Source organism: Chitinophaga sp. CB10, assembly GCA_001870995.2.
In the GTDB taxonomy this organism is placed as follows: domain Bacteria; phylum Bacteroidota; class Bacteroidia; order Chitinophagales; family Chitinophagaceae; genus Chitinophaga.
Genome location: MLAV02000002.1, coordinates 287,839 through 345,509, shown reverse-complemented (window position 1 = coordinate 345,509; position 57,671 = coordinate 287,839). Strand labels below are relative to the sequence as shown.

The following is a 57,671-nucleotide window of genomic DNA, read 5'->3' as shown; positions in this document are numbered from 1 at the left end:
AGCACCCTTGTAAACACTGTAGCAATCAATGATTTATTGCAAGGCCGGCCCCGTAATGAGGTAATATTCTATACTGAATTGGTAAATAACAATAATGTTCTGAATCCTAATCTCTATTATTTTGCAGCAGCGAAAGAGATCGCGTTACAGGAACCCGGCATATCCTTTACCTGCAAGGCCGCAGGCGATGGAGTGGATGTAACCGTTACAACAAAACAGCTTGCGAGAAATATTTACCTGGGACTTTCAACAGCAATTGAAGGAGAACATTTTGAAGATAATTTCTTCGACCTGCTGCCCGGCATGCAAAGGACCGTGCATCTGCGTACCGGCCGCACCGCGGCAGCCATACAACAACAGCTGAAAATAACTTCGTTGGTTGACACTTATAAAAAATAACTATGCGTAAACTTTTAATGGCAGCAGGGCTGGCATTGGCGGGGATGAGCGCTGCAGCGCAGCACGAAGAGCATCCTTACATTCCGGAGCCTGACAAAGCTGTACAACAGAAACTCGAGGAGTGGCAGGACTGGAAATTTGGTATGATCATCCACTGGGGGCCTTACTCCCAATGGGGTGTAGTGGAATCCTGGAGCCTTTGCCCGGAAGATGAAGGCTTCACCCAGCGTAAACCTTACGGGATCCCTTATTATGAATACCTGAAAAAATACGAGGCGCTGGGCAAATCCTTCAACCCGGTTAAGTTCAACCCTGAGCATTGGGCCAAAGCCGCTGCGGACGCGGGTATGAAGTACATGGTGTTTACCACCAAACACCACGATGGCTACTGTATGTTTGACACCAAACAGACGGATTACCGCATCACCGCGCCGGACGTAGCTTTCAGCAAAAATCCCCGCGCAAACGTAGCAAAGGAAATTTTTGAAGCGTTCCGCAAGGAAGGCGTGCATACGGGCGCGTATTTCTCCAAACCGGACTGGAATACCGAATACTACTGGTGGAGCTACTTCCCGCCGAAGGACAGGAATGTGAATTACGACATTACCAAATACCCTGAGCGTTGGAATAAGTTCAAACAGTTCACCTACAACCAGATCGAAGAGCTGATGACAGGCTACGGCAAGCTGGAAATCCTCTGGCTGGACGGTGGTTGGGTGCGCCCGGAAAAATACCAGACGGAAGAATCCCGCAGCTGGGGCACTACCAAAGTACAGGACCAGGACATCGATATGCCTAAGATCGCGGCAATGGCGCGCAGCCACCAGCCGGGCCTGATCGTGGTAGACCGCAGCGTCCACAGTCAATACGAAAACTACCGCACCCCTGAGCAGCAGATCCCTGACAAGCCGCTGAGCTACCCCTGGGAAACCTGTATGACCATGGGCGGCTCCTGGTCCTATGTGCCAAACGACCAGTACAAATCCGTCAACACCCTTATCCACAACCTCGTGGATATCGTGGCCAAAGGCGGTAACTACCTGCTGAACGTAGGCCCAGGCCCTGATGGCGAGCTGCATGATGCCGCTTACACGACCATGAAAGGCATTGGCGAATGGATGCACATCAATGGCGACGCGATTTACAGCACCCGCGCAATCGCGCCTTATAAAGACGGTAAGGTTTGCTTTACTGCCAAAAAAGACGGCAGCAGCGTGTATGCCATATACTTATTGGATGAACAGGAAAAGTTGCCGGCAACCATCACTTTCAAAGGCATTACCCCTGCCGGGAAAGCCCGTGTGGAAATCCTCGGCGGAGCGAAAAACCTGGTGTGGAAAAGTGTGAACGGCAATACCGTTATCCACATCCCCGCAGCTATGCAGGGTAAGGGTTTCAAGCATGCGGTGGCGATTAAAATCACCGGTGTGGAAAAAGTGTGATTATAATGTGAATTAGTGTTGATAAATATAAAAAGGACTGGCGGGTTTCTGTCAGTCCTTTTTTAGTTTTTATACGTAGGTATAGTCAAAGGAGCCCCGTAGCCCTTCGTGAAGACGCTGTTGCTAACCGAAGCGCCCTATTTAGTTTTTCGGATTAACGATTGATTAACCGCAAATGACTGGAATTTTATAAAAATTGCATTGGCAGAGAGTTTTAGTAGAAAATAACCATATCTGGACTCAATACAGAACTCGGTATTTACAGGGATAGTAATGTGAATAAGACCCCCACATTTAATCATGAACAAGAACCCTCGTATTCTGTTGGTAGAAGACGATAAAGTCTTCGGTGGTATTGTAAAACGCAGGCTGGAAGAAGCCGGATTCCGGGTGGAGCATTGCCTCGACGGGGCAAAGGCCTGGCAGGTGTACCAGCGCTCCAAATTCGACGTGTGCCTGCTCGATATCGTGCTGCCTGGTATGAATGGTTTTGAACTGGCCCGGAACATCCGGGAAAAAAGCACCCTGGTGTGCATTATATTCTTTTCCGCAGAAAGAACGGAGGACAATGACCGTATCGAGTCGTTTGAGATCGGCGGCGATACGTATCTCACCAAACCATTCAATATCATGGAGTTAATGCGGAAAATCCTGGTATTCCTGAAGTATTCCAGGCCTATCCGGTCGGACCTCCTGCTGGCCCACTCCGTGGATAACTACACCTTCCATTACCGCAAGCTGAAAATACTGGACAATACCACCAAAGATGCCGTCGGCAAGCTGTCGCCCCTGGAATCCAAGGTCTTACGGTATTTTTTCAGTCGGCCTAACGTCATCATCCGCCGGGATGAACTGCTGATCAAGGTTTGGGGGAAGGACGATTTGCAGAACAGTCGCAGCATGGATGTGTATGTTACCAAAGTAAGGCGGCTGATCCGGGAATACCTCAAGGACGTGGAGCTGGAAACCTACCACAACGCCGGCCTGCGGCTGAAAGTGCCGGAAGGGAAACGGATAGAACGCATTTCCGTGCCGCTGGACAACCCCATCAGGCTCTGAACCGTTCAGGATTGCCCGATTCCATAGCCGGGTTTCTTTCAGATTAGATTTAATCGTAACTTTAAGGCAATGGAAACAGTGGTAGTTCAAAAATATAATTTAGACGAAGAGCAGGAAAAGAAAGAGATAGTACGACATTACCGGGCCTTGCTCAGGGCGCTGAAACCGCGACTGAAAAAGGGCGACAGGGAGCTGGTACGAACTGCTTTTGAAATGGCGGCAGATGCCCATAAGGAAATGCGGCGCAAATCAGGCGAACCGTATATCCTGCACCCGCTTGCCGTAGCGCAGATTTGCGTGGAAGAGATCGGACTCGGCGTCCGCTCTGCCATTTGCGCACTTTTACATGATACCGTAGAGGATACCGAAGTGACGCTGGAAGATATCACCAGGGAATTCGGTACCGAAATTTCACATATCGTTGACGGGCTGACCAAAATCAGCACCGTGATTGATTCCAGCACCAGCACGGCGCAGGCGGAGAACTTCAAGAAAATCCTCCTCACCCTGGCGGACGATCCCCGGGTGATCCTGATCAAACTGGCGGACAGGCTGCATAACATGCGTACGCTCGATAGTATGAGCCGCGAAAAGCAGCTGAAAATCGCTTCCGAAACGGTGTTCATCTATTCTCCGCTGGCCCACCGCCTCGGCTTGTACAATATCAAGTCCGAAATGGAGGACCTGGCCATGAAGTACACCGAGCAGCAAACCTATAAGGATATTGCCCGCAAACTCAAGGAAACCAAGCGCGAACGCACCCGGTATATCAACGAGTTTATCAAGCCTATCAAGGAAGTATTGCAGGAAGAAGGCTTCCAGTTCGAAATCTACGGCCGTCCGAAGTCGATTCACTCCATCCACAATAAAATCAAAACCAAAGGGGTGTCCTTCGAGGAAGTGTACGACCTCTTCGCCATCCGTATTATCCTGGACTCCGCGCCGGATAAGGAAAAGGCGGATTGCTGGAAGGTCTACTCCATCATCACGGATTTTTACCATCCCAGCCCGGAACGTACGCGCGACTGGCTCAGTAACCCTAAATCCAATGGGTACGAAGCCCTGCACGTAACGGTGATGGGCCCGCAGGGTAAATGGGTGGAAGTACAGATCCGCTCCAAACGTATGAACGACTACGCCGAAAAAGGGGTAGCCGCTCACTGGCGTTATAAGGAAGGCAGCACCTCGCCCCAGCAGGAGTCCAAGTTTGACCAGTGGTTCATGCAGATCCGGGAAATTTTGAGTAACCCGGATTCCAATACGCTGGACTTCCTGGCCGATTTCAAGAGCAATCTCTTCACAGAGGAAATCTACGTATATACGCCGAAGGGAGACCTCAAAATCCTGCCGGTAGGCTCTACAGCGCTGGATTTTGCCTACTCCATCCACAGTGCGGTGGGTAACAAATGTATAGGCGCCAAAGTAAATTACAAGCTGGTGCCGCTCAGCCACAAACTGCGCAGCGGGGACCAGGTGGAGATCATCACCTCCAATAAACAAAAGCCTTCCGAGGACTGGCTCAACTTTGTGCTGACCGCCAAAGCGAAATCCAAGATCAAGGATGCGCTGAAAGAGGAGAAAAGAAAGATTGCCATGGATGGGAAAGCCGCGCTGGAACGCAAGCTGGACCACATGAAGATCAACCCCAGCCAGCACAATATCAATGAGCTGGTGCAATATTATAAACAGTCCAGCCCGCTCGACCTGTATTACCAGATCGCGGTAAAAAATATAGACCTCAGGGAACTGAAGGAATTCACCCTATTGGGTGATAAGCTGGAGCCGCCTAAGCCGGCGCCGGTAAAACAGCCGGAACACGTGTCCGAAGAGGCGGTGAAGCACCAGATCCCGAGCAAGAAGGACGCGGAACTGATCATTTTCGGGGAAAGCTCCGACAGGATTGCCTACAAGCTGGCCAATTGCTGCCGCCCGATCCCGGGGGACGACGTGTTTGGCTTCATCACCGCCAGCGAAGGGCTGAAAATCCACCGTACCAACTGCCCCAATGCCGCGCAGCTGCTGGCCAATTACGGGCACCGGGTGGTGAAAACCAAGTGGGTGAAGAATCGCGAAATCTCCTTCCTGACCGGTTTGCGTATCATCGGTATGGACGATGTGGGCGTGATCCACAAAATCACCAATATTATTTCAGGAGAGCTGAAAGTGAATATCTCCGCGCTCAGTATTGAGTCTAAAGAGGGCCTTTTCGAAGGTTTGATCAAAGTGTACGTCCACGATAAGGACGAGCTGGACGAGCTGGTGGAAAAGCTTAAAAGCCTTGATGGTATTCAATCCGTACAACGCCTGGAGGAATCCTGATCCGTATTTTCTTTTATTTTTAGGGGGAAGATTTAGCGCCGCGGCGCCAAATCTTCCCGTACCGGGCCATCGTGGCCAGGGTAGGTCGATTCGTGACCAGCCTTCCGGAAATGCACCCCCGTTACCGGCCCCGATTGGAGAAATCAATTTACAGAGTTTGTAATTGTTATAAATCGCTTTAATTTTGCGTCTTCTTTTAAAGCAACAACCTCCGATAAATAATTAAATCATTATGGTAGACGTTTTGTTAGGCCTGCAATGGGGCGACGAAGGTAAAGGTAAAATTGTGGACTATTTTGCCGGTAAATACGACGTGATTGCCCGCTTCCAGGGCGGTCCGAACGCAGGACACACATTGTATGTGAATGGACAGAAAGTAGTTTTACGCACCATTCCATCCGGTGTATTCCACGATAGCACAATTAACCTTATCGGTAACGGTGTGGTGCTGGACCCCGTAGCGTTCCAGAAGGAAAGCCAGGATATTTCCGCATTGGGCATTGACCTGACAAAAAATCTTTTCATTGCAGAAAAGACCCATATCATCGTTCCTACGCACAGAGCGCTGGATAAGGCTTCTGAAATCGCGAAGGGCAACGACAAAATCGGTTCTACCTTAAAAGGTATCGGCCCGGCCTATATGGATAAAACCGGCCGTAACGGGCTGCGCGTAGGTGATGTGATGTCGCCTGACTTCGAAAACCTCTACGCCAAACTGAAACAAAAACACCTGGAGCTGCTGTCGCACTTCGACATCAGCGAATTCAGTGCTGATATTGCTGCATGGGAAGCCGAATTCTTCGAAGCAGTGAAATTCCTGCGTACCATGAACGTGGTGGCAGGCGAATACTTTATCAATGAGAAGCTGAAAGCCGGTAAAAAAGTGCTGGCAGAAGGCGCTCAGGGTAGCATGCTGGATGTGGACTTCGGTACTTATCCGTTCGTAACCTCCTCCAATACCATCTCCGCCGGCGTTTGCAACGGCCTGGGTATCGCGCCGCAGTGGATTAAGGAAGTGATTGGCGTAACCAAAGCTTATTGCACCCGCGTTGGTAGCGGTCCTTTCCCTACTGAACTGCACGACGCTACCGGCGAAAAGCTGCGCGCTGCCGGCCACGAATTTGGCGCCGTTACCGGTCGCCCCCGCCGTTGCGGCTGGATCGACCTCGTGGCACTGAACTATACCTGCATGCTGAGCGGCGTTACCCAACTGGTAATGACCAAATCCGATGTACTTGATGAGTTTGATGAAGTACTGGCATGTACCGCTTACGAAATCAACGGAAAACAAACCAAACAACTGCCGTTCCAGCTCAATGGACTGGCCGTTACGCCGGTGTATGAAAAGTTCCCGGGATGGACAGAAAAGACAGCTACCTGTAAGCAATTCAATGAGTTACCAAACGAAATGAAAAGCTTCGTATCTTCAGTGGAGAAATATCTTGGCGTTCCCGTGAAATACGTTTCCAACGGCCCGGGACGCGATCAGATACTCGAAAAGTAGGTCCAAAAAATTACGGAAAAAAAACGGCAAAAAAAATTTGGCGAATAAAAAAAACTATTAAAACTTTACGGCAAAGAAATAAGTGAACCTATTATGAAATCAAAATCTGATAAAGAGAAAGAGACTAAAAAAACTACTTCTCCTAAGACTGCAAAAGACGCTCCTAAAGCTGCGGCCAAGCCTAAGAAAGAGGTGGATGAAGATGATGAGGATGAAGATGATGAAGAGGAAATAACTTCTAAATCTTCTTCAAGAAAATCAGATAAATCTTCCTCTAAATCCAAACGTAAGTCTGATGACGACGAGGATGATGAAGATGATGATGATATGGACGATGTAGACGACGCATGGGAGAAGGGCGAGGATGAGGACTATGATCCTGATTTCGAGGAATTCGACATGCCTAAGTCTAAAGGTAAACGCGGCCGTCCGAGCTCTAAAAAAGGCGACGATGACGATGATCTGGGCTTTGATGATGAATTCAAAGATATGGATCTGTTCAACGATCGCTTTGACGATGATGACGACGATTTCTAAGCACTAAATTGATTATTATCAGGAATTTCCATTTTTTCCCGGTTGATGATCACCAAATATTTAAGCAACAAATGTTGAATTGGGCTGCCCGGTTCAACATTTGTTGTTTATTAGATAACAATTACTATCCGTCGTCTTATCATCAATACGAAGCCATACTTGGAGCAGACGCAGTGGACACGCTGCAAATGCCCGCAGGCCAGGCCTTTGACGCACTACTGCAATTTCACCACAGCCGTAAGGACTGGTTATTCGGCCACCTCGCCTACGACCTCAAAAATGAAGTAGTACCTTCCCTGCACTCACAAAACCATGATGGAACCGGCTTTCCGGACTTATTCTTCTTCCGCCCGCGCATCGTAATGCTGCTCGAAAAAGAAGCGGTAGGCATCGGTATGCTCAATGCCTCCGAAGAAGAGGCGCATGCCGTACTGCAGGAATGCCTCAGCATGCCGGCCACCATCGCAGATCCTGCGCCTCCCGTAGCGCAGCCGCTGCAGGCGCGCCTGGATCACGACGCCTACATCGCCGCCGTAAAATCCCTGCAACAGCACATCCTGCGCGGTGATTGCTACGAGGTGAACTTCTGCCGGGAAAACTTCATCACCGGCGCCAACGTATATCCGCCGGCGTTATATACCCGGCTCAGCGCCTTATCCCCCGCGCCTTTTGCGGCCTTCTACCGGCTGGACGACAAATACATGGTCTGTTCCAGCCCGGAACGCTTCCTGCAGAAAAAAGGCAGCCACGTCATCTCCCAGCCTATCAAAGGAACGAGCAGGAAAGATGCTGACCCCGCCGTCAACGAAGCGCTGAAACAGGCGCTGCTCCACAATGCCAAGGAACGGGCGGAAAATGTAATGGTGGTAGACCTCGTGCGCAATGACCTCAGTCACGCCGCCGTGAGAGGCTCCGTGCGGGTGAGCGAACTGTTTGGCATCTATTCCTTTGCCCAGGTGCATCACATGATTTCTACCGTGGAGGCCACCCTCCCCGCAGGGCAGCCCTTTACCGAAGTGATCAGGCACGCCTTCCCCATGGGCTCCATGACGGGCGCCCCCAAAAAAAGGGTGATGGAATTGATTGAATCGCACGAAAAGAGCCGCAGGGGCCTGTATTCCGGCGCCGTGGGCTATATTACGCCGGAAGGGGACTTCGATTTCAACGTAGTGATCCGCAGCATCCTGTACAATGCTACCCGCCAATACCTCTCCTTCCAGACAGGATCGGCCATCACCTTTTACAGCGATCCGGAAAAAGAATGGGAAGAATGCCTGCTGAAAGCGGCCGCGCTGCGCAAAGTACTCAGCGCTTCGGAAACAACTGCTCCATCGCCCGGTCGATAGTAGGGTAGGAGAACTGGAAGCCTGTTTGCTGAATTTTCGCGGAAGATGCCCGCACGCTCTTCAACACCTCCACGCTCATTTCGCCCAAAGCCAGCTTCAGTGCCGCTGCCGGCACGTAAGCCATCATATAGCTTTTGCCTTTCGCCGCCCGGGCCATCGCCTGGATCAATTCCTTGTTGGTAACGGGATTGGGCGCCACGGCGTTATAAATGCCTTCCAGCTTGTCGTTCACAATGGCGTTGAAGAACAGGCGCACCAGGTCGTGGATATGTATCCAGCTGATGTATTGCTCGCCGCTGCCCATGATGGTGGCAAAGCCAAAGCGCAGCGGTTTGTAGAATTCCTTCAGGGCGCCGCCTTCCCTGCTCAACACCATGCCTATACGAAATACCACGAGCTTTTTACCCAGGGAGCGTACATCGCCGATGCTCTGCTCCCAGAGCTGCGTGGTAACGCCCAGGTAATCCGCCGCGGCGGGGTCCGACTCGGTGAAGACATGGTCCCTATACTGGCCGTAGTAGCCGGTAGCGGAGGCGCTGATTACTTTTTTTACTTTATTGGGAGTGGATAACAAGGCTTTTACGATCAGTTCACTGCTTTGGGTGCGGCTGGTGACAATCTCCTGCTTGCGGGCCTCCGTCCAGCGTTTGTCGGCCACATTGGCGCCGCTGAGGTGTACGATGTAGTCCGCCTGCTGCAGGGCGGCAGTATCTATCGTCTGGGTGTTAACATCCCATCGGGCATAGGTGATCTGCTTATTGCGACCGCGCTCTGGTGTACGTGTGAGTACAATTACCCTGTACCCTCTCTCCAGTAAAAGGTCCGTTAATGCGGTGCCTACCAGTCCGGTGCCACCGGTGATTAAAACGGTTTCCATTGAGAATATGCTGTTTTAAAAAAATTAATTAAATGTACACAATAAATCCAGCCTTTTGGTATTTATGTAACGGGAAAAGGTCTACGGAATTGTGCATGGAAATTGCTTACCAATATTCTAAATTTTAATGTAAGTTTGAAAATCAGGTAAGCAGCAATCCGTCTGCCACTCCTTACCAACAACTTTTTGAAATACAACTGAAGCATGCATATACTATACCGCATCCAATTGTTGCTTTTGATGCTGCTGGCCGGCGCCTCGGCGACGGCTCAGAAAATATCCTATTCCCAGCCCGAAAAGGATGATTACAAAAATACTGAGTTTGAGATCATTGGCCGGGTAGCCGGAAATATACTGGTGTATAAATCCGACCGCGGAAACTACGCAGTTTCAGTGTATGACAACGCCATGGAGCTGAAGGAGCGGGTAGCGCTCGACTTCCTGCCCAAAAAGGTGATTAGTATGGACTTTGTGGCCTATCCCAACAAAGTACTCATGATCTACCAGTTCCAGCATAAGGACGCCGTGTATAGCTACTGCGCTACCATGAGCCCTGATGCGAAATTTGCCACAGAGCCCCTCCTGATCGATTCTACCCGTATCGGGTATTATTCCAGGGAAAATAAGGTGTACTCCCTGGAAGTATCCGAGGATAAGAACCGCATCATGATCTACAAGATCAACCAGGACAATGAGAACAACAACCTCTTCTATACTTTCCTGTACGACAGCGCCATGCAGCTGGTGAACAACAGCAAGGTAAGTTTGCCCATGCAGTCCAAAAAGTACTTCCTCAGCAACTTTAACCTCACCAATGATGGCGATTTCATCTTCAATAAACTGGAAAGGACCAGCAGCAAGGATTACGTCATCAGCGGCAACATGATCGTGAAGCACCCGCTGACAGACAGCTTTGAGGTTACGCCGCTGCAGTTTAAGTCCCAGATGCTGGACGAGGTAAAAATGAAACTGGACAACCAGAAAGGTACGGCCCTGATCACCGCGTTCTACTACAAGCAGAAACGCGGGAATGTGGAAGGCCTATATCTCTACAAATATGATTTCAAAAATCAGAAAACGATTTATGAGAAATCAGTGGTGTTCACCCCGGAGCTGAAGGCTGCGGCCCGTACGGAGTCCAGCACCAACGCTGCGTTTAACGACTACTTCATCCGCCGGGTGATCAATACGGCCAACGGCGGCTTCCTGATCACGGCCGAGGCATTTTCCACCTCCAGCCGTTACCAGCCGTGGAACCGCTGGAATTATATGTACGGTAACCCGTACAGCGGTTTTTATTCTCCCTACTATTATTCCCCTTACTCTCCGTGGTACTATAACCCGGGCTACTGGAACAACTCCCAGGGCCTGCGCTACCATTACGATAAAGTGATTGTCCTCTCCTTCGACGATGAAGGAAACATGCAATGGAATAACTTCATTAACAAAAGCCAGTTTGATGATAATGCCGACCTGTATCTGTCGTACATGATGGTAAACATCGGCAGCGAGCTGCGCTTCCTGTACAATGACCTTGACCGCAGAAGCTACATCCTGACAGACAACAGCCTGGAGCCGAGCGGAAAGGTTAACCGCATGCCTACCCTGCGCAACCTGGATAAAGGCTACACCTGGATGCCCCGCTATGGTAAACAGATCAGCGCCAGGTCAGTACTGATACCATGCATCTACAGGAATTATATTTGCTTTGCTAAAATTGACTTTTAATCACACCTTTGCACTGTGATAAAATTTTTCCGTTCCGGCAATCCCCTTACGGTATTGCTGTTGTTGATATACACGCTGGTTGTAAAGTTTTTCTATCTGCTGCATCCGTCCACCTACCTGGCAGACGGTTCAGAGGGATTGCTGTATAAGCTGATCGTAAAATGGCTGCATAGCTTTGCAGGGGAGAGCCCCTTGTTCTTCACGTCGCTGGCCATTTTGCTGATATTGGTGCAATCGCTGCTGTTTACAAAGATTGTAAACCATCACCGTTTGTTTGCCAAACCCACCTACCTGCCGGCAATGGCTTACCTGTTGTTTACCTCCATGCTGCAAAGCTGGAATGTATTCTCCCCGGGGCTGCTGGTTAATTTGATCATGCTGTGGGTGGTATCCAGCATAACGTCGCTCTATACACGTACTTCCGCCAGGGATGTGGTATTCAATATCGGTTTTGCCATCGGCATTTGCGGGTTGCTGTATTTCCCTGCGGTGATCTTTTGCCTGTTGCTGCTGGTGAGCATGCTGATCATGCGGGCCTTCCGCCTGGCGGAATGGATCATTGCCCTGTTGGGATTGATTTGCCCGCTATACCTCATGGGCACCTATTTGTTTCTCACCAACCAGATTACCTTACTGAAGATGATACCCAACATCGGGTTATCGCTGCCGGTTATCACGGATTACAAGGTTTGGGGCGCCATGGTAGCCTGCCTGCTTTTCTTTTTCCTCGGCTGGCTGTTGCTGCAGCGGCCGCTGAAGAAAATGCTGATACAGGGGCGTAAGATATGGGCTGCTTTGATCGTGTATGTGGCGGTGGCGGTGCTGATCCCTTTCTTCGGTATTCATTTTTCACCCGCCTACTGGGTGCTGGCGGTACTCCCGGTTTCCCTCTTTGCCGGCAACGTATTCTGGTGCATCCCCAGCGATGCATTTGCTAACATCGTGCATCTCATAGCATTCGCATATGTGATAGTTATGCAATATTTCAGCTGATGGCCCATTTTTAAGCTTCTGATACTCAATATTTTGTTATTTCCGGATGAACGGCAATGGAAAATTGCGAGCGGCGAAGTAATTTTGTGCTTTCCCAGTAGATTTGTTGGGAGATCGAAATGCCGGTTAACAACGGAAAACCAGTGATTTAGGTAATAAAAGTTTGGCAGTATTCTTGGATATCCAAACCTAAACGGGGCCATCCATAATTACCAGATCCCGAATAAATGCTTGAAAACAACAATTAATAAATCGAACCACCAACCAATTAAAAAGCTAAGTATGAAGAAGTTATTAACAGCTATGGTTTTATTTGCCTTGCCTTTCCTGGCAAGCGCCCAGATAGAGAATCCGGTAAAATGGAAATTCAGCTCAAAGAAAATTGACGCGACGACTTATGAACTGCACATGACCGCCATCATTGATGCGGGCTGGCACCTGTATGCGCAGGAAGCCGGTGAAGGTCCTGTTCCTACCACTTTCAAAATTGCTAAAAATCCGCTGGTAACGCCGGTAGGTAAAATCCAGGAAGTGGGTAAACTGCATAAGAACTTCGATAAAAACTTCAATTCCGAACTGAAATACTACGAAAACACCGTTGACTTTGTACAGAAAGTGACCGTGAAAGGTAAAGCTGCCAACAAAGTGAAAGGTACCGTTGAATTCATGGTTTGTGACGATCACCAGTGCCTTCCTCCAAAAGAAACTGAATTCGTTATTACTGTTGGAGGTAAATAAGTTGCATCCGCTACTAACGTATAAAAGAGTTTTATCAAACGAGTTCCACTTAACGGGAACTCGTTTGTTGTTTAGTTTCCAAACTATTATTTAAAGCCTATTGACTTTATGAAGCATTTGCTTTCATTACTGATACCTGTTTTTGCAATCTTTGGATTAAGTGCCAATGCGCAGGATCAAAGCCCGAAACCAGTGAAGTGGGAATTTTCCGCTGAAAAGAAAAACGATGCAGCCTATACCTTACACTTAAAAGGTACGATCGAAAAAGGCGTACAACTGTACTCCACCACCATGGCGGACGATGCGCCCAACACCCGCGTGGTGCTGGACAGCGCCGCAGGCGCCATTACCGGTATTACTGAAAAAGGCCAGCTGCAGACAAAGAAAGAACCACTGTTCGATAATGTGGAAGTGAAATATTTCGAAAATGAGGTGGAGCTCGTGGCGGAAGTAAAACCTGCTGCCGGCGCTGACAAACTTTCCGGTTCCGTCAACTACATGGCCCTGAAAGGGGAGGAAGTACTGCCGGAAGAAGCGGCTTTTGACGTGGCGCTGCCGGCAGCTGCCGTTGCCGCTACCGGCGATGCCGCTACTGCCGCTGCCAGCGATGTAGCGGATGATGACGCATCCGATAAATCCCTGCTCTGGATTTTCCTCGCGAGCTTCGGGGGCGGTTTTATTGCGCTGATCACTCCATGCGTGTTCTCCATGATTCCTATCACCGTGAGCTTTTTCACAAAGCGGAGCGCTACGCGTGCGCAGGGTATCAAGAATGCGTTTATCTATTCCCTGTCCATCATCATCATTTACACGTTCCTCGGCTTCCTCATCACGAAGATATTTGGCGCGGGCGCGCTCAACTCCCTGGCAAGTAACGGTATCGCAAACTTTATATTCTTTGTGATCTTCCTGTTGTTTGCATTCTCCTTCCTGGGCGCGTTTGAGATCAGCCTGCCCAGCAAATGGGCCAACGTTTCGGATTCCAAAGCCGGTATGGGCAGCTTCATGGGTATCTTCTTCATGGCGCTCACCCTGGCGATCGTTTCCTTCTCCTGCACCGGTCCAATCCTGGGCAACCTGCTGGTACTGGCTGCGAAGGGCGGTAACACCGGCCCGCTTGTAGGTATGTTCGGCTTCTCGCTGGCACTGGCCATTCCGTTCTCCCTGTTTGCCCTGTTCCCGAGTTTGCTGAATAAAATCGGTAAATCCGGTGGCTGGCTGAACGCGGTGAAAGTAACCCTCGGGTTCCTGGAGCTGGCGCTGGCACTGAAATTCCTGTCCAACGTGGACATGGCTTACCACTGGAACCTGCTGGACAGAGAGATCTTCCTCGCCCTGTGGATTGCCATCTTTGGCTTACTGGGCGTGTACCTGCTGGGTAAACTGAAGCTGAGCCACGACAGCGATGTACCTTACCTGTCCGTAACCCGCCTTTGCTTTGCGATTGTAACCTTCACTTTCGTGGTGTACATGATCCCCGGTATGTGGGGCGCGCCGCTGAAAGGTATCAGCGGATTCCTCCCGCATGAAGGATCACAGGACTTTAACCTGAACCGTACCCTGATCGATATCCAGGCTGCCGTGGAAAGCGGCGGCGGTGGCGGCGGCCAAAAAGCCGATGCGCTGACCGTTAAGCCTAAAAAGCTGGTAGGCATCCTGCACTCTGAAATTCCGGGTGTGGAAAACGTATTCTTCGATTATGAAGAAGCGCTGGCGGCCGCAAAAGAGGCTAAAAAGCCGCTGATGCTCGACTTTACCGGTCACACCTGTGTGAACTGCCGTAAGTTTGAAAAATCCGTGCTTTCCAGCCCTAAAGTGATGAAGATCCTCCGTAACGACTTCATCGTAGCCTCCCTCTACACGGACGAAAAGACGAAGCTGCCTGAGAATGAGCAGTATGTGTCTAAATTCGACGGTACGAAGGTGACTAACGTGGGCCTGCTCAACCAGGACCTGGAAGCGTCCAAATTCAACAGGAACTCACAGCCTTATTATATCCCGGTTGACCTGGAAGGAAAACCGCTGCAAATGAAGGGGTATGGCTATGATCCGAAGGAGGATGTAGATGCGTTTGTGCAGTACCTGGAAGCTGCAAAAGCGGAATTTGCGAAACGCAATAAATAAGCGATTGAAGTACCATAACAAAAAAAGCCGGCCATTTGGCCGGCTTTTTTTGTTTATATGCATGCGTTTTAGAAGTTGTAATGCGCTACTGCATCGGCAGCCACCTTCTCCTGCTGGCCGGTGGCGAGGTTTTTTATGCTCACGTTATTTTCCGACAGCTCGGATTCGCCGATGATGGCAACAAACGGAATCCCGCGTTTATTGGCGTATTTCATTTGTTTATCCATTTTGGACGCATCCGGGTAGATTTCAGCGGCAATGCCTTTTGCCCGCAGCCCCTGCAGGTGTTTAAATGCCGCCGCAGCGTTTGCCTCGCCCAGGTTCAGGAACAGCACTTTCGTGGATTGCTGTGCCGTTTCAGGGAAGAGGTTAAGTTCTTCGAGTACGTCGTAGATGCGGTCTACCCCAAAGGAAATACCCACGCCGGAAATGCCTTTGAGGCCGAAGAGGCCGGTGAGGTCGTCGTAACGGCCGCCGCCGCCGATGCTGCCCATTTTAACGGTAGCCGGGGCTTTTACTTCCACGATCATGCCCGTGTAGTAATTGAGGCCGCGCGCGAGGGTAACGTCGATAATAGGCTCGTTGTTGAAGGCGGTGAGGCCGGAGTTGAGTACAAATTTTAATTCTTCAATGCCTTTGAGGCCGGTAGCGCTGGATTGGAGCAGGTCCGCCAGCTGATTTAATTTTTCTTCGTTGGTACCACCTATTGTAAGGAACTTTTCGATTGTATTAATATCAGTATCGCTTAATCCGCGGTCGCTCAGTTCTTTACGTACGCCTTCCGCGCCAATTTTGTCGAGTTTATCGATGGAGATGGTGATATCTGTCAGGAGTTCCTGTTTCCCGATCACTTCTGCCAGTCCGGAAAGGATTTTACGGTTGTTTACGCGCAGTTCCACGCCGGCCAGGCCGAGGTTGGTGAAAACGGCGTCGTAGATGAGGAGCAGTTCCACTTCGTTGACGAGGGAGTTGCTGCCTACCACGTCCGCATCGCACTGGTAAAACTCGCGGTAGCGGCCTTTCTGCGGCTTATCGGCGCGCCATACCGGCTGCATCTGGTAGCGTTTGAAGGGGAGGGCCAGGTCGTTCTGGTTCATTACCACGTAGCGGGCAAAAGGGATGGTAAGGTCGTAGCGCAGGGCTTTTTCGCTGATAGCGGCTACGAGTTCCTTATTATTGGCGGCTTTGCCGGCGGCTTCGAAGATGTCGCCGTTGTCCAGCACCTTGAACATGAGTTTATCGCCTTCCTCGCCGTATTTGCCTGTCAGTGTGGATAAGTTTTCCATGGCAGGGGTTTCCAGTGGCTGGAATCCGTAAAGTTCAAATACCTGGCGGATGGTATTGAAAATATAGTTGCGCTTTCTTACGATCACCGGGCCGAAGTCACGGGTACCTTTAGGAATGCTTGGTTTGATCATTTATTAACAGTTAAGCGTTATTGTTCTTTGTTTATGATGCGTTCGCAGGCCTTGTATATCATGTCGTACACGGGTGCAAACATTTTATCGTCAAAGTAGGGGTCCGGCACTTCCTGTTCATCTTCCAGGAGGAAATGTACTTTCTGCCGGTCTGCCTCATGGCGCGCTTTATGCATAACCTGGTTGTAGTTATTGCGGTCCATGACGTAGATGCGGTCAAACCGGTCAAAATCGCTGGCAGAGAACTGCTGCCCCCTGTGGGTAGAGATGTCGATACCGTTTCTTTTGGCAATGAGGATGGAGCGCTTGTCCGGCGCGTCGCCAATGTGCCAGTTGCCGGTTCCGGCGGAGTCGATCACCCAGTTGGTATGTTTACTGCTGGCAGCCAGATGGCGCATGACGCCCTCTGCAAGGGGAGAGCGACAAATATTTCCAAGGCAGACCATTAAAATTTTCATGTTAAAGGAATTGAAATTCTGGCCGCAAACCTACAAAGATATTATGGAAACCAGCATGGATTTGCATCTATATATAAGAAATCCGGCATTATGGGAGAAAATTCTCAATAAAAAATACGAATTGTTGAAAAAATGACTCAAATTGCCGCCGGATGTACAATTGCGCGGTTATTTAGCAGGTTTTTTTAACAAACTTCTAAAAGATCATATACCGGATTAAAAAATATTTTTTTGTATAATTGTAAATCGCAACCATAGATGATGCAGGACGAACAAAACAAACGCACGGATAACAGGTATAGACCTATAGGCGAATTAGTTAGAGGGTTATTTTTCATTCTCTTCGGTCTTTTCGCGATTTTCGCGCGGCAATTAGGCTTGGGAGAGTTCCGTTTATCACAGCAGTGGATGACTATATTAGGAGTTGTACTCTGTCTTTACGGTCTCTTTAGAGTTGTTAATGGCGCAAGAAAATTATTTTAAACCAAAATATAAGCGAAAGGAGGTTTGTTTTATGAGATTATCCAATGTAACTAAGACCATGGTCCTGTGCCTGGCAATGGGAGCAGTTGTATTCTCTGCCTGCAACAGCAATCCGAATAAAAAGAAACTGGATACGCCAACCGAGGGAACCATTCACATTACCGTGGATGAGTCATACAAGCCTCTGATTGAAGCGGAAATAAAAGTTTTCCAGTCCTTGTATCCAAAGGCGAAAGTAATTGCAGATTACAAGCCGGAAGCAGAATGTTTTAAAGATTTGCTGAACGATAGCGCAAGACTGATAATTGTCACGAGAGACTTTAACCAGGAAGAAAAAGATTATTTTAAAAAAATTAACATAAGACCACGTAGTTTACTCCTTGCCTGGGATGCTTTGGCATTAATTGTGAATCATAGTAATCCGGATTCTATTCTTACAATGGACCAGGTAAGAGCAATTATGGACGGTTCTGCAACCGACAGAAAGTGGCAACTGGTGTTTGATAATGCCAACTCAAGCACCGTACGCTATATCAGGGATTCCATCAACAAGGGAAAACCTTTGCCAGCCAATGTGATGGCAGCCAAAACAAATCCTGAGGTGGTGGATTATGTGACCAAGAACAAAGATGCCATGGGAGTAATAGGTGTTAGCTGGATTGCAGATCCAAATGATTCCCTTTCTCTGGCTTTTACCAACGATGTAAGCGTAGCCAAGTTACGCGCAGATGGCTACTCCGAATTTGTAAGGCCTCACCAGGCTTACATAGCGATAGGCAGCTACCCACTGAAACGTGGATTCTTTTACTGCCTGAAGGAACCGTATAATGGATTGGGTTCGGGGTTTGCCACATTTTTAGGAAGTTACGAGGGACAGCTGGTGATTAAGCAGTTCCGGTTATTTCCGGCCAGATTGAATGTAGTATTTCGAGAGGCCAACCTGAAGTAGAAAAACACAACTAAAAATTAAAAAATCAGATTGCAAATGAACAGACGGAAAAGTTTACTCGTAGCAATGCTTTGCGCTGCATCCAGCAGTGTGATGGCTCAATCTGTGGATGATGGATTGAAAGACCTGTATTACGGCAAAAATCTGTCCGCAAAACAGAATTTTGAAAAAGTAATTGCTGCGAAGCCAACAGAAGACAAAGCCTATTATTACATGGGTATAGCGCAACTGGCCATGGGTGATGAGGCTGGTGCTGCGGCCACTTTCCAGAAAGGTTTGCAGGCTGTTCCTACCTCTGCTTTACTGCAGGTGGGTATGGGCCGTCTTGACCTGATCAAAGGAGATGCTGCTGCTGCCAAGCAAAAATTTGAAGCTGCCAGCGCTGCTACCCAGGGCAGAGATGGTGATGTTGCCCGCGCTATCGCCGATGCCAACACCGAAGTAAAAGGCGGCGACCGCGCCTATGCATTGACTGTAATGGAGAAATTACTGAACAATGAAGGCCGCAAGAAAAAAGAAGTGTATAATCCTACTGCTGCCGATTACATCGAGCTGGGTGACGCCTACCGTTACCTCGGTGGTGAAAACGGCGGTAAAGCGATTACCACATACGAAAAAGCGCTGGAGCTGGATCCTAACAACGCTGAAGCTGTGCTGAAACAGGGTCTTGTTAACTACAACGCCCGCCTGAAAGCAGAAGCAGTGGCCGACTGGACGAAAGCGACTAACATGGATCCAAAATATGCGCCTGCATTCTATGAGCTGTTCCTGTTCTACACCACTCCTAAAAAGGACCAGCTGGACTGGAACAGAGCTGCCGGCTACCTGCAACAGTACATGGACGTAGCTGACCCTGCGGATAAAGCCAAACTGCAGTACCTGGATGCTTCCGTAGCCTTCTTCAAAAAAGACTACGATGCGGCTATCTCCAAAGGTAACGCAGCGCTCGCTACCGCTAACGAGGAAACAGCTGATAAACTGAACCTCCTGGTAGGTGATGCTTACCTGCAGAAAGGCGACTCCCTGAATGCTAAAAAAGTAATGGACGCTTATGCTGCCAAAGCAGGCGACTCCAAACTGACCGTTCAGGACTATAAACTGTTGAGTACTATCTACCTGCGCCTGAAAGATGCGGATTCCGCTACCCAGGCAGGTTATACAGACAAAGGTCTGGGTTACCTGGAGAAATTCGCAGCAATGGATACCACCAAAGACGTGGAAGCGTACAACGCGGTAGCGGAGGCTTACAAAACTGCCCGTAAATACGATAAAGCGGGTGACTGGTATGTAAAAGCAAACGATCTGCGTGTGGCTAACAAAGAAACCCTGCAGGCGATTGACTATTATCTGCCAGCTCAGATGTACTACTACGCAGGCGCTACTGCCAAACCGATCGATACCACCCTGCTCAACAAATCTGATGAGCTGTATGGTAAAATGATCGAAGCTAAACCAGACTATGTCCCTGGTTACTACTACAGAGGTATGGCTAACTACGCGAAAGACCAGCAGGGTCAGAGCGGTGTGGCTAAGCCTTACTTCGAGAAATATATCGAAACTGCGGGCGCTGATCCGGCCAAATACAAAACTAACCTGATCAACGCTTACACTTATATGCTGTTGTACTACTACAACAAAGAGGATAAGGAAAATATTAATACTTATGCAGAAAAACTGCTGTCAGTTGATCCTAACAGCGTTACTGTGAAAGAGATCAGAGAGAACATGGCTGCACGTGAAAAAGCTGCCAAACCAGCAGGTAACGGTGCCAAAACGGCTGCCAGTAACAAGTAATTAACTTATCTTGTTATACAAAAAAACCCTCTGAACTTCAGAGGGTTTTTTTGTTTCTGGTTAATGAAAAAATCTAATATTTTAAAGGTTTATTCATTTGATATTTGGTTTAGTTACAGTATTTTTGCGCATTCGGTCAATATTTTTATCGGGAAGCTTATGTATACAGAAACTGAACTTTTGTCAGCAACGACGCCCTTCAGCTATTTCCCTATTGTACTGCAATTACTTGCTGCTCTAGGTTTCGTTGGAATTACCATGCTCGCCACCCACTTTTTGGGTCCAAAACGTAAAACGGAGGATAAGCTCATTAACTTTGAGAGTGGGATCGAGCAAAAAGGAAATGCCCGCCAGCCGGTAGCCATCAAATACTTTCTTACTGCCATCCTCTTTGTGCTATTTGATGTCGAAGTAATCTTTTTTTATCCCTACGCTGTTAACTTTAGAGATCTTGGTTGGGAAGGATTTACTGCCGTGTTGATGTTTGTTGGATTTTTCCTCTGCGGATTTATTTATATCGTGAAGAAAGGCGCTCTCAAGTGGGAAGACTAATCTTAAATCATTAAAACTAATACCATGCCTCGTCCGGTTCAATATAATACTAATGTGAAGATGGTGGAAATCCCCGAGGGATATTCCGGTGAAGGATTTTACGCCACCTCTTTTGATAAAGTCATAGGTCTGGCCCGTAAAAACTCCATCTGGCCACTGCCTTTTGCCACTTCCTGCTGTGGAATTGAATTCATGGCAACCATGGCGGCCACTTATGACATGGCGCGTTTTGGCGCGGAACGTATGGCGTTTACACCGCGCCAGTGCGACCTGCTGATGGTAATGGGTACCATTTCAAAGAAAATGGGTCCTATCGTTCGCCAGGTGTACCTGCAAATGGCGGAACCACGCTGGGTAATGGCCGTAGGAGCCTGCGCTTCCAGCGGCGGTATTTTCGATACTTACTCCGTTCTTCAGGGTATTGACCAGGTGATACCGGTAGATGTGTACGTGCCGGGATGCCCTCCAAGACCAGAAGGTATCATCGACGGGTTTATGCGCATCCAGGAGCTGGTGCATAACGAAAGCCTCCGCCGCCGTAACTCTGAGAAATACCGTGAACTGATGGAATCATACGGTATCAAATAACCGAAGAACAGGTAATCGTAAACGTAAATTATTCTTGTTAATGTCTTTAACAAACGAACGCATACAGCAACGCCTTACGGAGAAGTTTGGAGATGTGGTCACCGGCTTTGAAGAGCCGTATGGCATGCTCACCTTCACCGCACAACGTGACTCTAACCTGAAAGTAATGCAATTCCTGTTTGACGATGAGGAATTGCGTTTTCAGTTTTTGACGGATATCACTGCCGTTCACTATCCGGAAAGGAAAAACGAAGAACTGGCCGTTATCTATCACCTGCACAACTTTGTGGACAATGTTCGTATCCGCATGAAGGTGTTTGCGCCGGTTGCTGCGCCAAAAGTATTTACCGCTACCAGCCTGTTTCTCTCTGCAAACTGGATGGAGCGCGAAACATATGACTTTTTCGGGGTTGACTTCGTTGGCCACCCTAATCTGAAACGTATCCTAAACGTAGAGGAAATGACATATTTCCCTATGCGTAAGGAATTCCCGCTGGAAGACTCCATGCGTACCGACAAAGACGATGAGATGTTTGGTCGCGGCGGAAACATTTAATACTTAAGGATATGCTAGACCAGAAACAACACGTAAACCTGCCGCAAGGCTCCATAGAAAAAACAACTACCACACTGAACCTGGGTCCTACCCACCCGGCTACGCACGGTGTGTTTCAAAATATTCTGGAAATCGACGGTGAACGCATCGTCAGCGCAGAATCTACCGTGGGCTACATCCACCGCGCTTTCGAAAAAATAGCTGAACGCCGCCCCTACTACCAGATCACTCCACTCACAGATCGCCTCAACTACTGCTCTTCCCCGATCAACAACATGGGCTGGCATCTGACCGTAGAAAAACTCCTTGGTATCGAAGTGCCTAAACGTGTGGATTACCTCCGCGTAATCATCATGGAACTGGCCCGCATCGCGGATCACCTGATCTGTAATGCGGTAATGGGCGTGGATACCGGCGCACTCACCGGGTTCGTGTACCTGATGACCTACCGCGAGTTGATCTATGAGATCTACGAAGAGATCTGCGGTTCCCGTCTTACTACCAACATCGGCCGTGTAGGCGGTTTCGAAAGAAACTTCACGCCTGCAGCCTGGCAGAAAATACACCGCTTCCTGGATGAATATCCGAAAGCGCTCAAAGAATTTGAAACCCTCCTGACACGCAACCGTATCTTCATCGAACGTACGCAGGGGGTAGGCGGCATCGACGCCAAACGCGCCATGAGCTACGGCTTTACCGGCCCTAACCTCCGCGCTGCCGGCGTGGATTATGACGTGCGCGTGGCTTCTCCTTACAGCTCCTACCAGGATTTCGATTTTACCGTACCTATTGGTTCTACCGGCGATTGCTACGACCGTTACCTCGTTCGTAACGCGGAAATGTGGGAAAGTATCAGCATTATCCGCCAGGCGGTGGAAAAACTGAAAGACCTTCCGGATGATGTGTACCATGCAAAAGTACCTGAGTTCTACCTGCCTCCTAAACAGGACGTATATACGAAGATGGAAGCGCTCATCTATCACTTTAAAATTGTGATGGGTGAAACGGACATCGTACCGGGAGAAGTGTATAACTCAGTAGAGGGCGCAAACGGTGAACTGGGCTTCTACCTTATCAGCGATGGTGGCCGCAGCCCTTACCGCCTGCACTTCCGCCGTCCTTGCTTTATCTACTACCAGGCCTATGCCGAACTGGTGCAGGGCGCTATGATCTCAGATGCCATCATCTGTATGAGTAGCCTTAACCTGATCGCGGGAGAGCTGGACGCGTAAGGATACCCTGTCAATTCAATCGTTCTAAGTCCGGTTGTTTTTTCATTGCCGGAGAGGTGGGTTGCAACGGCATTCACATCTCCCCAAAAACTAAAGACAACAGGTTTACTCAAATATAAATTATCAATAGCTGTGGTTCAATTTTCTGAAGAGAAACTGAATAAAGTAAAAGAGATCATCGCACGCTATCCGGAAGGAAAGCAGAAAAGTGCGCTGATACCAGTGCTTCACCTGGCACAGGAATCATTTGGTGGGTGGTTGAGCGCAGAAACGATGGACTATGTGGCATCGCTGCTGCAAATCAAGCCTATCGAAGTATATGAAGTAGCTACGTTCTACAGCATGTTTAATCTGAAGCCTGTGGGTAAGTACCTGTTTGAAGTTTGTCAGACGGGGCCCTGCATGGTGAGCGGATCCGATAACATCATTGATTACATCAAATCCAAACTGGGCATTGATGTAGGTGAAACTACCGCTGACGGCATGTTTACACTGAAAACAGTGGAATGCCTCGGCGCCTGCGGTTACGCCCCGATGATGCAGCTGGGTAAGCATTACCGCGAGCATCTGACGCCTGCGAAAGTGGATGAGATCATCGCTGAATGCAGGGCAAAGGCTAACTAATTCCAGTTAAAAAAATACCCATGAGGTTATTGACAGGATTACTATTGCAAAATAAGTTCTTCATTATCGAATCCATATTGCTGCTGGGGTTATTCACCGCGCTGTGGAGAATTGAAGATGCTTTTGTTTCCTTTGTTTTCGGCGTTAGCGCCGGATACCTGTTGTACCGCCTTGGCAACCGCATCGCAAAGAGGGGAGCCAGCAAAGCCTGATGGTCTTTAATCTATACAAAAATCTGTTGGTGGCAGCTGTGTTGTTACCAATCTATAAGGAAGAAAATGGGACGCAAATTACTTTTAGAAAACGCACATATTGAAGGCATCCGGTATTACGATACTTACCGGAAAAACGGCGGTTATGCTGCAGCGGAAAAAGCGCTGAAAAGCATGGGGCCTGAAGCTGTTCTGGAAGAAGTGAAAAAGAGTGGCCTGAGAGGCCGCGGTGGCGCCGGCTTCCCTACCGGTATGAAATGGAGCTTCATTGCCAAGCCTGAAGGTGTTCCCCGTTACCTCGTTTGTAATGCGGATGAATCCGAGCCTGGTACGTTTAAAGACCGCTACCTCATGGAGTTTATCCCTCACCTGCTGATCGAAGGGCTGCTGATCTCCAGCTTCACCCTCGGCGCAAACGCTTGCTATATCTATATCCGCGGTGAGTACGCCTGGATTCCCGACATCCTGGAACAAGCGATCCAGGAAGCAAAAAATAACGGCTGGCTGGGTAAAAACATCCTGGGTACCGGTTTTGACCTGGAAATCTACGTACAACGCGGCGCCGGCGCTTACATCTGCGGGGAAGAAACTGCGCTCATCGAATCCCTGGAAGGTAAACGCGGCAACCCACGCATCAAGCCGCCGTTCCCGGCTGTAAAAGGCCTCTGGCAGTGCCCTACCGTGGTAAACAACGTTGAAACGCTCGCAGCAGTCGTACCTATCATCAAGTACGGCGGTGATGAATATATTAAACTCGGTACTGGTAAATCTACCGGTACCAAACTGATTTCCGCCTGCGGTAACATCAACAAACCAGGCGTATATGAAATCGAAATGAACATCTCCGTGGAAGAATTCATCTTCTCTGATGAATACTGCGGCGGTATCAAAAACGGCAAACGCCTGAAAGCCTGCATCCCCGGCGGATCTTCCGTACCGGTGCTGCCGGCTAACCTGCTGCTGAAAACAGCCAAAGGCGAAACCAGGATGATGACCTACGAAAGCCTGGCCGACGGCGGCTTTGCTACCGGCTCCATGCTGGGTTCCGGCGGGTTTATCGTAATGGATGAAGACCAGTGTATCGTTAAAAACACGCTGACCTTCGCACGTTTCTACCACCACGAAAGCTGCGGCCAGTGCAGCCCTTGCCGTGAAGGTACCGGCTGGATGGAGAAAGTGCTGAAAAATATCGAAACAGGTAAAGGCAAGATGAGTGATATCGACCTGCTCTGGGACATCCAGCGGAAGATCGAAGGTAACACCATCTGCCCGCTGGGAGATGCGGCAGCATGGCCGGTAGCGGCAGCTATCCGCCACTTCCGCGACGAGTTTGAATGGCATGTGAAAAATCCGGAAGAAGCGCTGCGCCGCAACTATGGTCTGGCGCACTATGCGGACCCGTTACCTGTTCCGGCAGCGGTTTAGTTGCTCGCAAAGCACGCAAAGGAGCTAAGAGGCAAAGTTTATTTTCTGAATTGTTAACCTTAAATTTTTCATCCATGACAGAAAATGAAATCTCGAAAGAGATTGTGGAAGTGTGCTATTATATACACAAGAAGTTTGGACCAGGATTGTACGAATCAGTGTATGAGCAGCTGCTGGCTTTTGAATTAAGAAAAAGAAATCTTGTTGTAGTGCAGCAGCTGGAGGTCGATTTGGTTCATAACGAGTTTGTGTTGGAAAAGGCTTTTAGAGCTGATTTGATTATTAACGAAAAGGTTATTATTGAAATAAAATCAGTGGAAGAACTAAAGGATGTGCATTACAAACAAGTGCTTACATACCTGAAGTTGACCGGATTAAAACTGGGGCTACTGATAAACTTTAATGTTCCATTAATAAAGGATGGAATTCATCGGGTTGTAAATAAATTGTAAAAACATAAACTTTGCTTCTTTGCTCCTTTGCGGGCTTTGCGAGCAAAAAATATAAAACAATGGCGGAGGAAAAAAAATTATTCAAGGTTAAGATCGATAACATCTCCGTGGAGGTCGAACCAGGTACTACCATTTTGAATGCAGCACGTGGTATTGGAGGAGATGTGGTGCCACCGGCTATGTGTTACTATTCCAAACTGCAGGGTAGTGGCGGTAAATGCCGTACCTGCCTGGTGAAAGTGACGAAAGGTTCAGATGCTGATCCGCGCCCTATGCCTAAACTGGTAGCCAGCTGCCGTACTACTGTAATGGATGGTATGGAAGTCGCCAATATCACTTCCCCGGAAGTACTGGAAGCCCGCAAAGGCATCGTTGAATTCCTGCTCATCAACCACCCGCTGGATTGCCCGGTGTGCGACCAGGCCGGTGAGTGCGACCTGCAGGATCTCAGCTACGAACACGGCGCTGAAAGCACCCGCTACGAATTTAAACGCAGAACATTCGATAAAATAGATCTCGGAGAGCATATACAGCTGCACATGACCCGCTGTATCCTCTGCTACCGCTGCGTATTCACAGCCGATCAGCTGACGGAAGCGCGCGAGCACGGCGTACTCGACAGGGGCGATCACTCCCAGATCAGCACTTATATCCAGAACAACCTGGACAACGACTTTATCGGCAACGTGATCGACGTTTGCCCGGTAGGAGCGCTGACCGATAAAACCGCACGCTTCAAAAACCGCGTATGGTTCCTCAAACCGGTAGACGCACACCGCAATTGCGAAAATCCAAAATGCTGCGGTAAAGTGGCGCTCTGGATGCGCGGCGATGAAGTGTTCCGCGTTACGGCCCGCAAAGACCAATACGGCGAAGTGGAAGACTGGATCTGTGATACCTGCCGCTTCGAAAAGAAAGACGTAAAAGATTGGACCATAGAAGGACCCCGTAAGATCGACCGTCACAGCGTTATCTCCCAGGGTCACTATGTAAATACCGTGAAACCGAAAGACCCGCTCGTGGAAGTACTGGATGGCCGCCAGCCAAGACTGCTGTTCGATATCCATTCCCAGAGTGAGGTGAACAGGCCGGATATTGACCTGTCAAAAATCGACGGACCGGCGCACTCTGACGATTTCAATAAATCTCAATCGTAATTTGTAATTCGTAATCGTATTTGGAAATGACGTTATTAAGTATAGACTGGTTTTTCTTAATTGAAAAGATCCTCCTTATCTCAGGAGTATTGGTCCTGTCGCTGGTAGTGGCAATGTACTCTACCTGGGGCGAAAGAAAGGTAGCTGCCTGGATCCAGGACCGCCTCGGTCCTAACCGCGCGGGCCCTATGGGGTTATTGCAACCGCTGGCGGATGGAGGTAAACTTTTCTTTAAAGAAGAAATCATTCCTACCCATTCCAACAGGTTCCTGTTCATTCTCGGCCCGTCCATCGCCATGATGGTGGCCTGTATGACCAGCGCCGTTATTCCATGGGCCGATACCATGACCATCGCCGGCCGGCAGATTTCCCTGCAGGTAGCGGATGTGAACATCGGTATCCTCTTCATCTTCGGCGTGGTGAGCATGGGTGTTTACGGTATTATGATCGGTGGTTGGGCATCCAACAATAAATATTCACTCCTGGCATCTGTACGCGCCGCCTCCCAAATCATCTCCTACGAGCTGCCGATGGGCCTGGCGCTGATCGCGCTGCTGATGCTGACCGGTACCCTCAGCCTGAAAGAAATCGTGGAGCAGCAACGGCACGACCTGTGGAACGTTGTGTACCAGCCGCTCGGCTTCTTCATCTTCCTGATCTGTGCCTTTGCTGAGTGTAACCGTACGCCTTTCGACCTTCCGGAAGCAGAGAACGAGCTGAATGGTGGTTACCACCTGGAATACTCTTCCATGAAACTCGGCTTCTTCCTGTTTGCCGAATATATCAACATGTTTATCAGCTCCGCGCTGATGGCTACCATGTACTTCGGCGGCTACGCTTATCCTTATATGGACAAGCTGGGGCTGAGCGAAAACATGCTGGCGCTGACCGGATTCCTGGCGCTGTTCATCAAAACCCTCCTGTTCATCTTCCTGTTCATGTGGGTACGCTGGACCATCCCGAGATTCCGTTACGACCAGCTGATGCGCCTGGGCTGGAGAGTACTGATCCCGCTGGCACTGGCCAATATGCTGATCACCGGCGCACTTGTATTATTCCGTCATCATTAATTAAATTTTTCCTGCCGCCGTCAGGCGGCAGGACTTAAATAGCATTCATTATGCAAACTTTAACCAATAGGGCAAAACCGGTAGACCGCAGACCCATGACTTTCATGGAGAAGATGTATATCCCTGCTATTGCAAAAGGTATGGGTATTACCCTCAAACACCTTTTTCAACGTAAGGCTACCGTAAGCTTTCCTGAGAAGAAACGCCAATTCAGTCCGGTATTCCGTGGATTACATGTGCTGAACAGAGATGAAGAGGGCCGTGAAAGATGCACCGCCTGCGGCCTTTGCGCCGTGGCCTGCCCTGCCGAAGCTATCACCATGGAAGCGGCGGAAAGAAAACCGGGAGAAGAACACCTGTACCGTGAAGAGAAATACGCTGCCCGCTATGAAATCAATATGTTACGCTGCATCTTCTGCGGTTTCTGCGAAGAAGCCTGCCCTAAGGATGCCGTGTACATGTCTGAAACCTTTGCGCCTGCGATGTACCAGCGTAAGAGCTTTATCTATGGCAAGCAGGACCTGCTGATTCCGAATCCAAAGACACATCTACCGGTAAATAATTTTCGTCCAAAAAAATACAATAGTCAAACATAGCAGAGATGGGAATGAGTACACAACAAATAATTTTCATGGTGCTGTCGTTGGTAGCGCTGGTATCGGCGTTGGGCGTGGTGTTGAGCAAAAATCCTGTAACAAGCGTATTATGTCTGATCGTGACATTCTTTGCTATTGCCGGACACTATGTGATGCTTAATGCGCAGTTCCTCGCCGTAGTACATATCATCGTGTATGCGGGAGCGATCATGGTATTGTTCCTTTATGTAATGATGCTGATGAACCTGAACTCGGAAATTGAACCGCAGAAACGTAACTGGCTGAAATACGCCGGGGCAGTGAGCGGAGGCGCGTTGCTGGTGGTACTGGTAGCGGCCCTGCGCGATGCCAGCGTGCCTGCGCTCAGTGAGTCTTCCGTGGAAATAGGGCTGATCCACAACCTGGGAAAACTGCTGTTCACACAGTATGTAGTTCCGTTTGAAGTGAGCAGCATCCTGTTCCTCAGTGCCATGGTAGGCGCAGTAGTCATTGGTAAAAAAGACTGATCTTACCAGGTCAGCATAATTCGTAAAACGTAATTCATTTTTATGCCTGTTCAATATTACATATTCCTGAGTATCGCCCTGTTTTGTATTGGTGTGATGGGAGTGCTGATGCGCAGAAACGCCATCATCATCTTTATGTGCATAGAGCTGATGTTAAACGCGGTAAACCTGCTGCTGGTGGCCTTCTCCAAAATGTGGGCAGATGCCGGAAAAGTAGATGCCGGTTCAGCGCAGTTGTTCGTGTTTTTTATCATGGTGGTTGCCGCTGCTGAAGTAGCAGTAGGCCTGGCCATTATTACTATGGTCTACAGAAATACACACTCCGTAGATATTAACATTCTTAACAGGCTGAAAAATTAATAATTCTCATCCTTCATAATTATTAATTATTTCGACGTCGTAAATAGAATTGATAAATGATTAATCTAGTTTGGCTGGTACCATTTTTACCATTATTAGGTTTCCTGGTGAATGGATTGGGACGCAGATTTTTATCCAAGTCCCTGGTAGGGTTTGTTGGAAGCAGTACGGTGTTGGCTGCCTTTGTGGTGAGCTTATTGATTTTTTTCCAGGTAAAAGCGCCGGGATTTGCTGCGCAAACAGTTACCCTGTTTGATTTCATCTCTGTAGGCGCGCTGCATATTCCTTTTGCCTTCCAGGTGGACCAGCTCAGTGCCCTCTTCCTGTTGATCATTACCGGTGTTGGTACCCTGATCCATATCTACTCCACCTCTTACATGCATGAGGAAAGCAATGAGAGCTTCGCAAGATATTTCGCTTACCTCAACCTCTTCGTATTTTCCATGCTGATCCTGGTGCTGGGCGCCAACTATGTGATGATGTTCATCGGCTGGGAAGGCGTGGGGCTTTGCTCCTATCTCCTGATCGGGTTCTGGTTCAAGAATACCAGTTACAATAACGCTGCCAAGAAAGCATTTATCATGAACCGTATCGGTGACCTCGGCTTCCTGCTGGGCATCTTTTTCATGATCATGCAGTTTGGCACCGTAACATTCCCTGAAGTATTTTCAAAGGCAGCGCCGCTGGGTATGAACAGCCCTGTGCTGGGCGCTATTGCCCTGCTGCTCTTTGTGGGCGCCATGGGTAAATCAGCGCAGATTCCGCTGTACACCTGGTTGCCTGATGCGATGGCGGGTCCTACCCCGGTATCGGCCCTGATCCACGCGGCTACGATGGTGACCGCCGGTATCTATATGATTGCACGCAGCAACGTGATCTACACGCTGGCGCCTTGCGTCCAGACGTTTGTTGCCATCATTGGCCTGGCTACCGCCGTATTTGCCGCCTCTATTGCACTGAAGCAAAACGATATTAAAAAAGTACTGGCTTACTCCACCGTGAGCCAGCTGGGTTATATGTTCCTGGCCCTCGGCGTAGGCGCTTACGGAGCAGCCGTTTTCCACGTAATGACCCACGCTTTCTTCAAAGCCCTGTTGTTCCTCGGTTCCGGTTCTGTCATCCACGCGATGGGCGGCGAGCAGGATATCCGGAAGATGGGCGGTTTGAAAAAGTATATGCCTACCACCAACTGGACATTCCTCGTTGGTTGTATCGCGATCGCCGGTATCCCCGGGTTCTCCGGCTTCTTCTCCAAAGATGAAATTCTGGCCCATGCATTTGGCGTTAACATCTCCTACTATGTAATAGGCTTGATTGGCGCCCTGATGACGGCTTTCTATATGTTCCGCTTGTACTACATCACTTTCTGTGGTCAGTTCCGCGGCACGCACGAACAGGAACATCACCTGCACGAAAGTCCTGCTGCGATGACCGTACCGCTGATCGTACTGGCTATCTTATCCGTTGTGGGTGGTTACGTGGGTATGCCGGAAGTATTTGGCGCCAAAAACTACCTGGCGGAGTACCTCGAGCCGATCTTTGCGCCGAGCGCTCCTTTTGCCATTACGCACCATCTGTCCCACAGCACCGAATGGCTGTTGATGGGCCTGAGTTCTGTACTGGTGATTGTAATGATTCTGCTGGCACGTCAGAAATTCGTGTCCTACCAGGATAACGGTCAGGAAAATACCGGCCTTGCTAAAGTACTTGAGAACAAATGGTATATAGATGAAATCTACGACGCAGTGATCGTAAAACCGTTGTATGAGCTGAGCCGCTTCTTCCGCGATACGCTGGAGAAAGCCGGTATAGACAGGCTGGTCAACGGCGTAGGCCGCGGCGTGAAATGGGGCAGCCAGCAGCTCCGGCTTGTACAAACCGGGAATGTGGGCTTCTACATCTTTGCCATGGTGATCAGTATGATCGTATTATTTGTGATCGGATTCTTATTATAAACCAATAGCAGAAGTTACAAGCGCAGATAAATTATGTTGACAGTTTTATTAATATTGATTCCTTTCATTGCGGGCCTGATTGCATTTGGCCTGAAGGGGTCCGGGCCTAAGGCGCTGGCGGTGATTTCATCCCTGGCGACGGTGGCAACAGCAATTGGCGCATGGTGCCGTTTAGGCAGCGCGCCCGACAGTTTGAGCTTTACCGCCAACTGGATCCCTCAGCTGGGAAGTCAATTCAGAGTAGGTTTAGACGGAATGGGCATGATGCTGTGCTTATTAACAGCCATTGCTTTTCTGCTTGTCTTTATTTCCATCTACAACCGCAACTACGAGTCCTCCAACAGTTTTTACGGGCTGATGCTGCTTTCGCAGGCGGGCCTCACCGGTGTGTTCACCGCGTATGACGCCCTGCAGTTCTATATCTTCTGGGAGCTGGCGCTGATCCCTGTTTATTTCCTCTGCTCGCTGTGGGGAGGAGATAAACGTATAGCCGTTACGTTTAAATTCTTTGTTTATACATTCCTGGGTTCCCTGCTGATGCTGGTGGGTATCATCTACCTGTACACGCAAAACCCTGATCACTCCTTCAGCTGGGAGTCCTTCACGAACCTGCACCTCGGCGCCGACCAGCAAAACTGGCTGTTCTGGCTGTTCTTCGTGGCATTTGCCATCAAGATGCCGGTGTTCCCCTTCCATACCTGGCAGCCGGATACTTACGAGCAATCCCCTACGCCGGTAACCATGATCCTTTCCGGTATCATGGTGAAAATGGGGGTATTCGGCGTGATCCGCTGGCTGGTACCCGTACTGCCTGAAGGCGCGCATATGTGGACGGATGTAGCCATCGTGCTGTCCATCATCGGTATCATCTATGCCTCCTGCATCGCCATGGTACAGTCGGACCTGAAGCGCCTGATCGCTTATTCCTCCATCGCCCACATTGGCCTGATGAGCGCAGCCATCTTCTCACATACCGAACAGGGTATGCAGGGCGTGCTGCTGCAGATGTTTAACCACGGTATCAACATCATCGGCCTCTGGATTATCGTAGAGATCATCCAGCAGCGTTTCCATATCAAGAACATGGACGAGCTGGGAGGCATTGCGCAGAAAGCTCCGCGTATGGCCATCTTCCTGGTTATTATCAGCCTGGCTAACATCGGCCTGCCACTGACCAACGGTTTCGTAGGCGAGTTCCTGATGTTCAGCGGTCTGTTCCAATACAATCACTGGTTTATGGCAGTAGCCGGACTGGGTATCATCCTGGCTGCGGTATATACGCTGAACATGATCCAGAAGGTAATGTTCGGTAACGCGAATGCATTAACAGAAACTGCAACCGACTTACAGCCTTCAGAAATGCTGGCTTTGAGCCTGGTGGTTGCTATCATCCTGGTCCTGGGTGTTTATCCAAAACCAATCCTGGACCTGGTAAGCAACACAACAGCTGTAGTTCTTAAATTTTAATCGGGGTTTTGTAACGCAAAAATATGAATGCACTAATTTCTACTGCTTTATCGGGCGTTGTACTGATGTTTGTTGGTTTATTTGCACGTAAGCAGACCATTAAATTTTTTGCCATAGCGGCCATTATTATAGCTTTTATAGCTAACCTGGCGCAGTACCCTTCTGTGGAGCTGGGCGGCTATACTATGTATGGCATGATTGAAGTGACTAAATTCAGCATAATATTCAATGCAGTAGCAATTGGGTCCACGCTGTTATATTTCCTGCTGTCAGGCAGTGAGTTTGAAAAAGTGGGTGATCATGTGGCGGATTACTTTGCCCTGGTGTTCTTCATCCTCGCGGGCATATCGCTGGCGGCTACCTTCAGCAACCTGCTGATGCTGTTCCTGGCCATCGAAATTATGTCCATCCCCCAGTACATCCTGGCGGGCAGCGATAAAAAGAACCTGAAAAGCAACGAGGCCGCACTGAAATACTTCCTCATGGGCTGTTTTTCTACCGGCGTACTGCTGATGGGTATTACCCTGATCTACGGATCTGCCGGCACTTTCGAGATTGCTTCCCTGGGCCTCGGCGCAGAGAACGTATCCCCGCTGGCGCTCTGCGGTACTATCCTCGTAGCGTTTGCACTGGCCTTTAAAGTATCCGCTGTGCCTTTCCACTTCTGGACGCCGGACGTGTACGACGGTTCCCCTACCGTATTCACTTCCTTCATGGCTACCGTGGTGAAAGCAGGCGGTTTCATCGCTTTCGTGCGCCTGTTCCATGTGGGCTTTGCAGGTGGCGAAATCAGCAGCCACTGGATGCTGTTGCTCTCCATCATCACCGCGCTGACACTGGTACTTGGTAACTTTACCGCTGTATTCCAGCAGAGCGTGAAGCGTATGCTCGCTTACTCTTCCATTGCCCAGGCAGGCTTCATGATGTTTGCAGTCATTGCCATGAACCTCGCTGCCGCGCAGGGCATTGTGCTGTATGCAGCCGCTTACAGCATTGCGACCATCGGCATCTTCGCGGTACTGCTGCGTTTAAAAGATTATACCTTCGAAGGATTCAACGGCCTGGCTAAGAAAGAGCCGCTGCTGGCCTTTGCTGTAACGGTATTCCTGTTTTCACTGGCAGGTATCCCGGTAACGGCGGGCTTCTTTGCCAAATACTTTGTACTGGCTGCCGCCATCCAGCAGGGGCACCTGCTCTGGCTGGTGATCCTGGCGGTACTTTGCGCTGCCATCAGCGTGTACTACTACTTCCGGGTAATCATGGCCATGTACTTCAAACAGGGCGACCCACAGGTAGAACCGGTATCCGGCGGATTTAAGGCAGGGCTGATTCTTACCGTGATCCTCGTACTGGCGCTCGGCTTATTCCCGAATTTATTGCTGGGCTGCCTGTAACAGCAGAAAGAAAGCATAGCAGGGAAGGGCCGGCTGATCCGATGAACGCTCCGCGCTATTGTAGTAAGAACGTTGATGTAAGGCATCGCTGCATTAAATCTCTCCCCTAAAAAATAAAAAAAGGAAGACTGGCATAACGCCGGTCTTCCTTTTTTTGTGCCGGTTAACCATTCATCCCAAATAAGATCGGATCGAATGCATTAATATATTAACTTTACTATTAACCCGACATTATGCAATCCCGAGATATATATTCACTGGCATATCGGTCCGTTACCGGCAACAAACTCCGCACCGGCCTCACTGTAGCAATTATCGCACTGGGCATAACCGTGCTGGTAGGCATTCTTACTGCGATCGACAGTATGAAGAACAGCATCTACAGCAGTTTCGCCATGATGGGCGCCAACAGCTTCAGTATCCGCAACCGCGATATCCAGGTGCGCATGGGAGACGACAACGAAAAAGCCGAAAAAGGCAACAAAAACCAGAAAAAAGTTAAAAAATCGAACAGCAATAAGGTGATTTCCTACATGGATGCGGTGCGTTTTAAAGAGCGCTACCAGTTTCCGGCGGAGGTGAGCATTAATTTCAGGGCTTCCGGCATCGCCACTGTTTATAAAGATGATAAGAAAACGAATCCCAATGTGACGGTGATCGGGGGAGATGAAAACTACCTCACGGTGGCCAGTTATGAAATTGCGCAGGGGCGGAATTTTAATACGCTGGACGTGGAATCCGGCCGCAATGTGGCTATCCTCGGGAAGGATGTGGCGGAGAAGCTGTTCGGAAAAAAAATGAAGAACGTCGTCAATAATACCGTCAGGGTGGGAGATGTGCGTTACCGCGTGATCGGGGTGCTGGCTTCCAAAGGCAGCAGCGCTATGATGAGCCAGGACAACGTGGTGCTGACTACGGTGAACAATACACGAAGAATTTTCAACAGGCCCAATGCCAGCTACCAGATTGGCATTGCCGTAAAAGATATCAGCCAGATGGATGCCGCCCAGGGCGAAGCCATCGGGCTGTTCCGCATTATCCGCGGCCTTTCCCTCAACGAAGCGGATAATTTCGTGATCAGCAAAAGCGACAGTATCGCAGAAATGCTGTTTTCCAGTTTGAGTAAGGTCAACCTCTTTGCGGTGGTGATTGCGTTTATCACGCTGTTTGGCTCCGCCATCGGGTTGATGAACATCATGCTGGTGTCCGTTGCGGAGCGTACCCGCGAAATCGGCGTGACCAAAGCCCTTGGCGCTACCAGTAAGGTGGTGCGCCAGCAGTTCCTCTACGAAGCCATTATCATCAGCGTGATGGGCGGGGTGATCGGCGTGCTGGCCGGCATGCTGTTCGGCAACGTTGTATCGTTACTGTTAGGCTCGCCGTTTATCATCCCCTGGCTCTGGATACTCATCGGCGTGAGCCTCTGCGCCATCGTGGGCCTGATTTCCGGCATTTACCCGGCGTATAAGGCTTCCAAACTGGATCCGATTATTGCCCTGCGGTACGAATAACAATCTGCCGTTTACTGTTTCTTTTTTTATATCTTGTCCGGTACCAAAATCGAACAAGCATGCCTTTACTGATTGTTATCGGCGCTATCCTACTCCTTGTGATCCTGGTAGTCTGGTTCAAACTCAATACATTCCTCAGTTTCCTGATCGTTTCCCTGCTGATGGGATTGGCGCTGGGTATGGATATATCCGCCATTACGCAGTCCATCCAAACGGGTATCGGCAAGACGCTGGGCTCGTTAATCGTGGTGATCGTTGCCGGCAGTATGCTGGGCAAGCTGGTGGCGGAAAGCGGCGCGGGGCAACGCATTGCCGGCGGGCTTATGAAGCTGCTCGGGCCTAAATACGTGCAGTGGTCCCTCATGATTACCGGCTTTGTAGTGGGCATTCCCCTCTTTTACAATATCGGGTTTGTGCTGATGGTACCGCTGATTTTTATGGTGGCGGGCCGTACCGGCCTGCCGGCCGTGTACCTGGGCATTCCCATGCTGGCCTCCCTGTCAGTAACGCATGGTTACCTGCCCCCGCATCCATCGCCGACGGCCCTGGTGCAAACCTTTCATGCGAGTATGGGCCTGACGCTGCTCTACGGCATCCTGATCGCTATACCGGCCATCATCCTTGCGGGCCCTGTTTTCAGCCGTTTTTTGAAAGGCTATACCAACGCCCCATCCCAACTGTTTACGACGAAAGAACTGCCTGAAAATGAGATTCCGGGTATGGGCGCGAGCCTGTTTGCGGCCATGCTGCCGGTGCTGTTACTTGCGGCTACGGCGGTGGCCAAGCTCTGGGCGCCGCCGGGGAGCTTTGGTTATAAACTGGCCAGCTGGCTGGGGGACCCGCTGATCGTAATGTTGCTGGCCGTGCTGAATGGCATGTACCTGCTGGGCCTGCGCCGGAAAACGCCGATGAAAAAAGTGATGGGCCTGCTGGACGAGGCCGTGAAGGATATTGCCGTGATCATCCTGGTCATTGGCGGCTCCGGCGCGCTGACGCAGTTGCTGAACGATAGTAAGGTGAGCAGTTATATTGCCGACAGCCTGCAACAACTGCACCTGCACCCGCTGGTGCTGGCCTGGGGCATTGCCGCCATCATCCGCGTATGCATAGGGTCGGCCACGGTGGCCGGACTCACCACTGCTGCGATCGTAGCGCCGCTGATACCCGCTTCCGGCGTAAACCCGAACCTGATGGTGCTGGCAACCGGCGCAGGCAGTTTGATGTTTTCGCATGTGAACGATGCCGGTTTCTGGATGTTTAAAGAATACTTTAACTTAACTGTAAAAGATACGATCAAGACCTGGTCCGTGATGGAAACGATCGTATCCGTAACCGGGCTGGCAGGCACTTTGTTGCTTAGTTTGTTCGTGTAAATTTTAACCAGCAACAATCTGACATGAATTGGTTTGAACTCAGGAATGCAGCCCAGGTGGATTCGCCGGCGCTGATAGTTTATAAAGACAGGGTGGTGGAAAATATCAACACCGTGAAAACGATGATCGATCATGTATCACGGTTACGCCCACACGTAAAAACGAATAAGATGACGGAAGTGGTGCAGCTGATGATGGACGCCGGTATCCATAAATTCAAATGCGCCACCATTGCGGAAGCGGAGATGACGGGCATTGCCGGCGCCGCAGATGTGCTGCTGGCCTATCAGCCTGTTGGCCCCAAGGCCGTGCGTTTTATGGAGTTGATACAGAAGTACCCGGGCACGCAGTTTTCATGCCTGTTGGATAACCACGCCTCGGCTAAGGAATTGCAGGCGCTGGCTAAGCAAAATGGCCGCCATGTGCAGGTGTATATGGATATCAACGTGGGCATGAACCGTACGGGCATCAAGCCGGATAATACCGCGTTGGCGTTGTACCAATATTTGCATTCACTGGAAAACCTGCTGCCGGCAGGCTTCCATGTGTATGACGGGCATATTCATGACACGGATATGGCTATACGAAAACAGCAATGCGATCAGGCCTATGAGCCGGTGGTTAACCTGGTAGCGGACGTAGTAGCAACCGGCCTGCCCGTGCCGGCAGTAATAGCCGGCGGCACGCCTACTTTCCCCATCCATGCGCAGCGCCGCCGGGAAGAATGCAGCCCCGGTACCTTTGTATTCTGGGATTTTGGCTATGCCCGTAACCTGCCGGAGCAAAAATTCCAGTATGCCGCGCTGGTGCTGAGCCGCGTTATTTCCCATATCGATGATCAGCTGATTTGCCTGGACCTCGGGCATAAATCCGTAGCCGCGGAAAACCCGCAGCCACGGGTGGAATTCCTGAACATCCCCGGTACGATTGTTTCCCAGAGCGAGGAGCACCTGGTGATGAAAGTGGACGCCGCAGCCCAATATCCAGTTGGCACGGTAGCCTATGGCGTGCCTTTGCATATCTGCCCCACGGTAGCCCTGTACGAAAAAGCCTATGTAGCGGAAAACAACGACGTTATTGCCACCTGGCAGGTGATTGCGCGGGATCGACAGATCATCGTGTAAGCGGCGGGGAATTGGTATCTTTATATAAGCGCTATATAAAGATACCATATGCAGCAGATTCCAGACAGGATTACCCGGTTTAACCAAGGCCGCATCCCTGCGTTGCTTTCCATGAAGTACGCAGCCATGCGCAGTAACCCACTCCGCTTTTTCAGAGGCAGCTGCCACTTGTTCTACGAGGATCTCCCCGCAGGCAACGCCCTGCTGAAATCGCCCCGCAGCTGGATCTGCGGGGACCTGCACCTGGAAAATTTCGGGAGTTATAAAGCGGATAACCACATTCCTTATTTCGATATCAACGACTTTGACGAAGCGGCGCTGGCCCCGTGCCTGCTGGACCCGGCGCGATTGCTCTGCAGTATTTTCCTCATTTCGGATGTACTGCATGTAAATGCAAAGGAAGCCAAAAAGCTGGCCGGCATTTTCATTTCGTCCTATGCCGGCACACTAACGGCGGGGTATATACGCTCCCTGGAAAAGCAGGCTGCCACCGGTACCATCGGCGACTTCCTGGCAACGGTGCGCAACAGGAAGCTGAAAGCGTTTCTTGGCAGGCGCATGTACCTCAAAGACGGGAAGCCCCGCCTGCTGGTGGATAACCTCAAAGCCATCAAAACGCCGAAGGAACAGCGGGAGCTGGTAAAGGACGCCGTCAATACCTGGGCCGCCAAACGCCCGGCATTAAAGGGCTACCACGTGGTGGATGCCGCTTATCGTATAGCCGGTACCGGTAGCCTGGGAATAGAACGGTACGTATTGCTCGTAACCAATGACAAAACGCCGGGGGAATACCACCTGCTGGATCTGAAAAGAGCGAACCCCTCCTGTATTTTAACCTTTCACCCTTTTGTGCAGCCAGAATGGCCGGACGAAGCGCACCGGATCACCGAAGTACAGAAGCGCGTGCAGGCGGCTTATCCCGCGTTGCTGCATCCGCTGACCATAGATGGGCGCAGCTTTGTATTGAAGCAGCTGCAGCCTACTGCGGACCGGCTGAATTTTGAATTGTTTGCGGGGAACATTCCGCAGCTGGAAGAGATACTGACTACGATGGGGCAGATACTGGGCTGGGATTGCCTGCGCTCCGGCGGCCGCCAGGGATCGGCCATTGCGGATGAGCTGATTGATTTTGGCGGGAGCGTGGAGAGCTGGAGGCAGTCGTTATACGATTATGCGGCATCTTACGCGGAGCAGGTGCAGGAGGATTTTAAGGAGTATGCGGCTGCGTATGATGACGGCGTGTTTGGAAAGTAACGCCGGGCTGGAGGGCGCCCGGCGTGTTACTGTTTTTGCTTGAAAGTGATTTGTATTCGGCTGGAAAGCGTTTAGCAAGCATCTTTCTGCCAGGGCCTTATTTCCGTTTGTTCAGGACCTTCAGCTCCCTTATTTCTCCTGCAAACGCATTCGCCGTATCTCCTATGTACTTAAACGGAAACACCAGCGTCTGCACTTTTGCAATCTTATCCTTCGTATTGGGGAATGATATTTTCGCGCCTTCCAGCCGCTCTACCAAAGCGCCGTTTACATAGAGGGAAGTGCCTTTGTTATCGCCTGAAATTTCAATATGCGTCCAGCCGTCAGCCGGTACGGTATAATTGAAATTGTAATCATATCCTTCCCTGCTGAAGCCCAGTTTGCCGGTTTGCTGCTGCAGGAGCTTTACGCTGCCCGTAGGGCCGGAAAACAGTACTGCGTTAGGTTTGTTGCCTTTCGCCGGTTTGACGTCGAATGAAATCGTATAGCCGTAGCCGATAGCATCTACCGGCGTTTGCAGGTAGCTTTTGCCGCCTTTGAGTTGCAGTTTACCGGATAAGGTGGCGTTCACCAGTTGCGTAGCGTCCCGATGATTGCCGCTGTTATCTTTTTTGTTGTTGAAATTATAGTCAATCAGTACGGAATCCTTACTATCTAATTTATATTGCAAATTCAGGCCGGGCCCTTCCGGCAGCTGTTTACTCTTAGCCAGGTATGTTTCATAAGGCTGTTGTGCGTTGTAGCCTGTCCACATTTTTTCCGCCAGTACCTGCATCGCCGGGAATGCGCGGTCGTGCACATCTTCCGCGGTGATGCCGTTGCCCGGATGATCGTTCCATACGGCAAAGGCGCCGCCTTTTATTTTCGGGTGGCCAAAGGGGAATACTTCCTTGCCGATCATGTTCGGTTCCCATTTGTTGTAAATGCGGGAGATGTTCAGGTAGTCGAAATAATAGCCGGTTGCCGGCACAATGTACAGCCAGCCGTCCGGCGTGCTGATGAGGTCATACCCCTCCCGGATCATCTCGCGGGGTTCGGCATAACCGTTGTACCAGGCGTTCATGGTTACGCCGGCTGATTTAACCGGCGTAGTGCCCCGGGCATGCGTGAGGGAGCCCCACATCCTTACCTTCTTGCCATAACCTTCTACAAGCTTTATCAGGTGGTCGGTAAATGCGCGGAATTTTTCCGCTTCCTGTTTGGCGTATTCGTCCGTACCGATGTGAACTTCTTCGCCGGTGAACACCGGTTCCGGGCCTTCCAGGTACTCTTTGAAAATGTTATCCACCATTTGCCAGGAGGCGGGTTCCAGGTTGAGATGATCCCGGCCGTATTTATCGCTGGCAACGGCCGGCAGGGCTTTGCTGAGGGCGAGGGAATGCGCCGGCACATCTATTTCCGGGATGATGCGGACGCCAAAGCTGTCCGCCATTTTTTGCAGGGCAATGAATTCTTTTTTGGAATAGGATCCATCTTTTGCCGTGAGGCCGGGATAGGTGCTGTTTTCCAGCCGGAAAGCGGAATAGGTGCTGTCCCAGTTGTCCCCGAAGAATTTGGCAAACCCGTTGTCGTTCAGGTGTACATGGAAATCATTCATTTTGTAGTAGGACATGAATTTCACGTAGTTCCGCAGAAACTCCATGCTGAAAAATTTACGTCCGGCATCCAGCACAAAGCCCCGTACCGCATACTTGGGGTAATCCCGCGTAATGCCCTTTGGCAGCGTGTTGTGCGTGGGTGACTGCTGCAGCAACTGCAGGATGGTTTGCGCGCCCCACAAGGCGCCGGTTTTGCGTATAGCCTTTACCGTTATAATATCATTGATGTCCAGCTGATAGCCTTCCTCGCCTAGGTTAGCGTCCGCCCCGGATAAAGTCAGGTAGATGTCGCCTGCCGCCGGCGTGCCTGTTTTCCAGGTAATTTTTTTGGAAGCGGTAACAGCGGAGATGTCAGCCGCGAGCCGTGCTGCCACCGTTTGCAGCTCGGCCGCATGCGCGGGATCAACCATGACCCTGGCGGCAGCCGGCAGGGTGAAACTGCCGTTATACCCGTGCCATTCGCGCAATGCCGGAATTACGAATGGCTGGTCAGCCGCGGGCGCGCCGTATTTGCCCGGTACGGTAACAGTCATGGGCACATCCATTTCAGCATTGTCCGCATTGCGTTGCAGCACAAAGTAGAGGTTGACTGTAGCATCCGTCAGCGGCGTGGAGATTTCCCCGTTCAGGTTGATCACGGGAACCCGGTCGGAGCCTTTCAGCAGCAGGCGGTAGCCGGCGGGCGCGGTGGGGATGGCGATTTGTTTTTGCCCTGGTTGCACGGGCGGTAATGCCGGCAGCGACTTTATCACGGCCGCAAACCGGGCGGAGTCCTGCATTTGCTGGGCGGCCAGGGGAGGCGTCCACAACGTGGCAGCTGCCAGGATCATAGCAGCAGAGGTACACTTAAGGAGTTGCATTTTTAATAATTGTTCACTGTAAAAAAAAGGCGCTTCACCATGTGAAGCGCCTGAAAATACTGAAATATCGTGATATCTAATAGTACAGGTATGTTAGTACGTTGGTGGCATCCGGCGCTGCCGGTTTTAAATTGAGATAGTTGTTGAACTGCTCTGCGCCCAGCAATGCCTTCAGCCGGGTGTTAAGGCCGTTTTGCATGCTGTGGAGCTTTGTCTGGTAAGCTTTTTCGTTGCTTCCTTTCAAAGCCTGCAGGTTGGTTTTCTGTTGCAGGTAGTTGGTCACCAGGGTGAGCAGCTTAGGTTGCTGCTGCTCGGTGAGTACCAGCGATTTACTCAATTTACTGACGATGGAGGCCGCGGTGCCTTCTATGTTGATAGTAGGATTTTGCGCCTTTGTATGCAGAAAGATAACGCCGGAAATGAGCAGGAGCAGGGTAGTTGCCAGCAGTTTCATATGTTGCGGATTTATCTTTAAGATACGGAGAAATCGCCGGAAAAAATGTTATTGCATCACCATTTTCACGTGTGTGGATTGGGTGTTGCCCTCATCGTCGATGGTGATGTAGCGGCACAGGATGGTTTTCTCATCCACCCATTTGGTTTCCGTCGGGCCCCATTTCTCCAGGTTGGCTTCGCCTTTGTAACGGATGCTGTCCTTACCGATGTCGTACAGTTGGAAACCGTTTGGCATAAAGGCTGCCACCAGGTCCATGCTGGCGCAGAGGATATGTTTTTTATCCGGGGAAAAGATAGGTTCCGTCCAGATGTGCAGGGTATCGCCGGTGCGGGTATCCAGCAGGAGGAAGTCCTGCGATTCGTAATAGTACGCTACAATGCCCTTGCGGTTGATTTCCGGGTAGTCGCTCACGTACATGAAGTGAACGATGTCTCCTTCGTTTTCAGGATCGAGGTCCTTATCGGTAAGGGTCACGGTTTTACCGTTCTGCAAGGTGAACTGCAGGCTGGAGCCGGATCTTTTCACCGTGGAATCCTTTGCCAGCGCCATGGCTTCGCTGGTGTCCTGCGGTTGCAGGGGAAAGCTTTCGAATACGGTGGAATCAATGGTATAGATCAGGAAAGTTTTGCCGGCCAGTTCCAGCGTATCGATGGGCGTATCGGAAGTGGCGGGTACATTTGCCAGGTGGCTTCCGGTAGCATCAGTTGGCGGCGTTTGTTTCGTTGGCTGCTGTCCGCAGCTCCAGAGCGTAATTGCCAGTGCTGCCAGGTAGAACAGGTTTTTGTACATATGCTTCATAAAGTTGCTGATCTGCAAAAGTAAGTATTTAAGTTTTCGTTGTGATTAGTTTGGCAGCCGGCTTGCATCCGCTTTGGATAAGGTGAAATACAGCAGGTAGCCGGCGAGCATGCCGGTGGCGAAGCCGGTGAGGTGCGCAATATTGTCAATGCCGACGGTGAAGCAGGCGACGATAATATTTAAACAAACAAATAAGCCTATAAAAATGAGGAAAGGCGCCCTGGCTGACCGTGTAAACAAGGGCGTGGTCAGCAGCGCCAGAAACGCCCCGTAAACGCCGAATATAGCGCCTGAAGCGCCTACGCCCACAGCATCCCGGTGAAACCATATGCTCACGTAATCTGCCACCAGCCCCGTTACCACATAGGCGAGGGAAAATTTAGCGCCTTTCAGGATGGGTTCCAGGAAAATGCCGGCAATGAGTAGTCCTACCATGTTGGTGAACAAATGCCAGAGGCCCGCGTGGAGGAACATGCTGGTCAGCAGGCGCCAGTACTGGTGTTGCAGGCCGGTAAGCGGCCAGTAGTTGGCCCCCCATTGCAGGAGGTCGTCCGCATTGCCCCGCCAGCTGTCATGCCCCTTGATGGCCATGATGCAAAAAACGACTGTATTCACTGCAATCAGTGAAAGGGTAACCGGCGCATTATACAGGCGTTTTAATAGTTGCATGCACGATAAGTTACGAAAAATCGTGCAATAAAATATTGACTGTCAGTTATTCGTAGCTGTAGTCCACCTCAGTTTTGCAGGCGTTATTGAGCTGTGTATAACCTTTTGCGGAGAGGTACACGTTAGCCCTGCTGGGATAGCCTTTCCCGTTATAGGCGTAGATGTATTGTACGGTGGTGGAGCGTGTCAGCGCCATCACGCCGCTGTCGGTAAGCGTTTCCTGCTTTTCGTCCAGGCGGATGCGGCTGGGATTGTTGGTACTGATATGCAGGAGCAGGTTGGCGAGGTCCGGCAGGGGGGCGCCGGCATGCGTCTGCGGGATGGAATCGGCCAGGATCAGCTGGTTGGCCAGTTTGGCCAGCGGGTTGATGGAATCGTCCCAGTCGCAGCTGGCCTGAGTGAAATAGATGGTGGTATCCGCCTGCGGGTCCCGTGCGATATTTTTCCAGGTGGGGTTGCCTTCTATGTAATCCCAGCTGATGGCCTGTTTATAGTCGGTGTACTTCAGCGATAATGGCAGGTCGTTTTGCCATTGAATGCGCGCGGTGCGCACGTGTTGTTTATCTCCGTCAAAGAAGTCCACCTGGCGGATATTCCCGTTCAGGTCCCAGTCTTTCACGACGGCGGTTTTAGTCACCCGTACCTGGTTGCCGGCCGCGTGTTCGCAGCGCATGCCGGTGAGGCGGTGCAGGCGATCGTATGCAAAGTGAATGGTATCGGCTGCGTGGGGAGTAGGGTATTTGGTGAGGGAGGTCATTTGCCCGTCTTTATTATAGCGGAAACTTATCCAGGGGGTGGATTCCCCGTGGATGGTAATGGCTTGCAGGCGGGGAGCGATGAGCTTTCCGCGGTGGGTATGGCAGGCTGTAAGCAGCACTGGTATTGCCAGGGCAAGGATGTATTTAATCATAATACGGAAATTACAAAAAATAAAGCACCCGTACCAGGTGGCACGGGTGCTTTATTTTTTCAAGAGTTATATATTACTCAGCTACTACTTCGAATTCCAGTTCGGTTTCGTTGCCTTTACCGAAGTCCAGGCGAGCTTTGTAAGTACCTAATTCTTTCACATCATCCAGGATATGGATGCGGCGACGGTCGATTTCGTAACCTTTTTGTTCTTTAATTGCGCGGGCAATCTGAACACCGGTAACGCTACCGAAGATTTTACCGGAAGTACCGGTTTTAGCGCCGATTTTAACAGGAGAAGCTTTCAGAACTTCTACTACTTTAGCGATTTCCGCCAGCAGTTTCTCTTCTTTCACTTTCTGTACTTTCAGGCGCTCTTGCAGTTGTTTCAGGTTAGAAGGGCTAGCTTCTACCGCAAACTTCTGCGGAATCAGGAAATTTCTGGCGTAACCATTTTTTACGTTAACCAGTTCATTCTTCTGACCCAGGTTGTCTACGTCTTGTATTAAAATAACTTGCATAACTTCTTACTTTAAAAGGTCAGTAACATAAGGCAATAAAGCCATTTGACGTGCTTTCTTAATAGCCTGGGCTACTTTACGCTGAAATTTCAGGGAGTTACCTGTAATACGACGTGGCAACATTTTGCCCTGATCGTTCAGAAATTTCTTCAAAAACTCCGCGTCTTTGTAATCTACATACTTGATGCCCATTTTCTTAAAACGGCAGTATTTCTTCTGACGTTTTTCAGTTTTTACGGCTGTTAAGTATTTGATCTCTTGTTTAGGTTTAACTGCCATAATTTTAAGCTTCAGTGGTTTTAGATTCTGCGTTAGCACCAAAGTTTTTGCGATTGTTGTACGCTACAGCGTATTTGTCAAGCGCAGTCACCATGTGGCGTAATACATTTTCATCGCGGTTCAGCTGGATTTTCAGCTTCTCATTGAGGTCGGTTGGCGCAGTGTATTCCAGAACCAGGTACATTCCTGTAGTCTTTTTCCGGATAGGATACGCCAGTGATCTTAATCCCCAGGGATTTTCGTGCGTTACTTGTCCGCCGTTATCTTTAATGATATCGACGAATTTTTTCTGAGCCGCTTTGTAATCGTCTTCAGAAAGCACAGGGGTAAAGATCACCATCAATTCGTAGTTCATAATTCCCTGTTTTTTGTTAGGTTTTAATAAAAAAATTCGGACCGCAAAGATAAAGAACTATTCTCAAATTCGGGAGATAATGGGGCTTTATTCTATAATATTATTTGGTTTTATTGTAAAATGCTGATAATTATTTGGTTATAGATGAGATCTAATGCTGCTGAATCACGTGGTCCCGGTTTTTGGGCGGGGCTAGCGGGGCGTATGCCATGGGAGCGTGGTCGCGGGTAGGAGAGTTGGCAGGGTTAGGCCCGTGGGGGCGGTGCTGCGGGTTTGGGTCATTCATCCTTTTTTTGCAGGCTGTGGGTATTTCCGGGCGTCCGGCGGAGGGCAGGCCCTTAGCGGAGTTGTCGTAATCAGGCGCGCCGATCCGGGTAAATTAGGGTAACAACGGGCAACTAAGGCAAAGCAGCACTGAATTTTCCCCCTATAAAAAAAACTCCGCTTCAATCCCTTTGCGGGCTTTGCCCCCTTATGCCCCTTTGCGAGCTACCCCTGCGCCCCTTTGCGAGCCACCCTCCGCCCCGCCGCGCCAACTTGTCAGCCTCCGGCCCGCTGGCACAACCTTTGAACCTCCCCAGCCGAATAAAAAATTTACTTTTCCCATGCAAAAAGGCGCTATACGTGTACAAACGGAAAATATCTTTCCGATCATTAAGAAATTCCTGTATTCCGATCACGAAATCTTTATCCGTGAGCTGGTAAGTAACGCCGTGGATGCTACCCAAAAACTCAGAACACTGGCTAGTGTGGGTGAATTCAAAGGCGACCTGGGCAATATCGACATCGAGGTAAAGCTGGATAAAGAAAAAAAGACCATCACCATCGCCGACCATGGCGTAGGTATGACGGGGGAAGAAGTGGATAAATACATTAACCAGGTAGCTTTTTCCGGCGCAGAAGAGTTCCTGAAAAAATATAAAGGCCAGGAAAGCGGTACCAATATTATCGGTCACTTTGGCCTTGGCTTCTACTCCTCTTTCATGATCAGCAACCAGGTGGAAATCTTCACCAAATCATGGAAGGAAGACGCCCCGGCCGTGCGCTGGGAATGCGACGGCAGCCCTGAATACAGCCTGGAAGAGACTTCCAAAGCAGATCGCGGTACCGAAATCGTGATGCATGTGAATGAAGAAAGTGAAGAGTTCCTCGACGAAGGCCGTATCCGTGCTATCCTGACCAAATTCTGTAAATTCCTCCCGGTTCCGGTAAAATTCGAAGGCGAGCAAATTAACAACACCGCTCCGGCCTGGACTAAAAAGCCCAGCGAGCTGACCACCGAAGATTACCAGAACTTCTATAAAGAATTATATCCTTTCGCAGAACCGCCGCTGTTCTGGATCCACCTGAATGTGGATTATCCTTTCAACCTCACCGGTATCCTGTATTTCCCTAAAATCACCAAGAGCTACGAAATACAGAAAGACAAGATCAACCTGTACTCCAACCAGGTGTACGTGACCGACGAGGTGAAAGATATCGTTCCTGAATTCCTCATGCTGCTCCACGGCGTGATCGATAGCCCGGATATCCCGCTCAACGTGAGCCGCAGCTACCTCCAGGGCGATCCGAACGTGAAAAAGATCAACGGCTATATCACTAAAAAGGTAGCGGATAAACTGGACGAAATGTTCCGTCAGGACCGCAAATCCTTCGAAGAGAAATGGGAGTCCATCGGCCTGTTCGTGAAATACGGCATGATGACGGACGACAAATTCCTCGACAAAGCCAATAAATTCCTCCTCCTGGAAGATGTGGCCGATGGTAAATGCTATACCCAGGAAGAGTACCGCACGGAAGCCGCTGCGCTGCAAACCAACAAGGAAGGCAAACTGGTGATCCTCTATTCTACCAACCCGGTACAGCAGGACAGCTACATCCAGGCCGCGCAGAAAAAAGGCTTCAAAGTAGTGAAAATGGAAACGCTGGTAGATGCCGCTTTCATCAACAACATCGAGATGAAATGGGACAACGTGCAGTTCACCCGCGTGGATGCCGATATCGCCAACAACCTGATCGACAAGGACGAAAGCGTGGAAACGCTGCTCTCCAAAGAACAGGAAGAAACGCTGAAAAATCTCTTCACCCAGGAGGTGAATCAGCCGAATATCAAGGTAGAGATGAAAGGCCTCACGGCAGACCTCCAGCCGGTGATCGTTACCCGTCCGGAGTTCATGCGCCGTATGAAAGATATGGCCAACATGGGCGGCGCCGGTATGAACTGGTACGCCAACATGCCTGATGAGATCAATATGACCATCAACGCGAACCACCCGGTGTACCTGCAGATCCTGCGCGAGAAAAACAGCGCGCTGCAACAGAAGCAGATTAAAAACCTGGCTGACCTGGCGTTGCTGTCACAAAACCTCCTCACCGGCGCGGACCTCACCGCTTTCGTAAACCGTAGCGTGGAGCTGATGACCATCGAGGAAGCTGAAGAAGCATAGTAAGTATTAGTCTATATTTTTCCGGCGGGGAATAAGCGATGCGCTTGTTCCCCGCCTTTTTTATGGCAGGCGTGCACGGCGCTTCAAAAAAAAAATTATGACTAACGCTAACGAATAAACGAATTTTATTTTGCTGCGAATGAACTTAGAAGGTATGCATAATATTTACCTCTTATTAACAATCCTAATATATGCCCTCCGCTGCATGAAATAAAACAGCGCCGCCTGCGTTTATTTTCTTTATTTGCAAACCCTGCTGCGGGTAATTAGGACCGCAGGAAAATATTGTAAAACCTGGTCCCGGCAATTGCCGGGACCTTTTCATTTGTAGCTGTTATATGAAAAAAAGAACAATTAAAAATTTATGCCATGTCTTGGCGCTATTGTCCATAGCCCTGTTTTCCTGCTCAAAGAAAGAAGTATCCAAACCTTCCAAACCGGCAGAGGAAGTGTTTGATCCGCAGCCCGTTGGCACTACCGCTCAGAAGGTGAATACCGGCGGCAATATCAGCGATTACCTCCTGTATATCCCGGATGAATACAACACCAAAAAGGATTACCGGTGGCCGCTGATTATTTTCCTCCATGGAGTAGGGGAGATTGGCACCAATGTGGAGATACTCAAAAATGTAGCGCTGCCGCGGGTGATAAAGGGGAAACCCTTTGTGATGGTGGCGCCGCAATGCAACAGTACCTGGTGGAACCGGGAGGTGCTGCAAAAATTCTACAAGGAAATGGTGGCCAGGTACCATGTGGATTCAAACCGGGTGATCCTAACGGGATTGAGTATGGGCGGCATTGCCACCTGGGACTGGATTTGCGCCTATCCTAAAAATTTTGCGGCGGCGGCGCCCATTTGCGGTACCGGGTACGCGAACCTGGTGCCTGCGGTGAAATCCTTGCCGATATGGGCTTTCCATTGTGCGGATGATCCTACTGTGAATGTGAGCGGTTCCAGGGTACCGGTAAAAGCCTTACAGGATCTGGGTGGGAATATTAAATATACGGAGTACCCTACCGGCGGCCATGACGCCTGGACTAGAGCCTATGCCGCTGCGGAATTATATGCCTGGATGCTGAATCAGCGCCGGCAATAACCTGGTATCTCTTTACCATATCAATAAACCATTGCAGCGCCCTTTTACAGGGCGCTTTTCTATCTGATGTCGATTACTTTTAGCTGCAGGGTGGTTTGTCCGTTCCACTCGTTTTCTTCCAGCGTAAACGCCATGTCGAAGGGCTTCTTGCTGCTGACGAGGTCAAATTTATCGGCCATGTAAAAGCCGATGCCGGACATGGTTTGGCCGCTATTGCCTTGCCTTACGGAGAACTTGATGTGTTCTTCCTTCACTACCCTGGAAAAGCCGGTGTCGAGAAGGTTCCTGGCGAGGAATACAGGACGGAGGTTTTCCGGCCCCAGTGGTTCAAATTGCTTGAGTATATTATAGAATGCGGGCGTGATATCGCTGAAAAGTATTTCCGTATCGATGACGATCTCCGGGACGAGCATATCGGCCGTGATGGTACTGGCCACCACTTCCTCGAATTTTTCCTGGAAGGCTTTCACATTTTCCGGGCGCAGCGTCATGCCGGCAGCATAAAAATGCCCGCCGTAATTTTCCAGCAGGTCCTTGCATTTATGTACGGCTTCATAGACGTTAAAACCCATGACGGACCTTGCGGAGCCGGCCACCATATCGTTGGATTGGGTGAGGATAACGGTGGGGCGATAATAGAACTTGTCTATCAACCGGGAAGCGACGATCCCTACGACTCCCTTATGCCAGTGCGCCTGGTACAGTACCGTGGATTTCCGGGCTGCCATGGACGCGTCGTTTTGCAGGAGGGTAATTGCTTCCTGGGTGATGGTGCTATCGATTTCCTTGCGGTCAAAGTTGTCCGCATGCAGGGCTTCGGCAATCAGCCTGGCTTTTTCCGGATCGTCCTCAATGAATAGATTCACGGCTTTGCGGGCATCGTCCATCCTGCCGGCGGCGTTGACCCGAGGCGCGATTGCGAAAACGAGGTTGGAGATGGTGAGTTGTTCTTTTTGGGCGTTCAGTTGAATCAGTGCTTTGATACCCGGTAAGGGGTTATCGTTCACTTTTTTCAAACCGTGGAAAGCGAGGATGCGGTTTTCTCCCGTCATCGGCACTATGTCCGCAGCGATGCTGGTGGCCACCAGGTCGAGGTACTTATTGGCGGCGCTTTCCGGCAGGCCGCGTTTCAATGCGATGGCGCTCACCAGTTTATACCCGATGCCGCAGCCGCTCAGTTCCTTGTAGGGATAAGGGCAATCGTACTGTTTGGGATTGAGTATGGCTACTGCCGGCGGCAGCACGGCGTCCGGCAGGTGGTGATCGCAGATGATGAATTCAATCCCCGCTTCTTTGGCGGCGGTAATGAGTTCGACGGATTTGATGCCGCAATCCAGGGCAATGATGAGGCTGAAATCATTGGCTTTGGCGTATTCTATACCCTGTGCGGAGATGCCATAGCCTTCCCGGTAGCGGTGAGGAATATAATACTCAATATGGCTGTAGAGCTGCCGGAGGAAGTCGTACACGGTGGCTACGGCGGTGGTGCCGTCCACGTCATAGTCGCCATAGACGAGTATTTTTTCATTACGGAAGAAGGCCAGCTCAATGCGTGCGATGGCCTTATCCATATCTTTCATGAGCCAGGGGTCGTGCAGGTCTTTCAGTGTAGGTCTGAAAAACAGCCGGGCAGCCTCATAGGTATGAACGTTCCGTTGCACCAGCAACCGGCATAGCAGGGGATGTATGCGGAGGGATGATTGCAGCAGATGTTCCTGATTTGGTTGATAAGCTTTTACTGTCCAGCGTTTTTGCATTATATATGTTCAGGATTCTTTTACCATTATGTTGGCTTTGAGCGTCAGCTTAAGCGGTCATTGCATTTTACATTTAAAATTTTACATTTTCGAATTTCTTTTTAGAAAGTGCGGTCGGTGGTGTACCGGACCATGGATTCGAGGCCGTTTCTGATAGCCGTTTCGGGGAATTGCCGCAGAATGGCGAGGGCCTCGTCGCGGTACTGAAACATTTTTTGCTGGGTGTATTCGATTCCGCCGGAAGCTTTGACGAGTTGGATAACTTCCTCTACTTTCTCCTTATTCGTATTTTGATTTTTTACTATATAGATAATTCTTTTTCTCACCTCGGGGCTGGCATGTTCGAGGGTATAGATGAGGGGGAGGGTCATTTTTTTCTCGCGGATGTCGATCCCTGTTGGTTTTCCGATTTTTGCGGTGCCGTAATCGAAGAGGTCATCTTTAATTTGAAAGGCAATTCCTACTTTTTCACCGAACAACCTCATTTGTTCAGTTGTTGTGTCATCGTTGGTAGCGCTCCAGGCGCCGGCAGCGCATGCAGATGCGAGAAGTGAGGCCGTTTTGCGGCGGATGATTTCAAAATATATATCCTCTTTGATATTGAGTTTCCTGGTTTTCTCTATTTGCAGCAGCTCCCCTTCGCTCATGGCCTGTACAGCGTCGGAAATGATCTTTAAAGCTCTGAATTCGTTGTTGTTGAGGGAGAGAGATAAACCCTTTGCGAGGAGGTAGTCGCCTACCAGGACCGCAATTTTATTTTTCCAAAGTGCATTGATGGAGAAAAACCCGCGGCGTTCATTGGCGTCATCCACGACATCGTCGTGTACGAGGGTGGCGGTATGGAGTAGTTCAACAAATGCAGCTGCCCTGTAGGTGCTTTCTGACAGGTTGTCGGCAAACAGCCGGGCTGAAAGTAACACGAACATGGGACGCATTTGCTTCCCTTTGCGCTTAACAATATAATGCATGACGCGGTCCAGCAACGGTACATTACTTTTTACCGCTTCCGCGAATTTGAGTTCAAAATCTTGTAATTCCTTACCTATCAGGTGTTTAATATCATCCATGGCCTAAAATCAAAAGGTTTGCTAAGCTAGGTTTAAAAAGTGAAACTTTAACATTTTGGCCTTTAATTTGTATAGGGAGTATAACAAACCTTTAACAGCAGCTAAAGGTTTTGTTAACACGAGGATTGCAATACTTTAACTTACGCGTATTTAAGGTATATAAATACTTTTGTTTACGCACTGCTTTTTAAGCACTTATCAATGAAAATAATATTGCAAGAAAAATTTGATTATTCGTTAATGATTTTTACCTTTGCTTGGTAAAAAACGGGTTATTAGTAAATTTTTAACAGTTTTTAAATAAAAAACAATTATGGCAAGCAAAAAGTACTTTTTACTGGCAGGCGCTGTGAGTTTATTAGCCGCGTCTTCTGGTTTTGCACAGGTTCAACCAACCGGCTATGATGCACTGGATTCGTCCAAAGTGTCTAGCAAGAAAATGGTACAACAGAATAACTTCATGAACCACACTTCCAACTTCCCTGCTAAACCAAGGGATATGTGGGAGCTTGGTTTCCACGGAGGTCTTCACTTGATCGATGGTACCGTTCCTGCTAGACCAGGTTTCGGTGGTGGTATCTCCCTGAGAAAATCTCTGGGTCATACTTTCTCCCTGAGAGCTGAGTACACCGGTTCTTTCGACTACGGTCAGGATTATAAACTGCGTCCTACTCAATCAGGCGGTGGCGTTAATCCTTGGGCTGCTACAGCTGCCAGAAATGGTGGTTACATCATCCCTAACTACAAATCCGCTAACCACCAGCTGTCCCTGGACGTGCTGATGTCCCTGAGCAACATCATGTTCTACAAAGCTGAACCTAAAGCTAACTGGTATGTACTCGCCGGTTACTCTATCGTTATGGCTGACGTAGACGTTGATGCGCTGGATGCAAACGGTAACGGTTATGTTTACGACCCAGCTCGTCTGACTGGTAAACGTTCTGACATTAAAGATTACATCAAATCTGTACAGGACAAAAAATACGAGCAAAACGCTCCTTCTCAGGGCAACCGTATCGCAATTGGCCGTAAAGACGACAACCAACTGCTGCGTCACGCACTGGACCTGGGTACTGGTGTAGCGTTCAAAGTTTCTAAACGCTTCAACATCGGTATCGAAGAAAAAATCACCATGCCATTTGACGCTTACCTCGATGGTTACGCTGGTCCTGGTGGTTCTTCCAAAGATTTCTACTCTTACACTAACGTGCGTCTGAACTTCAACCTGGGTAATCCTAACAAACGAGTTCAGCCATTATGGTGGATCAACCCGCTGGAATACGCTTACAGCGAGCTGTCCAACCCACGTCACATGAAACTGCCTACTCCGGTTCTGCCTGATGCAGACGGTGATGGCGTAACTGATCAGTTCGATCGCGAACCTAACACTCCAGCCGGCGCACCAGTTGATTCTCACGGTGTTGCTAAAGATACTGACGGTGATGGCGTTCCTGATTACAAAGACAAACAACTGATCACTCCTACTTACTGCCAGCCAGTTGACGCTGACGGTGTTGGTAAATGCCCAGATCCTGAGTGCTGCAAAACTCCAGCTGCCGCTCCTTGCGCTAGCCTGGTTCTGCCTTCAGTTTCTTTCAAAGGCTCTTCTACCAAAGTAGCATCTGACAACGAAGCTATCCTCGCTAGCGTTGCTGCTACCCTGAAATCTAACCCATCTTGCAACGTCCTGGTTACCGGCCACGCTGGTGCTAAAGGCAAAAAAGGTGGTGTTGATCTGAGCAGCCGTCGCGTTGACGCAGTTATCGACTACCTGGCTGATAAACAAGGTATCGATCGCGGTCGCTTCATCAAACAAAACACTCCTGGTGAGTCTAACACTGTTGATTTAGCTCCTGCTAACTAATCAGTACACTCCCAAAGAATGATAATGCTAAAAAGGTCCTCCAGCACAAGCGGAGGACCTTTTAGTTTCCACCAGCTCCACACACTGTACACTTACTGCGCCAATCCCCCTGGTTGACACCTTAAGTCCATTTTTTCCTTTCCTTTGCTCCATTTCCCAAAAACATATAATTTTGGGGGCTTTTTTAACAAACTTTTTCTAAGTGGGTATAAACATTAACAGGGTCTCCCTGGCAGGTTTAGTCGTAGCGCTCGGAATTATCTACGGCGACATCGGAACCTCTCCGCTCTATGTGTTTAAGGCCATTGTAGGAGGCAATCCTATCAGCGACCTGCTTGTCATAGGTGGTATTTCCTGTATCATCTGGACGCTTACACTGCAAACAACCATCAAATACGTTATCCTGACCCTCAGGGCCGATAATAAAGGCGAAGGTGGTATTTTCTCGCTCTATGCGCTCGTCAGACGACACGCCAAATGGACGGTTATCTTCGGGATGATAGGCGGAGCAGCCCTCCTCGCAGATGGTATCATCACGCCGCCTATTACCGTTACCTCCGCCATCGAAGGGTTACGCACCCTCGAGGTATTTAAAGATCTCAGCCAGCTTACCATTGTGAAAATAGTACTGGCCATTATCACCGGGCTGTTTATTATGCAACAGTTCGGTACAGTATCCATCGGCCGGCTCTTCGGCCCCATTATGGTGCTCTGGTTTTCCATGCTGGGCATCCTCGGGATCACCCATATCGCCGATGACCTGAGTATTTTCAAGGCTTTCAGCCCGCATTACGCCATCGAACTGCTGACTACCTACCCTAAAGGGTTCCTGATCCTGGGGGCGGTATTCCTCTGTACCACAGGGGCGGAAGCGCTGTATTCGGACCTCGGCCACTGCGGAAAAGGTAATATCCGGGTTTCCTGGGTGTTTGTGAAAACCTGCCTCATCCTTAATTATCTCGGACAAGGCGCCTGGTTGCTCACACAAAAAGGTCAGATTATCCCGAAAGACCAGAACCCTTTCTTTACCATCATGCCGGAATGGTTCGTGATTTTTGGCGTACTGATCGCCACAATGGCATCTATTATTGCCAGTCAGGCCCTGATTTCCGGCTCCTTTACACTCATTTCTGAAGCCATGCGCCTGAACCTCTGGCCTAAGCTCCGGGTAAACTACCCGACAGAAATGAGAGGACAGCTGTACATCCCCGGCATCAACGTGATGCTGTTTGTAGGCTGCGCCGCCATCGTACTGATTTTCCAGGAATCCTCCCATATGGAAGCCGCATACGGCCTGTCCATCACCATCTGTATGTTGATGACCTCCTGCCTGTTTGCCTTCTACCTATATACCCGAAGGGTATGGATCGGGTGGATATTATTATATCTCGCCGTCTACTTTACCATCGAATTCTCCTTCCTTTTCGCCAACCTCGTAAAATTTGCCCATGGCGGTTACGTAACGGTGATTGTGGCAGGTGCGCTGTTCCTGGTAATGATGGTATGGTTTAAGTCCAGGAAGATCAAAAACCGCTATGTGGAATTCGTGCGCCTGGAAGATTACCTGCCTATCATGCAGGAACTCAGCAACGATACCACCATCCCGAAATATGCCACCCACCTGGTATATATGAGCAGCGCCGATAATCCGAAGGAGATCGAGCATAAGATCATTTATTCCATTCTGAATAAGAAGCCCAAAAGGGCGGATATCTACTGGTTTGTGCATGTGGACGTAGTGGATGAGCCTTACCTGAGCGAATACTCCGTGCAAACCATTATACCGAACGAAGTGATCCGCGTGGAATTCCGCCTGGGATTCAAGGTGGAACAGCGTATCAACCTCATGTTCCGTATGGTGGTGGAGGATATGGTGCGCAACAAGGAGGTGAATATCACCAGCCGCTACGAATCCCTCAGTAAGAACAATGTGGTAGGGGACTTCCAGTTTATTGTTATGGAAAAATTCCTTTCCCACGACAACGACCTGCCACTGTACGAAAGGATGATCATGAAGATGTACTTCTTCCTGAAAAAGATCAGTTTGTCCGAAGAAAGGGGCTTTGGCCTGGATTCCAGCTATGTGACTATTGAAAAGTACCCGCTCGTAGTAGCGCCGGTCACGAACCTGCAGTTAAAACGCATCGTACACCGCTTCTAGCTTTTCCATGAACGGTAAGCATATTTTGCCCAATATCTTAGAAAAACCGGCGTTTTTTTAAGATATTGGGCAAATCTTTTTAGGGGAAGTCCGCTTGGCGCCTCCCTAAGCAATGAAAATCTATTTAGTAATGGTGAACAAAATTTTCGGCCTGCTGCTCCTCGTAGCAGTGCAACAACATGCATGGGCGCAATCGCCTGTAACCCGCGATTACAAAGAATTGCCAGACCCGCGCCCGGTTGCGGAAGCTTCCTGGCAACAATATGATCAGCAGGTACATGTAGCTTTCGGTAATACCGATACCCGTTATGAAAAAAGAAACGCCCCCAGCCCTTCCCAAACTGCAGAAAGCTGGAAAGGTATCGCCTGGAAAGGGGAGAAAGTACATACCCAACTGCTCATATGGACCTCCAAACCGCTGGATAAAGTAACCGTACAGGTAACCGGTATTGCCGGCAGCCGGTTTAAATTTCCGGCCAATGCTGCCAAAGCCGGTTTTGTACGGTATGTCATGACGGATGAACTTAATAAAAACGGCGGTGGCTGCGGCTTCCGTAAACCGCAGGACTTTGACTCGTCCCTCGTGGCCGATGGCATCGACCTGACCAATTCAAACGCCATAGCCGCCAAAACCACACAGCCGGTATGGATCACTATCCAGGTGCCGCAAAATACGCCTGCAGGGGATTACACCGGCACGGTGGAGGTAACTGCCGGCAACAACAAGATCAGGAAGCAATTCCAGCTGCAGGTGCTGAACCATACTTTATCCACACCGGATAAGTGGGCTTTCCACCTGGACCTCTGGCAAAGCCCTGATGCCGTAGCCCGCATGTACAACGTAAAACCCTGGAGCGACGCGCACTTTGCCGCCATGAAGCCGTATATGCAGATGCTGGCTGCTGCGGGACAAAAATGTATCACCGCCACCCTTATTTACGATCCATGGAACAGCCAGACCCAGGATGTGTACAGCAGCATGATCAAATGGACAAAGAAGAAGGACGGCAGCTGGGCCTATGATTATACCATCTTTGATAAATGGGTTTCCTACATGATGGGCCTGGGTATCAAAAAGGAAATCAACTGCTACAGCATGATTCCGTGGAACCTGAAGTTCTACTATTTCGACGAGGCCGCCAACCGCGATACCTTCATTGTCGCCAAACCGGGTTCTCCTGAATACAGCGCTCACTGGCAGCCTATGTTAAACAGTTTTGTAAAGCACCTGAAACAAAAAGGCTGGTTTAATATCA

At 49.8% G+C, this 57,671-nt stretch carries 51 protein-coding genes (2 of these 51 only partly in view); 38 read left to right on the top strand and 13 right to left on the bottom strand.

The features are described from left to right. From BOC67_RS04710 to BOC67_RS04680, 7 genes are all read left to right on the top strand, one after another. Positions 1–399, top strand: partial view of a glycoside hydrolase family 2 protein gene (locus BOC67_RS04710; RefSeq protein WP_291907874.1) — the 3' end only. It extends 2,193 nt beyond the left edge of the window; 399 of the gene's 2,592 nt are visible here — the last part of the coding sequence; the start codon falls outside the window, past its left edge; it ends in the stop codon at positions 397–399. Between the two features lie 2 nt (positions 400–401). Further along, positions 402–1,841, top strand: coding sequence for an alpha-L-fucosidase (locus BOC67_RS04705; protein WP_291907873.1), 1,440 nt, complete (start codon positions 402–404; stop codon positions 1,839–1,841). A gap of 300 nt (positions 1,842–2,141) precedes the next feature. Next, positions 2,142–2,900, top strand: a complete 759-nt coding sequence (locus tag BOC67_RS04700) for a response regulator transcription factor (RefSeq protein ID WP_291907872.1) — start codon at positions 2,142–2,144, stop codon at positions 2,898–2,900. 69 nt (positions 2,901–2,969) lie between these two features. Beyond that, positions 2,970–5,219, top strand: coding sequence for a RelA/SpoT family protein (locus BOC67_RS04695; protein WP_291907870.1), 2,250 nt, complete (start codon positions 2,970–2,972; stop codon positions 5,217–5,219). A gap of 232 nt (positions 5,220–5,451) precedes the next feature. Continuing rightward, positions 5,452–6,723: an adenylosuccinate synthase gene (locus tag BOC67_RS04690; RefSeq protein ID WP_291907868.1), complete on the top strand. Its 1,272-nt coding sequence runs from the start codon at positions 5,452–5,454 to the stop codon at positions 6,721–6,723. Between the two features lie 93 nt (positions 6,724–6,816). Then, positions 6,817–7,260, top strand: coding sequence for a hypothetical protein (locus BOC67_RS04685; protein ID WP_291907867.1), 444 nt, complete (start codon positions 6,817–6,819; stop codon positions 7,258–7,260). A 71-nt stretch (positions 7,261–7,331) separates the two neighbouring features. Continuing rightward, on the top strand, positions 7,332–8,606 hold the full coding sequence (locus tag BOC67_RS04680) for an anthranilate synthase component I family protein (protein ID WP_291907865.1): 1,275 nt from the start codon (positions 7,332–7,334) through the stop codon (positions 8,604–8,606). On the opposite strand, the gene BOC67_RS04675 is transcribed toward BOC67_RS04680, so the two are convergent. Then, positions 8,566–9,483 carry a TIGR01777 family oxidoreductase gene (locus BOC67_RS04675; protein WP_291907864.1) on the bottom strand — a complete coding sequence of 306 codons (918 nt, stop codon included), beginning with the start codon at positions 9,481–9,483 and terminating at the stop codon, positions 8,566–8,568. The two genes, BOC67_RS04680 and BOC67_RS04675, sit on opposite strands and share 41 nt — an antisense overlap. A gap of 204 nt (positions 9,484–9,687) precedes the next feature. Here BOC67_RS04675 and BOC67_RS04670 point away from each other — a divergent pair, with 204 nt between their 5' ends. The 4 genes from BOC67_RS04670 (at position 9,688) to BOC67_RS04655 (ending at position 15,066) form a co-directional block, all read left to right on the top strand. Then, positions 9,688–11,211: a hypothetical protein gene (locus BOC67_RS04670; RefSeq protein WP_291907863.1), complete on the top strand. Its 1,524-nt coding sequence runs from the start codon at positions 9,688–9,690 to the stop codon at positions 11,209–11,211. 15 nt (positions 11,212–11,226) lie between these two features. Continuing rightward, on the top strand, positions 11,227–12,204 hold the full coding sequence (locus BOC67_RS04665) for a hypothetical protein (protein WP_291907861.1): 978 nt from the start codon (positions 11,227–11,229) through the stop codon (positions 12,202–12,204). A 282-nt stretch (positions 12,205–12,486) separates the two neighbouring features. Continuing rightward, positions 12,487–12,942, top strand: coding sequence for a protein-disulfide reductase DsbD domain-containing protein (locus BOC67_RS04660; RefSeq protein ID WP_291907859.1), 456 nt, complete (start codon positions 12,487–12,489; stop codon positions 12,940–12,942). Between the two features lie 192 nt (positions 12,943–13,134). Further along, a complete protein-coding gene (locus BOC67_RS04655; protein ID WP_291907857.1) occupies positions 13,135–15,066 on the top strand; it encodes a thioredoxin family protein in 1,932 nt (643 codons plus the stop codon). Positions 15,067–15,134: 68 nt separating this feature from the next. Here the strand turns inward: BOC67_RS04655 and hisS are convergent, their stop codons facing one another. Together hisS and BOC67_RS04645 are read right to left on the bottom strand one after the other, a co-directional pair. Next, positions 15,135–16,484, bottom strand: coding sequence for a histidine--tRNA ligase (gene hisS / locus BOC67_RS04650; protein ID WP_291907855.1), 1,350 nt, complete (start codon positions 16,482–16,484; stop codon positions 15,135–15,137). A 17-nt stretch (positions 16,485–16,501) separates the two neighbouring features. Then, the gene (locus BOC67_RS04645) at positions 16,502–16,942 is read right to left on the bottom strand and encodes a low molecular weight protein-tyrosine-phosphatase (protein WP_291907854.1); all 441 of its coding nucleotides are present in this window, start codon (positions 16,940–16,942) and stop codon (positions 16,502–16,504) included. A gap of 460 nt (positions 16,943–17,402) precedes the next feature. Between BOC67_RS04645 and BOC67_RS04640 the strand changes: the two genes are divergently transcribed. From BOC67_RS04640 to BOC67_RS04535, 22 genes are all read left to right on the top strand, one after another. Then, a complete protein-coding gene (locus BOC67_RS04640) occupies positions 17,403–18,374 on the top strand; it encodes a substrate-binding domain-containing protein (protein WP_291907853.1) in 972 nt (323 codons plus the stop codon). A 36-nt stretch (positions 18,375–18,410) separates the two neighbouring features. Then, on the top strand, positions 18,411–20,168 hold the full coding sequence (locus tag BOC67_RS04635; protein ID WP_291907852.1) for a tetratricopeptide repeat protein: 1,758 nt from the start codon (positions 18,411–18,413) through the stop codon (positions 20,166–20,168). A gap of 63 nt (positions 20,169–20,231) precedes the next feature. Further along, entirely contained in the window at positions 20,232–20,720 is a 489-nt protein-coding gene (locus tag BOC67_RS04630; protein WP_245805605.1) for an NADH-quinone oxidoreductase subunit A, read from the top strand. 24 nt (positions 20,721–20,744) lie between these two features. Further along, positions 20,745–21,308: an NADH-quinone oxidoreductase subunit B gene (locus tag BOC67_RS04625; RefSeq protein WP_291907848.1), complete on the top strand. Its 564-nt coding sequence runs from the start codon at positions 20,745–20,747 to the stop codon at positions 21,306–21,308. A gap of 40 nt (positions 21,309–21,348) precedes the next feature. Continuing rightward, positions 21,349–21,864, top strand: coding sequence for an NADH-quinone oxidoreductase subunit C (locus BOC67_RS04620; RefSeq protein WP_291907846.1), 516 nt, complete (start codon positions 21,349–21,351; stop codon positions 21,862–21,864). 11 nt (positions 21,865–21,875) lie between these two features. Further along, positions 21,876–23,096, top strand: coding sequence for an NADH-quinone oxidoreductase subunit D (locus tag BOC67_RS04615; protein WP_291907844.1), 1,221 nt, complete (start codon positions 21,876–21,878; stop codon positions 23,094–23,096). A 132-nt stretch (positions 23,097–23,228) separates the two neighbouring features. After that, complete coding sequence (nuoE, locus tag BOC67_RS04610) at positions 23,229–23,720, top strand: NAD(P)H-dependent oxidoreductase subunit E (RefSeq protein WP_291907842.1); 492 nt, start codon at positions 23,229–23,231, stop codon at positions 23,718–23,720. A 20-nt stretch (positions 23,721–23,740) separates the two neighbouring features. Next, positions 23,741–23,932, top strand: a complete 192-nt coding sequence (locus BOC67_RS04605; RefSeq protein WP_291907840.1) for a hypothetical protein — start codon at positions 23,741–23,743, stop codon at positions 23,930–23,932. A 66-nt stretch (positions 23,933–23,998) separates the two neighbouring features. Then, positions 23,999–25,357, top strand: a complete 1,359-nt coding sequence (nuoF, locus tag BOC67_RS04600) for an NADH-quinone oxidoreductase subunit NuoF (protein WP_291907839.1) — start codon at positions 23,999–24,001, stop codon at positions 25,355–25,357. Between the two features lie 74 nt (positions 25,358–25,431). After that, positions 25,432–25,809: a GxxExxY protein gene (locus tag BOC67_RS04595; RefSeq protein ID WP_291907837.1), complete on the top strand. Its 378-nt coding sequence runs from the start codon at positions 25,432–25,434 to the stop codon at positions 25,807–25,809. Between the two features lie 59 nt (positions 25,810–25,868). Next, positions 25,869–26,966 carry a 2Fe-2S iron-sulfur cluster-binding protein gene (locus BOC67_RS04590; protein WP_291907836.1) on the top strand — a complete coding sequence of 366 codons (1,098 nt, stop codon included), beginning with the start codon at positions 25,869–25,871 and terminating at the stop codon, positions 26,964–26,966. A gap of 26 nt (positions 26,967–26,992) precedes the next feature. Then, complete coding sequence (gene nuoH / locus BOC67_RS04585) at positions 26,993–28,036, top strand: NADH-quinone oxidoreductase subunit NuoH (RefSeq protein ID WP_291907834.1); 1,044 nt, start codon at positions 26,993–26,995, stop codon at positions 28,034–28,036. Between the two features lie 50 nt (positions 28,037–28,086). Beyond that, positions 28,087–28,632 carry an NADH-quinone oxidoreductase subunit NuoI gene (gene nuoI / locus BOC67_RS04580; protein ID WP_291907832.1) on the top strand — a complete coding sequence of 182 codons (546 nt, stop codon included), beginning with the start codon at positions 28,087–28,089 and terminating at the stop codon, positions 28,630–28,632. 11 nt (positions 28,633–28,643) lie between these two features. Then, a complete protein-coding gene (locus tag BOC67_RS04575) occupies positions 28,644–29,138 on the top strand; it encodes an NADH-quinone oxidoreductase subunit J (protein ID WP_291907830.1) in 495 nt (164 codons plus the stop codon). A 42-nt stretch (positions 29,139–29,180) separates the two neighbouring features. After that, a complete protein-coding gene (nuoK, locus tag BOC67_RS04570) occupies positions 29,181–29,498 on the top strand; it encodes an NADH-quinone oxidoreductase subunit NuoK (RefSeq protein ID WP_073077731.1) in 318 nt (105 codons plus the stop codon). Between the two features lie 56 nt (positions 29,499–29,554). Beyond that, positions 29,555–31,453: an NADH-quinone oxidoreductase subunit L gene (gene nuoL, locus BOC67_RS04565; protein WP_291907827.1), complete on the top strand. Its 1,899-nt coding sequence runs from the start codon at positions 29,555–29,557 to the stop codon at positions 31,451–31,453. 33 nt (positions 31,454–31,486) lie between these two features. Next, on the top strand, positions 31,487–32,920 hold the full coding sequence (locus BOC67_RS04560; protein ID WP_291907826.1) for a NuoM family protein: 1,434 nt from the start codon (positions 31,487–31,489) through the stop codon (positions 32,918–32,920). 23 nt (positions 32,921–32,943) lie between these two features. Further along, a complete protein-coding gene (locus BOC67_RS04555) occupies positions 32,944–34,314 on the top strand; it encodes an NADH-quinone oxidoreductase subunit N (protein ID WP_291907825.1) in 1,371 nt (456 codons plus the stop codon). Positions 34,315–34,547: 233 nt separating this feature from the next. Next, positions 34,548–35,825, top strand: a complete 1,278-nt coding sequence (locus BOC67_RS04550) for an ABC transporter permease (RefSeq protein WP_291907823.1) — start codon at positions 34,548–34,550, stop codon at positions 35,823–35,825. A 59-nt stretch (positions 35,826–35,884) separates the two neighbouring features. Next, positions 35,885–37,198 (top strand): gluconate:H+ symporter, encoded by a 1,314-nt coding sequence (locus tag BOC67_RS04545; RefSeq protein WP_291907821.1) that lies wholly within the window; start codon positions 35,885–35,887, stop codon positions 37,196–37,198. Between the two features lie 23 nt (positions 37,199–37,221). Next, positions 37,222–38,322, top strand: coding sequence for a D-TA family PLP-dependent enzyme (locus BOC67_RS04540; RefSeq protein WP_291907819.1), 1,101 nt, complete (start codon positions 37,222–37,224; stop codon positions 38,320–38,322). Between the two features lie 48 nt (positions 38,323–38,370). After that, on the top strand, positions 38,371–39,576 hold the full coding sequence (locus BOC67_RS04535; protein ID WP_291907817.1) for a DUF2252 family protein: 1,206 nt from the start codon (positions 38,371–38,373) through the stop codon (positions 39,574–39,576). 97 nt (positions 39,577–39,673) lie between these two features. On the opposite strand, the gene BOC67_RS04530 is transcribed toward BOC67_RS04535, so the two are convergent. The 8 genes from BOC67_RS04530 to rpsF form a co-directional block, all read right to left on the bottom strand. Next, positions 39,674–42,034 (bottom strand): family 20 glycosylhydrolase, encoded by a 2,361-nt coding sequence (locus BOC67_RS04530; RefSeq protein ID WP_291907816.1) that lies wholly within the window; start codon positions 42,032–42,034, stop codon positions 39,674–39,676. Between the two features lie 76 nt (positions 42,035–42,110). Continuing rightward, a complete protein-coding gene (locus tag BOC67_RS04525) occupies positions 42,111–42,488 on the bottom strand; it encodes a hypothetical protein (protein WP_291907815.1) in 378 nt (125 codons plus the stop codon). A gap of 48 nt (positions 42,489–42,536) precedes the next feature. Next, positions 42,537–43,289: a hypothetical protein gene (locus BOC67_RS04520; protein WP_291907814.1), complete on the bottom strand. Its 753-nt coding sequence runs from the start codon at positions 43,287–43,289 to the stop codon at positions 42,537–42,539. Positions 43,290–43,334: 45 nt separating this feature from the next. Then, positions 43,335–43,958, bottom strand: a complete 624-nt coding sequence (locus BOC67_RS04515; protein WP_291907813.1) for a rhomboid family intramembrane serine protease — start codon at positions 43,956–43,958, stop codon at positions 43,335–43,337. A gap of 46 nt (positions 43,959–44,004) precedes the next feature. Next, positions 44,005–44,868, bottom strand: coding sequence for a hypothetical protein (locus tag BOC67_RS04510; RefSeq protein ID WP_291907812.1), 864 nt, complete (start codon positions 44,866–44,868; stop codon positions 44,005–44,007). A 73-nt stretch (positions 44,869–44,941) separates the two neighbouring features. Further along, positions 44,942–45,388, bottom strand: a complete 447-nt coding sequence (rplI, locus tag BOC67_RS04505; RefSeq protein WP_291907811.1) for a 50S ribosomal protein L9 — start codon at positions 45,386–45,388, stop codon at positions 44,942–44,944. A 6-nt stretch (positions 45,389–45,394) separates the two neighbouring features. Continuing rightward, positions 45,395–45,667, bottom strand: coding sequence for a 30S ribosomal protein S18 (rpsR, locus tag BOC67_RS04500; RefSeq protein ID WP_073077706.1), 273 nt, complete (start codon positions 45,665–45,667; stop codon positions 45,395–45,397). Positions 45,668–45,671: 4 nt separating this feature from the next. Beyond that, positions 45,672–46,022, bottom strand: a complete 351-nt coding sequence (gene rpsF / locus BOC67_RS04495; protein WP_291907810.1) for a 30S ribosomal protein S6 — start codon at positions 46,020–46,022, stop codon at positions 45,672–45,674. 605 nt (positions 46,023–46,627) lie between these two features. Here rpsF and htpG point away from each other — a divergent pair. Together htpG and BOC67_RS04485 are read left to right on the top strand one after the other, a co-directional pair. Beyond that, the gene (gene htpG, locus BOC67_RS04490) at positions 46,628–48,469 is read left to right on the top strand and encodes a molecular chaperone HtpG (protein WP_291907809.1); all 1,842 of its coding nucleotides are present in this window, start codon (positions 46,628–46,630) and stop codon (positions 48,467–48,469) included. 374 nt (positions 48,470–48,843) lie between these two features. After that, on the top strand, positions 48,844–49,566 hold the full coding sequence (locus BOC67_RS04485; protein ID WP_291907806.1) for a hypothetical protein: 723 nt from the start codon (positions 48,844–48,846) through the stop codon (positions 49,564–49,566). A gap of 59 nt (positions 49,567–49,625) precedes the next feature. Here the strand turns inward: BOC67_RS04485 and recJ are convergent, their stop codons facing one another. Both recJ and BOC67_RS04475 read right to left on the bottom strand, forming a co-directional pair. Beyond that, positions 49,626–51,323: a single-stranded-DNA-specific exonuclease RecJ gene (gene recJ, locus BOC67_RS04480; protein WP_291907805.1), complete on the bottom strand. Its 1,698-nt coding sequence runs from the start codon at positions 51,321–51,323 to the stop codon at positions 49,626–49,628. Between the two features lie 101 nt (positions 51,324–51,424). Then, a complete protein-coding gene (locus BOC67_RS04475) occupies positions 51,425–52,390 on the bottom strand; it encodes a polyprenyl synthetase family protein (protein ID WP_291907803.1) in 966 nt (321 codons plus the stop codon). A gap of 313 nt (positions 52,391–52,703) precedes the next feature. Between BOC67_RS04475 and BOC67_RS04470 the strand changes: the two genes are divergently transcribed. The 3 genes from BOC67_RS04470 to BOC67_RS04460 all read left to right on the top strand — a co-directional run. Then, positions 52,704–54,254 (top strand): OmpA family protein, encoded by a 1,551-nt coding sequence (locus BOC67_RS04470; protein WP_291907801.1) that lies wholly within the window; start codon positions 52,704–52,706, stop codon positions 54,252–54,254. A 202-nt stretch (positions 54,255–54,456) separates the two neighbouring features. Continuing rightward, positions 54,457–56,415: a KUP/HAK/KT family potassium transporter gene (locus BOC67_RS04465; RefSeq protein WP_291907799.1), complete on the top strand. Its 1,959-nt coding sequence runs from the start codon at positions 54,457–54,459 to the stop codon at positions 56,413–56,415. 130 nt (positions 56,416–56,545) lie between these two features. Then, positions 56,546–57,671, top strand: partial view of a glycoside hydrolase domain-containing protein gene (locus BOC67_RS04460; RefSeq protein ID WP_291907797.1) — the 5' portion only. The gene runs 626 nt beyond the window's last position; 1,126 of the gene's 1,752 nt are visible here — the first part of the coding sequence; the start codon lies at positions 56,546–56,548; the stop codon falls past the right edge of the window.

Coding starts and splice junctions, on each gene's coding strand:
- BOC67_RS04475 (WP_291907803.1), bottom strand. CDS start 52,390: ATGGATGATATTAAACACCTGATAGGTAAGGAATTACAAGATTTTGAA.
- nuoH (WP_291907834.1), top strand. CDS start 26,993: ATGACGTTATTAAGTATAGACTGGTTTTTCTTAATTGAAAAGATCCTC.
- BOC67_RS04520 (WP_291907814.1), bottom strand. CDS start 43,289: ATGAAGCATATGTACAAAAACCTGTTCTACCTGGCAGCACTGGCAATT.
- htpG (WP_291907809.1), top strand. CDS start 46,628: ATGCAAAAAGGCGCTATACGTGTACAAACGGAAAATATCTTTCCGATC.
- BOC67_RS04660 (WP_291907859.1), top strand. CDS start 12,487: ATGAAGAAGTTATTAACAGCTATGGTTTTATTTGCCTTGCCTTTCCTG.
- BOC67_RS04630 (WP_245805605.1), top strand. CDS start 20,232: ATGAAAAAATCTAATATTTTAAAGGTTTATTCATTTGATATTTGGTTT.
- BOC67_RS04635 (WP_291907852.1), top strand. CDS start 18,411: ATGAACAGACGGAAAAGTTTACTCGTAGCAATGCTTTGCGCTGCATCC.
- BOC67_RS04545 (WP_291907821.1), top strand. CDS start 35,885: ATGCCTTTACTGATTGTTATCGGCGCTATCCTACTCCTTGTGATCCTG.
- BOC67_RS04685 (WP_291907867.1), top strand. CDS start 6,817: ATGAAATCAAAATCTGATAAAGAGAAAGAGACTAAAAAAACTACTTCT.
- BOC67_RS04590 (WP_291907836.1), top strand. CDS start 25,869: ATGGCGGAGGAAAAAAAATTATTCAAGGTTAAGATCGATAACATCTCC.
- BOC67_RS04690 (WP_291907868.1), top strand. CDS start 5,452: ATGGTAGACGTTTTGTTAGGCCTGCAATGGGGCGACGAAGGTAAAGGT.
- rpsF (WP_291907810.1), bottom strand. CDS start 46,022: ATGAACTACGAATTGATGGTGATCTTTACCCCTGTGCTTTCTGAAGAC.
- BOC67_RS04605 (WP_291907840.1), top strand. CDS start 23,741: ATGAGGTTATTGACAGGATTACTATTGCAAAATAAGTTCTTCATTATC.
- nuoF (WP_291907839.1), top strand. CDS start 23,999: ATGGGACGCAAATTACTTTTAGAAAACGCACATATTGAAGGCATCCGG.
- nuoI (WP_291907832.1), top strand. CDS start 28,087: ATGCAAACTTTAACCAATAGGGCAAAACCGGTAGACCGCAGACCCATG.
- BOC67_RS04510 (WP_291907812.1), bottom strand. CDS start 44,868: ATGATTAAATACATCCTTGCCCTGGCAATACCAGTGCTGCTTACAGCC.
- BOC67_RS04675 (WP_291907864.1), bottom strand. CDS start 9,483: ATGGAAACCGTTTTAATCACCGGTGGCACCGGACTGGTAGGCACCGCA.
- BOC67_RS04550 (WP_291907823.1), top strand. CDS start 34,548: ATGCAATCCCGAGATATATATTCACTGGCATATCGGTCCGTTACCGGC.
- BOC67_RS04625 (WP_291907848.1), top strand. CDS start 20,745: ATGCCTCGTCCGGTTCAATATAATACTAATGTGAAGATGGTGGAAATC.
- BOC67_RS04470 (WP_291907801.1), top strand. CDS start 52,704: ATGGCAAGCAAAAAGTACTTTTTACTGGCAGGCGCTGTGAGTTTATTA.
- BOC67_RS04620 (WP_291907846.1), top strand. CDS start 21,349: ATGTCTTTAACAAACGAACGCATACAGCAACGCCTTACGGAGAAGTTT.
- BOC67_RS04530 (WP_291907816.1), bottom strand. CDS start 42,034: ATGCAACTCCTTAAGTGTACCTCTGCTGCTATGATCCTGGCAGCTGCC.
- BOC67_RS04560 (WP_291907826.1), top strand. CDS start 31,487: ATGTTGACAGTTTTATTAATATTGATTCCTTTCATTGCGGGCCTGATT.
- BOC67_RS04555 (WP_291907825.1), top strand. CDS start 32,944: ATGAATGCACTAATTTCTACTGCTTTATCGGGCGTTGTACTGATGTTT.
- BOC67_RS04615 (WP_291907844.1), top strand. CDS start 21,876: ATGCTAGACCAGAAACAACACGTAAACCTGCCGCAAGGCTCCATAGAA.
- rpsR (WP_073077706.1), bottom strand. CDS start 45,667: ATGGCAGTTAAACCTAAACAAGAGATCAAATACTTAACAGCCGTAAAA.
- BOC67_RS04595 (WP_291907837.1), top strand. CDS start 25,432: ATGACAGAAAATGAAATCTCGAAAGAGATTGTGGAAGTGTGCTATTAT.
- BOC67_RS04535 (WP_291907817.1), top strand. CDS start 38,371: ATGCAGCAGATTCCAGACAGGATTACCCGGTTTAACCAAGGCCGCATC.
- BOC67_RS04700 (WP_291907872.1), top strand. CDS start 2,142: ATGAACAAGAACCCTCGTATTCTGTTGGTAGAAGACGATAAAGTCTTC.
- BOC67_RS04670 (WP_291907863.1), top strand. CDS start 9,688: ATGCATATACTATACCGCATCCAATTGTTGCTTTTGATGCTGCTGGCC.
- BOC67_RS04645 (WP_291907854.1), bottom strand. CDS start 16,942: ATGAAAATTTTAATGGTCTGCCTTGGAAATATTTGTCGCTCTCCCCTT.
- BOC67_RS04705 (WP_291907873.1), top strand. CDS start 402: ATGCGTAAACTTTTAATGGCAGCAGGGCTGGCATTGGCGGGGATGAGC.
- BOC67_RS04540 (WP_291907819.1), top strand. CDS start 37,222: ATGAATTGGTTTGAACTCAGGAATGCAGCCCAGGTGGATTCGCCGGCG.
- BOC67_RS04575 (WP_291907830.1), top strand. CDS start 28,644: ATGAGTACACAACAAATAATTTTCATGGTGCTGTCGTTGGTAGCGCTG.
- hisS (WP_291907855.1), bottom strand. CDS start 16,484: ATGATCAAACCAAGCATTCCTAAAGGTACCCGTGACTTCGGCCCGGTG.
- BOC67_RS04640 (WP_291907853.1), top strand. CDS start 17,403: ATGGCGCAAGAAAATTATTTTAAACCAAAATATAAGCGAAAGGAGGTT.
- BOC67_RS04695 (WP_291907870.1), top strand. CDS start 2,970: ATGGAAACAGTGGTAGTTCAAAAATATAATTTAGACGAAGAGCAGGAA.
- BOC67_RS04515 (WP_291907813.1), bottom strand. CDS start 43,958: ATGCAACTATTAAAACGCCTGTATAATGCGCCGGTTACCCTTTCACTG.
- rplI (WP_291907811.1), bottom strand. CDS start 45,388: ATGCAAGTTATTTTAATACAAGACGTAGACAACCTGGGTCAGAAGAAT.
- nuoK (WP_073077731.1), top strand. CDS start 29,181: ATGCCTGTTCAATATTACATATTCCTGAGTATCGCCCTGTTTTGTATT.
- recJ (WP_291907805.1), bottom strand. CDS start 51,323: ATGCAAAAACGCTGGACAGTAAAAGCTTATCAACCAAATCAGGAACAT.
- BOC67_RS04680 (WP_291907865.1), top strand. CDS start 7,332: ATGTTGAATTGGGCTGCCCGGTTCAACATTTGTTGTTTATTAGATAAC.
- BOC67_RS04525 (WP_291907815.1), bottom strand. CDS start 42,488: ATGAAACTGCTGGCAACTACCCTGCTCCTGCTCATTTCCGGCGTTATC.
- nuoL (WP_291907827.1), top strand. CDS start 29,555: ATGATTAATCTAGTTTGGCTGGTACCATTTTTACCATTATTAGGTTTC.